Source organism: Runella sp. R5_40, from assembly GCF_057652295.1.
This window is the reverse complement of sequence record NZ_JBYFCH010000005.1, coordinates 1-57,671: the sequence shown is the minus strand read 5'-3', so window position 1 is coordinate 57,671 and position 57,671 is coordinate 1. Positions and strand designations below refer to the sequence as shown.

General features: G+C 43.8%; 42 protein-coding genes (1 of these 42 running past the window's edge). 18 read left to right on the top strand and 24 right to left on the bottom strand.

The annotated features are described in order from the left end of the window. The 4 genes from AC23N5_RS11495 to AC23N5_RS11480 form a co-directional block, all read left to right on the top strand. Positions 1 to 465 carry the 3' portion of a FadR/GntR family transcriptional regulator gene (locus AC23N5_RS11495; protein WP_183976990.1) on the top strand. 240 nt of this gene lie to the left of the window's left edge, so the window shows 465 of its 705 coding nt (coding positions 241-705); the start codon falls outside the window, past its left edge; it ends in the stop codon at positions 463 to 465. 56 nt (positions 466 to 521) lie between these two features. Beyond that, on the top strand, positions 522 to 1,694 hold the full coding sequence (locus AC23N5_RS11490) for a sialidase family protein (RefSeq protein ID WP_487755685.1): 1,173 nt from the start codon (positions 522 to 524) through the stop codon (positions 1,692 to 1,694). A 6-nt stretch (positions 1,695 to 1,700) separates the two neighbouring features. Continuing rightward, positions 1,701 to 2,885, top strand: a complete 1,185-nt coding sequence (locus tag AC23N5_RS11485; protein ID WP_487755684.1) for a n-acyl-d-glucosamine 2-epimerase — start codon at positions 1,701 to 1,703, stop codon at positions 2,883 to 2,885. Positions 2,886 to 3,024: 139 nt separating this feature from the next. Continuing rightward, positions 3,025 to 3,327: a T9SS type A sorting domain-containing protein gene (locus AC23N5_RS11480; protein ID WP_487755683.1), complete on the top strand. Its 303-nt coding sequence runs from the start codon at positions 3,025 to 3,027 to the stop codon at positions 3,325 to 3,327. Positions 3,328 to 3,624: 297 nt separating this feature from the next. Here AC23N5_RS11480 and AC23N5_RS11475 read toward each other — a convergent pair whose 3' ends face one another. From AC23N5_RS11475 to AC23N5_RS11455, 5 genes are all read right to left on the bottom strand, one after another. Then, positions 3,625 to 4,338 (bottom strand): LolA-like protein, encoded by a 714-nt coding sequence (locus AC23N5_RS11475; protein WP_487755682.1) that lies wholly within the window; start codon positions 4,336 to 4,338, stop codon positions 3,625 to 3,627. A gap of 15 nt (positions 4,339 to 4,353) precedes the next feature. Beyond that, positions 4,354 to 5,142 (bottom strand): tryptophan synthase subunit alpha, encoded by a 789-nt coding sequence (gene trpA / locus AC23N5_RS11470; protein WP_183976980.1) that lies wholly within the window; start codon positions 5,140 to 5,142, stop codon positions 4,354 to 4,356. Positions 5,143 to 5,227: 85 nt separating this feature from the next. Then, positions 5,228 to 5,953, bottom strand: coding sequence for a LytR/AlgR family response regulator transcription factor (locus AC23N5_RS11465; RefSeq protein ID WP_183976979.1), 726 nt, complete (start codon positions 5,951 to 5,953; stop codon positions 5,228 to 5,230). Positions 5,954 to 5,977: 24 nt separating this feature from the next. After that, the gene (locus AC23N5_RS11460; RefSeq protein ID WP_487755681.1) at positions 5,978 to 7,039 is read right to left on the bottom strand and encodes a sensor histidine kinase; all 1,062 of its coding nucleotides are present in this window, start codon (positions 7,037 to 7,039) and stop codon (positions 5,978 to 5,980) included. A 91-nt stretch (positions 7,040 to 7,130) separates the two neighbouring features. Beyond that, positions 7,131 to 7,961 (bottom strand): TlpA family protein disulfide reductase, encoded by an 831-nt coding sequence (locus AC23N5_RS11455; protein ID WP_487755680.1) that lies wholly within the window; start codon positions 7,959 to 7,961, stop codon positions 7,131 to 7,133. A 196-nt stretch (positions 7,962 to 8,157) separates the two neighbouring features. Here AC23N5_RS11455 and AC23N5_RS11450 point away from each other — a divergent pair, with 196 nt between their 5' ends. The 5 genes from AC23N5_RS11450 to AC23N5_RS11430 all read left to right on the top strand — a co-directional run bounded on the left by AC23N5_RS11450 (position 8,158) and on the right by AC23N5_RS11430 (position 15,255). After that, positions 8,158 to 10,581, top strand: coding sequence for a TonB-dependent receptor (locus AC23N5_RS11450; RefSeq protein ID WP_487755679.1), 2,424 nt, complete (start codon positions 8,158 to 8,160; stop codon positions 10,579 to 10,581). A 154-nt stretch (positions 10,582 to 10,735) separates the two neighbouring features. Continuing rightward, positions 10,736 to 11,797 carry a helix-turn-helix domain-containing protein gene (locus AC23N5_RS11445; protein ID WP_487755678.1) on the top strand — a complete coding sequence of 354 codons (1,062 nt, stop codon included), beginning with the start codon at positions 10,736 to 10,738 and terminating at the stop codon, positions 11,795 to 11,797. A 110-nt stretch (positions 11,798 to 11,907) separates the two neighbouring features. Next, the gene (locus AC23N5_RS11440) at positions 11,908 to 13,413 is read left to right on the top strand and encodes a PQQ-dependent sugar dehydrogenase (RefSeq protein WP_487755677.1); all 1,506 of its coding nucleotides are present in this window, start codon (positions 11,908 to 11,910) and stop codon (positions 13,411 to 13,413) included. 79 nt (positions 13,414 to 13,492) lie between these two features. Further along, on the top strand, positions 13,493 to 14,398 hold the full coding sequence (locus AC23N5_RS11435) for a helix-turn-helix domain-containing protein (protein ID WP_487755676.1): 906 nt from the start codon (positions 13,493 to 13,495) through the stop codon (positions 14,396 to 14,398). Positions 14,399 to 14,499: 101 nt separating this feature from the next. Beyond that, positions 14,500 to 15,255, top strand: coding sequence for an SDR family NAD(P)-dependent oxidoreductase (locus tag AC23N5_RS11430; RefSeq protein WP_487755675.1), 756 nt, complete (start codon positions 14,500 to 14,502; stop codon positions 15,253 to 15,255). Positions 15,256 to 15,261: 6 nt separating this feature from the next. Here the strand turns inward: AC23N5_RS11430 and AC23N5_RS11425 are convergent, their stop codons facing one another. Continuing rightward, positions 15,262 to 15,606, bottom strand: a complete 345-nt coding sequence (locus tag AC23N5_RS11425; RefSeq protein ID WP_487755674.1) for a YrdB family protein — start codon at positions 15,604 to 15,606, stop codon at positions 15,262 to 15,264. Between the two features lie 45 nt (positions 15,607 to 15,651). Continuing rightward, complete coding sequence (locus AC23N5_RS11420; RefSeq protein ID WP_487755673.1) at positions 15,652 to 16,497, bottom strand: AraC family transcriptional regulator; 846 nt, start codon at positions 16,495 to 16,497, stop codon at positions 15,652 to 15,654. A 191-nt stretch (positions 16,498 to 16,688) separates the two neighbouring features. Between AC23N5_RS11420 and AC23N5_RS11415 the strand changes: the two genes are divergently transcribed. After that, positions 16,689 to 17,090 (top strand): Dabb family protein, encoded by a 402-nt coding sequence (locus AC23N5_RS11415; RefSeq protein WP_487755672.1) that lies wholly within the window; start codon positions 16,689 to 16,691, stop codon positions 17,088 to 17,090. Positions 17,091 to 17,241: 151 nt separating this feature from the next. Here AC23N5_RS11415 and epsC read toward each other — a convergent pair whose 3' ends face one another. Continuing rightward, complete coding sequence (epsC, locus tag AC23N5_RS11410; RefSeq protein ID WP_183976948.1) at positions 17,242 to 18,048, bottom strand: serine O-acetyltransferase EpsC; 807 nt, start codon at positions 18,046 to 18,048, stop codon at positions 17,242 to 17,244. Positions 18,049 to 18,153: 105 nt separating this feature from the next. Here epsC and AC23N5_RS11405 point away from each other — a divergent pair, with 105 nt between their 5' ends. Further along, the gene (locus AC23N5_RS11405; RefSeq protein ID WP_487755671.1) at positions 18,154 to 19,143 is read left to right on the top strand and encodes an FAD:protein FMN transferase; all 990 of its coding nucleotides are present in this window, start codon (positions 18,154 to 18,156) and stop codon (positions 19,141 to 19,143) included. Here the strand turns inward: AC23N5_RS11405 and AC23N5_RS11400 are convergent. Continuing rightward, entirely contained in the window at positions 19,134 to 20,045 is a 912-nt protein-coding gene (locus AC23N5_RS11400; RefSeq protein ID WP_487755670.1) for a helix-turn-helix domain-containing protein, read from the bottom strand. The genes AC23N5_RS11405 and AC23N5_RS11400 overlap by 10 nt on opposite strands. A 17-nt stretch (positions 20,046 to 20,062) precedes the next feature. On the opposite strand from AC23N5_RS11400, the gene AC23N5_RS11395 reads away from it, so the two are divergent. Beyond that, the gene (locus tag AC23N5_RS11395; RefSeq protein WP_487755669.1) at positions 20,063 to 20,629 is read left to right on the top strand and encodes a Crp/Fnr family transcriptional regulator; all 567 of its coding nucleotides are present in this window, start codon (positions 20,063 to 20,065) and stop codon (positions 20,627 to 20,629) included. A gap of 72 nt (positions 20,630 to 20,701) precedes the next feature. After that, positions 20,702 to 21,892 (top strand): MFS transporter, encoded by a 1,191-nt coding sequence (locus tag AC23N5_RS11390; protein ID WP_487755668.1) that lies wholly within the window; start codon positions 20,702 to 20,704, stop codon positions 21,890 to 21,892. Positions 21,893 to 21,898: 6 nt separating this feature from the next. Here AC23N5_RS11390 and AC23N5_RS11385 read toward each other — a convergent pair whose 3' ends face one another. The 12 genes from AC23N5_RS11385 to AC23N5_RS11330 form a co-directional block, all read right to left on the bottom strand. After that, entirely contained in the window at positions 21,899 to 22,198 is a 300-nt protein-coding gene (locus tag AC23N5_RS11385; protein ID WP_487755667.1) for an AtuA-related protein, read from the bottom strand. 4 nt (positions 22,199 to 22,202) lie between these two features. Further along, entirely contained in the window at positions 22,203 to 23,624 is a 1,422-nt protein-coding gene (locus AC23N5_RS11380; RefSeq protein ID WP_487755666.1) for an acyclic terpene utilization AtuA family protein, read from the bottom strand. Further along, positions 23,621 to 23,914 carry a transposase gene (locus AC23N5_RS11375; protein WP_487755665.1) on the bottom strand — a complete coding sequence of 98 codons (294 nt, stop codon included), beginning with the start codon at positions 23,912 to 23,914 and terminating at the stop codon, positions 23,621 to 23,623. The genes AC23N5_RS11380 and AC23N5_RS11375 overlap by 4 nt, the downstream gene beginning before the upstream one ends. A 2-nt stretch (positions 23,915 to 23,916) precedes the next feature. Beyond that, positions 23,917 to 25,212 carry a CitMHS family transporter gene (locus tag AC23N5_RS11370; protein WP_487755664.1) on the bottom strand — a complete coding sequence of 432 codons (1,296 nt, stop codon included), beginning with the start codon at positions 25,210 to 25,212 and terminating at the stop codon, positions 23,917 to 23,919. A gap of 247 nt (positions 25,213 to 25,459) precedes the next feature. Beyond that, entirely contained in the window at positions 25,460 to 27,085 is a 1,626-nt protein-coding gene (locus tag AC23N5_RS11365; RefSeq protein ID WP_487755663.1) for a sulfatase family protein, read from the bottom strand. A gap of 12 nt (positions 27,086 to 27,097) precedes the next feature. After that, positions 27,098 to 28,123: an alpha/beta hydrolase gene (locus tag AC23N5_RS11360; protein WP_487755662.1), complete on the bottom strand. Its 1,026-nt coding sequence runs from the start codon at positions 28,121 to 28,123 to the stop codon at positions 27,098 to 27,100. A gap of 95 nt (positions 28,124 to 28,218) precedes the next feature. Next, a complete protein-coding gene (locus AC23N5_RS11355; protein WP_487755661.1) occupies positions 28,219 to 29,226 on the bottom strand; it encodes a sugar phosphate isomerase/epimerase family protein in 1,008 nt (335 codons plus the stop codon). Between the two features lie 317 nt (positions 29,227 to 29,543). Next, a complete protein-coding gene (locus AC23N5_RS11350; protein WP_183976930.1) occupies positions 29,544 to 30,734 on the bottom strand; it encodes an esterase in 1,191 nt (396 codons plus the stop codon). Positions 30,735 to 30,827: 93 nt separating this feature from the next. Further along, on the bottom strand, positions 30,828 to 32,435 hold the full coding sequence (locus tag AC23N5_RS11345; protein WP_487755660.1) for a carboxylesterase/lipase family protein: 1,608 nt from the start codon (positions 32,433 to 32,435) through the stop codon (positions 30,828 to 30,830). Between the two features lie 35 nt (positions 32,436 to 32,470). Next, positions 32,471 to 33,826, bottom strand: a complete 1,356-nt coding sequence (locus tag AC23N5_RS11340; protein ID WP_183976925.1) for an amidohydrolase family protein — start codon at positions 33,824 to 33,826, stop codon at positions 32,471 to 32,473. Positions 33,827 to 33,858: 32 nt separating this feature from the next. Continuing rightward, complete coding sequence (locus AC23N5_RS11335; RefSeq protein WP_487755659.1) at positions 33,859 to 35,379, bottom strand: carboxylesterase/lipase family protein; 1,521 nt, start codon at positions 35,377 to 35,379, stop codon at positions 33,859 to 33,861. 154 nt (positions 35,380 to 35,533) lie between these two features. Further along, complete coding sequence (locus tag AC23N5_RS11330) at positions 35,534 to 37,162, bottom strand: carboxylesterase/lipase family protein (RefSeq protein ID WP_487755658.1); 1,629 nt, start codon at positions 37,160 to 37,162, stop codon at positions 35,534 to 35,536. Between the two features lie 115 nt (positions 37,163 to 37,277). On the opposite strand from AC23N5_RS11330, the gene AC23N5_RS11325 reads away from it, so the two are divergent. After that, positions 37,278 to 37,973, top strand: a complete 696-nt coding sequence (locus tag AC23N5_RS11325; RefSeq protein WP_487755657.1) for an NUDIX hydrolase — start codon at positions 37,278 to 37,280, stop codon at positions 37,971 to 37,973. 63 nt (positions 37,974 to 38,036) lie between these two features. Here AC23N5_RS11325 and AC23N5_RS11320 read toward each other — a convergent pair whose 3' ends face one another. The 3 genes from AC23N5_RS11320 to AC23N5_RS11310 all read right to left on the bottom strand — a co-directional run bounded on the left by AC23N5_RS11320 (position 38,037) and on the right by AC23N5_RS11310 (position 41,864). Then, positions 38,037 to 38,846: a helix-turn-helix transcriptional regulator gene (locus AC23N5_RS11320; RefSeq protein WP_487755656.1), complete on the bottom strand. Its 810-nt coding sequence runs from the start codon at positions 38,844 to 38,846 to the stop codon at positions 38,037 to 38,039. A gap of 289 nt (positions 38,847 to 39,135) precedes the next feature. Then, positions 39,136 to 41,136: a sensor histidine kinase gene (locus AC23N5_RS11315; RefSeq protein WP_487755655.1), complete on the bottom strand. Its 2,001-nt coding sequence runs from the start codon at positions 41,134 to 41,136 to the stop codon at positions 39,136 to 39,138. A gap of 32 nt (positions 41,137 to 41,168) precedes the next feature. Continuing rightward, positions 41,169 to 41,864, bottom strand: coding sequence for a LytR/AlgR family response regulator transcription factor (locus AC23N5_RS11310; protein ID WP_487755654.1), 696 nt, complete (start codon positions 41,862 to 41,864; stop codon positions 41,169 to 41,171). 875 nt (positions 41,865 to 42,739) lie between these two features. On the opposite strand from AC23N5_RS11310, the gene AC23N5_RS11305 reads away from it, so the two are divergent. From AC23N5_RS11305 to AC23N5_RS11290, 4 genes are all read left to right on the top strand, one after another. Continuing rightward, the gene (locus tag AC23N5_RS11305; RefSeq protein WP_487755653.1) at positions 42,740 to 44,830 is read left to right on the top strand and encodes a hypothetical protein; all 2,091 of its coding nucleotides are present in this window, start codon (positions 42,740 to 42,742) and stop codon (positions 44,828 to 44,830) included. A 49-nt stretch (positions 44,831 to 44,879) separates the two neighbouring features. Continuing rightward, the gene (locus AC23N5_RS11300; RefSeq protein WP_487755652.1) at positions 44,880 to 47,006 is read left to right on the top strand and encodes a hypothetical protein; all 2,127 of its coding nucleotides are present in this window, start codon (positions 44,880 to 44,882) and stop codon (positions 47,004 to 47,006) included. 29 nt (positions 47,007 to 47,035) lie between these two features. Continuing rightward, on the top strand, positions 47,036 to 50,500 hold the full coding sequence (locus AC23N5_RS11295; protein WP_487755651.1) for an Ig-like domain-containing protein: 3,465 nt from the start codon (positions 47,036 to 47,038) through the stop codon (positions 50,498 to 50,500). Positions 50,501 to 50,583: 83 nt separating this feature from the next. Next, positions 50,584 to 57,671, top strand: a 7,088-nt coding sequence (locus tag AC23N5_RS11290; RefSeq protein WP_487755650.1) for an Ig-like domain-containing protein, incomplete at its 3' end; no start/stop codon positions are given.

Here is a 57,671-nt window from a genome sequence, read left to right as displayed (position 1 = left end):
ATTACGAACCCCGATTTGTTGTCGTTGCTTGAAAAAAATCTTTACCCAGGTATTCTTGATGACACTACCCTTCGGAATATTTTTGAGCTACGAATGGTACTTGAAATTGGAATGGGCGATTTGATTTTTGAACGAGTGACTCAAAAAGACATCGACGAATTGTACCGCATTGTGGAAACGGAACCGACCAATACCGAAGAAATGATTTTTGACATTGAACAGGAGGTAAACTTCCACGGAAAGCTCTACGAAATCACGGGGAACGACACCTTGGCGCGTTTTCAGCAAATGTTGTTGCCCGTATTTGAGTACGTTCACAAAAGTGGAATTCTGCGAAAACAAGTGGTGCAAAAACGATTTGTGTCGCACCGAGGGTTGGTCGATGTCATTCAACATGGCACGCCCGAAACGTTCCGAAATGCCATGAGGAATCATTTCGAAAATCATTTTCAGCGGATTTTTTAAGCCAAACTTCGCTTGAGTACAAGCCTTAGATTTTAACCTAATAACACGCTAGTTCTATGTATTTACTATTTCTATTTACGTTTCTCCTCAATGTGGGTGTTGGGGAAACTGTTGAAAGTCAACAGTCATTACCTCAGGAGGTTACTGTATTTCAAAATGGACTTGAAGGATATAAATGTTACCGAATTCCTGCCATCGTCAAAGCACCTAATGGCGACTTGCTGGCTTTTGCTGAAGCACGCCGCAACAATTGTGGCGATTTTGGCGACGTGGAAATTGTAATGAAAAGTAGTTCTGACCAAGGAAAATCGTGGTCAGCGCTGCAAGTGGTGGCTGATAATGGTTCCGACCAAGCGGGAAACCAAGCGCCCGTTTTTGACCTTACCGATAAGCGCTACCCAAAAGGCCGCCTGTTCTTGTTTTACAACACAGGCACCGCCCACGAACAAGAAGTGCGCGAGGGAAAAGCCATGAGGGAGGTCTGGTTCAAAACAAGTATTGATAATGGACGTACGTGGACTGAGGCGGTCAACATCACGACGCAAGTATCAAAACCTAACCATCCAGCTACCAATCCAGCGTATCGTTTTCAAGAAGATTGGCGCTCGTATGCCAATACTCCTGGGCACGGCTTGCAAATTCAGAAAGGTACCTACAAAGGTCGAATCTATATCGCAGCCAATCATTCGGAAGGCTCTCCGCAGCCTAAGTCAAGAGATTACATTGCGCATGGGTTTTACACCGATGACCACGGGCAATCATTTAAACTGTCTCCCAATGTAGCCTATGCGGGTAGTAATGAGGCGATTGCGGCAGAGACGTCGGACGGTAGTTTGCTTTTTAATTGTCGCAATCAGTCGGGAGATGCCAAGTATCGAATTCAGGCTTTTACCAAAAATGCGGGTGAAACGTGGTCAGAAGTGAAAGTGATGACCGACTTGCCTGATCCAGTTTGTCAGGGAAGTATGATTGATTTTGAGCCCCAAAAAGGGAAAAAAGTGTTGATTTTTTCCAATTTAAACAGCCAAACAAAACGCGAAAAATTGACGATTCGGGTGAGTGAAGACGATGGAAAAAGCTGGTCGGCTGGTAAGGAAATTTATGCAGGTGCAGCGGCTTATTCCGACTTGGTCGTACAAAAAGACCAGCAAATTGGGGTTTTGTATGAAAAAGATGATTATACCAAAATCGTCTATGCTGTTTTTGGATATAACTGGTTGATGAAATAAAGAACCATGAAAAACAGCATCAATTCTTACCTAGCGCAATACCGTCATAACCTCTTGGAAGACGTTATTCCCTTCTGGACAACGCATTCGCTCGACCGAGAAAAGGGGGGCTACTTTACTTGCCTCGACCAAAAAGGAAAAGTATATGATACCGATAAGTTTGTTTGGCTACAAGGTCGCCAAGTGTGGACCTTTTCGATGCTTTACAATCGCGTAGAGCTGCGTGAAGAATGGCTGGAAGTAGCCAAACACGGTGCCGATTTTCTGGAAAAATACGGTCGTGCCGAAGACGGTAGCTGGTATTTTTCGTTGACCCAAACGGGCAAGCCGTTGGTTCAGCCGTACAATATTTTTTCGGATTGCTTTGCCACGATGGCTTTTGGACAACTGTCGAAAGCGACTCAAAATCAGCACTATGCCGATATTGCTAAGCGAACTTTTGACCAAATTTTAAGCCGTAGAAACAATCCAAAAGGGAAATGGAGCAAAGCCGTAGCAGAAACGCGACCGCTGAAGAATTTTGCTTTGCCGATGATTTTGTGCAACCTCTCCCTTGAAATTGAGGAGTTGTTGGATTCAGAATTGGTCAATCAAACCATTCAAGCATGTATTCGGGAGGTGATGGAGGTGTTTTATGAGCCAAATTCTGGCCTCATTTTGGAAAATGTGACACCCGACGGGAAGTTTTCGGATAGCTTTGAAGGACGCCTACTCAACCCTGGGCACGCCATTGAGGCCATGTGGTTTATCATGGATTTGGGCGTACGACAAAACGACGTTGCGTTGATTGAAAAAGCGGTAAAAATTACCTTAGATACCCTTGAATACAGTTGGGATAAAGAATTTGGAGGAATTTATTATTTTCTCGATTTGAAGGGAGCGCCTCCGCAGCAACTAGAATGGAACCAAAAATTGTGGTGGGTACACGTAGAAACCCTAATTGCGTTGCTCAAGGGTTATTTGCATACCCAAAACCCCGCCTGTTGGGAGTGGTTCGAGCGGGTCCATGCTTATACGTGGAAACATTTTCCAGATGCTAGTCACGGCGAGTGGTTTGGGTACCTAGACCGTCGTGGGGATATTTTACTGCCACTTAAAGGTGGAAAATGGAAAGGTTGTTACCATGTTCCGAGGGCATTGTACGTTTGTTGGAAAACGCTGGAAGAGATAAACGCCAAACAAATGGGTTAAAGTTGCACACGATTCGTATAAAATAGGGTATTTTAAGGTATGTTTTAGGTAAGGACACCTGCCTTCTGACAATCTATGTGTATATTCGTACGTTTGATACGAAAAAGCCAATTGCCCTACTATGAAAACCCGATTATCCATGCTCTTCGTTATTTGGAGCTCGTTGGTGCAGTTGGGAGCGATGCAGGAGCCTCAGTGGAAAGTGTACCCCAATCCCGCCACGGAGTACGTAACAGTTGAATTCAAACTGCAATTACCTTCGCGAGTGGTTGTTAAAATTCTTGACCCCAACGGGCAGCTTATACGGTTATTGACCAATGATTTATACCCTACGGGGACGCACTTTATAAAGACCACGTTGTTTTCAATTCCAACGGGTTATTACCTTATTCATTGCGAGCAAGGGGATGAGACTTGGACAAAGAAGTTTGTTGTCAAATAAGTAATAAAGCAAAAGTTTTAGAGTAATTCAAAGTAGCCTCGGTAGAGGCGCAACATTTGTAGTAACAGTAGGTGATTTTTGAATTTTTGCTTCGGAGAAGCATAACAAAGCAACAAGTTATGCTTCTCCGAAGCAAAAGGATTTTATGGATGGGCTCTCTACTACTACAAAGGTTGCGCTTCTCCGAAGCAATATAAACTACTAATACACTAAAATTTATGCGCAACTACTTAAAACTTCGTAAACAAAAATAGCCCTTTTCAGAAGGGCTATTTTTGTTTATCCACTTAATGGAAACTATTTCTTCGGCATCGCAAATATGCTTTCGTCGATGGTTGGATTCAGTTCTAATTTGGTAATAGTCGTTACGATTGCACCCGCTTGAGGATTTGAAATTTCCGTTGTATGGGGAAACGAAATCCCATCGACCACTTTATAATTTGACATTTTTGTATCAACCTCTACCGACTGCCCACTCACCGTTACCTTAATGGATGTTTTGGCCGTAAGATACGTTTTTGTATCAATGTAGTGGGTCATAATGGTGCCGTCTTTGGAAGTAAGTTTTACTTTAAATGTTTCGTTTCCGTCCAAGGTTTCTTTGCCCATTAATTCGGCAACAGCACCTGACTCTTTGATGTTGGCCATACCCGATAAGTCCAATTGCGATGCTGTGGCTTTGACTTGTTCGTCTGGAAGGGCCACGGGGTCAGAACCCTGCATTGGATTAATGGTCCAGCCTTTGTCGCCGTCGATGGCAACAACGATGCTCTGACCCATCACTTCGATGTCGTTGCGCATTCCGCGCTTATGGACAATGACCGACTTGGAGGCCAAATCCATCCCCATGACCGACGTCGTGCTTTCCATTCGCATCGATTTGAGGGCGTTGAGTTTGGCCGAGCCACCACGGGCATCAATGGCCTTAGAAATAATTTCATCGGCTGTTTGTGCGAAACTGGCAGCTGCACTTGCAAAAACGATGGTTAAGGAAAAAAGTAGCTTTTTCATGATTTTATTGGGAAGTTAAACAAGTGCTGAAGCGCCTTTTACGCCCTGAACGTACGAAGTGATGTCTTTTTCAAGCTCAGTGCTTTCTTGCAAAACCCGAATGAAAGCACTACCGATGATGGCGCCACTTGCGTGTTCACAAGCTTTGTTGAAGGTTTCGTTGTCTTTGATACCAAAGCCAATTAAGCGCGGGTTTTTGAGGTTCATGGCATTGACACGCGCAAAATAAGCTTCCATGTCGTGGCTGACGCCCGACTGAGAACCTGTCACGCTGGCCGACGATACCATGTAAATAAACCCTTCACTTGATTCGTCGATTTGGCGAATGCGTTTTTCGGTAGTTTGAGGCGTAATTAAGAAAATATTGAGTATGCCGTACTTGTCAAACGTAGGTTTATAATAGGCTAAGTACTCATCTACGGGCATATCAGGCAAAATAAGCCCATCGACGCCTACTTCGGCACATTGCTGGCAAAAATTTTCAATGCCAAATTGGAGAACGGGGTTGATGTATCCCATTAGCAACACGGGCAGCGTTATTTCTGAACGCATTCCACGAAGTTGCTCGAATAGTTTCTTGACACTCATCCCGTTTTCAAGCGATTGCTCGTTGCTTTTTTGGATGGTTTCACCGTCAGCCACGGGGTCAGAATAGGGCATACCAATTTCAACCAAATCCGCTCCTGCTTCTTCGAGGGCTTTTAGCACACGGCGGGTGTCGTTTAATTGCGGAAAACCTGCCGTAAAATATACGTTTAGATTGTGGGTGGGGTTCTTCTGAAAAAGTTGAACAATTCGATTCATGCTGGGTTTATTTTTTTGGTAAATGTAGGATTTTCCACTACGACAACCAAAATTTGGGGTGTGCCTATTTGGACGGCAAAGCGTACTACTTGGCCAGCAACCTGTTTTTGACAACCACCTCCAATACCCGCTCGCGGAGGTTGCGGCTGATGGGAATGAGTTGATTCTGAATAGAAAGCTCGGTAGGCTCGATGCGCTCGATTTTGGCAATAGCCACCAAATATGATTTATGAACCCGTAAAAATTGGCTTGGGTCGAGGTACTCTTCCACGGTTTTTAGGGGAAGTAGCGTCATAAATTTTCCCCGCAGGGTGTGAATTATCACGTAGTTTTGAAGGGCTTGAACAAACAGAATTTCGTCCACCAAAATTTTCTCGTACTTGCTTTCGCATTTGATAAACAGATAATCGGGCTCGCTGTTTTGAGGTGAGTTTTGAAGCGCCTGATTCTTTAAAAAGTACAAATCTTTGGCTTTGTTGGTGGCTTTGAAAAAACGATTGAACGTGATGGGTTTGAGCAAATAATCGACCACATCAAACTGAAACCCTTCTAAGGCGTAGTTAGGGTAGGCCGTTGTCAAAATGACCATCGGAAGGTTTTGTCTGATTTTTAGAAAATCTAGCCCCGTCATGTGGGGCATTTGAATATCCAGAAATAGAAGGTCAATGGATTGGTTATCAAGTATTTTATTGAGTTCGAGTGGATTTTCTGCCACACCTACAAGGCTTAGGTAATCGACCACCTCAACGTACTTCATAAGCCCTTCGCTGGCCAAAGGTTCGTCGTCCACTATAACGCATCGTAATTTCATAGCTGCCTTCTCCAAGGGGAGTTTTTATAGATGGATGGTTAATGTAACTTTAAAAAAATTCACTCCTCGTTCTATGTCTAAGGTATGTCGATTTGGGTATATCAAATTGAGCCTTCGTTCGACATTTTTTAACCCAATACCCGAATTTTCGTCTGTTTTTTCCGCATTGTGACTGTTTTCGAGGTGCAACTGAAGTACTTTTTCGGTGTCAACTTTCAAATCCAATTTTATAAAATTTTGTTGGGTTTTTCCCTTCGATACGTGTTTAAAGGCATTTTCAACAAAAGGCAACAAAATAAACGGTGCTATCTGATGCCCTGCTGCCGACTCATGGTTTAATTCAAACGCTAATTCGGTTTGATTTTCGTTCAAACGTAGGGTTTCTAATTCAATAAAATTCTCCAAAAATTGAAGGTCTTTGCTTAACAAAATCTCTTGGTCGTTGCACTCATAAAGCTGATAACGAAGCATTTGTGAAAAAGATGCCAGCGACTCAGAGGCTAAATCGGGGTTTTTGTGAATCAGGACAAAAATGGAATTTATGGTATTGAACAAAAAATGGGGGTTAATCTGCGATTTTAAGTATTTCAGTTCGGTTTCGAGATTGGCTTTTTCAAGGGTGAGACGTTTTCTTTCTGCATTTAGCCAGTTTTTGCCCAATTTTATACTCATGGCTAAGGTCATAGAGCCTACCGTAGAAGGCAAAGCCGCCGTAGAAAAAATGACAAACCATTGGTCGGGACGTTTGCCAAATAATTCAAAAAATGTCAGTTTTGAGTAATAAGCGTTCAAAAAATAACCTGCCGTAATGAATGCCGTACACACCAAAACGGTGAGGAGTACTGCCAAAATATAGCTACGATATTTGCCCACATACAAAAACTTCGGGATTAGATAGTATAGAATAAAATAAGCTCCCGCTGCTTGAAAAATAATGTATCCGATGAATTTGACAGGCAATTCTCCTTTAAAAAGATAATTAATTACTCCTTCAAAACTACCTACATTAATCATCATCCAAGCCAGATGGTTGGTAATCCAAAAGGGAATGTGGTGAAGTTTGTATTTGAAAAACCAATGTTGCATTTTCGCCTATTTTAGACTGAAAAATAACAGTTTATGACGTACCAATGCCCCAAAGATTGATGTAGTGTCGAAAATAATTGACGAAACGGATTTAGTCCCCCACCAAATATTTTTCTAATTGAACATACAAACTATCACGGTCGCTGGGTCTTTTGGCGTTTGATTCTACTAATTTTCCTTTTTTGTCGATGATTAAATAGCGCGGCATCAGTATTGTACTATCTTTGGTAGATTGCCGATAGAGTTTGGCATATTGGTCTTCACTAATAAAAATATGATTTCCCTCTACATTGTATTTTTTGATTTGCTCACGCCAGAGGTATTCATTTCCTTGGGCTACGTAAAGGTATTTAATGTCCTTTCTTGTGCGATATTTCTCTTTGAGAGGCTTGGTAAAATTCCTAAATTCTTGTAGGCAAGGGCCGCAAGTAGTACCCCAAAAATCCACATACACAACACTACCTTTAAAATGCGTGTTATAAATCTCTTCAAACGAAGAAGTATTTGGGTTGATCGAGATAAGATTCACATTTTCAATGGAATCGACCCTATTTAGTGCGAAAATTTTTATTGATAAAAAACAAGCCACCATTCCAATCGTATAAAGCAAAGGTTGCCAGACTTTGGGTTTTGCTTGTTTTTGATAGCGCCAGAAAAAATAACTACTCCCTACCACGAAAAGCAGAATAGCAAAGCTTTTGACATACATAAGAAACATTAAAGCTTGGTTTCGCTCAAACACTCGGTCTAAGATGTTGGCTTTTTGGTCTTTGGTGAAAGTATATAGGTTTTGTACAACAATGATAAGTTCTTCTCTTACTTCTTTTTTCCAATCAAGGTAGTGGTGTACAATGTCGATTATGAAGCAGGGAATGATAGCGACCATAAGTGCGGCTAGCCAGAAATAGGGGGATTTTATCATGAGAGTGTTAAAGTTTTGAAACGCAAGTTTAGCGCAAACATCTCTCGTGAAGTAAAAAGTGGTTTGAAATGTCCCAAAAATGGGATAAAACAGGCTATGCCATCTTTTTAACATTTTATCAATCATTTTCAACATTTAGTCAATCGCTCCACCTTCTCAATAGCAGTCTCTTTTTCTTTGGAGAAAAAACAGAGACATGAAAACGCTATTAATTATCATCCTTTTTTCAAACGTCGCCTTTGCGCAAATCACAGGCAAAATCATCACTCCCAAAAGAGAAGCTGTTCCGTTTGTCAATGTGCTACTTTTAGCTGCCTCCGACAGCAGTTTGGTATCAGGTACCACCACCAATGAAGGGGGGAACTATCAACTTTTGTTGCCAAAAATGGGGCGATTTTATTTGAAAATCAGTGGGGTAGGGTATCAGACGCGACTTTCTGAGGCGTTTGAAGTAAATGCTTCCAAATTGACCATTACGCTGGCTGATTTGACACTTTTGGAAGAAGAAAATATCCTGAACGAAGTACAGGTTTCAACTAAAAAAGAACTGATTCAAACCACGCCGTTGGGCAAAATTATCAATGTTCAAAGTAGCCTGATAACCAAAGGAAGCAACGCTTTGCAGGTATTGGAGCGATTGCCGGGCGTGATTTCTGACCGACGAAACAACCAATTTAGCTTGAACGGACAAAGCGGTGTAACGATCATGTTCAATGGCCGAAAGGTGCAGATGCCGATGGAAGAACTGATGTCACTGCTTGAAAATACGGTGGCCGATGACATCGAAAAAATTGAGCTTATCACTTCTCCCACTGCCCAATACGACGCCGACGGAGGAGCGGGGATTATCAATATTATCTTCAAGAACAACGAACTATTGGGGACGAAAATCAATTTTTCTGCTACGGCAGGGTATGGTTATAAAGAGAAAGTCCTTACCACAATTGGCATTTCTCATGGAGTTAAAAAGCTAAACCTTAATGCTTCCTATTCGTTCAATCATGATGTTCGGAAATCTGGATACGCAGGTGATGGTACAGCAGGGGCTTCGTTTATGCTGGGCGAAACCTACAATACTTTTTATGGAATTGCTCGTCGATACCAAAACAATCATAATCTAAATTTTGCGGCACAATATCAGCCTAATCCCAAAACTACACTTGGTGTAGATTTTGTTGGAAGTTTTGATAAATCTCATAATTTGGTAAACAATGGAGGCACTTACCAGCTAAAAAGGGGTGATTTTTTTGAAGTAGCGATGCTTTCAGATGGCTTGACGACCAAGCAAAACAATATTTCTTCGTTTTATCTGAAACAGAATTTTTCGCCTAAGACACAATTCAATGCCGATTTTAGCTACATAAATTATTCCAACAACAGCCCCGCAGGTATTTCTTTGGAATATTTTGATGAACAAAAACAGCCGATAAAACCCCAGTTTTCAATTTTTACGTACGGAAATAGAGGCGAAAGTATTTCTAAAATACATGTGGGTGTTTTTAAAGCTGATTTGACTACGCAGTTTAGCGAAAAAATCAATGCTGATTTTGGTATAAAAACGAGTTTTGCACAAAATGAAAACGACAGTAAGGTAGAAAGAAAAGTGAACGATATTTGGGAAATAGATCCACGCTCGCAAAGCCAGCTCAAAAGTCAGGAACGGATTGCGGCGGTATATTCTCAAGTTAAATATATGCTTGACGCTAAAAGTAATCTTCTTTTGGGGATGCGTTATGAATATTGGAAAAGAGATTTTAGCAATCAAGAAGAGGTATTTGAGATTTCAAAATTCTTTCCATCGGTGCTTTATACCTATGCCATTAATCAAAATACATCGGTAAATTTCAATTATAGTCGCCGTATCAGTCGCCCTGCCTATACCGACTTGATTTCCAATTTGTTTTACACCGACCCCACTTTTATTTTTTCTGGAAATCCATTGCTAAAACCTACGCTTTCTGATATACTCAAAATCGAGTATGTAAAAAATGGTTTGAGCCTTGGTATTTCAGCTCAATACGATTTGAATCCTATTTTGAGGTATCAGATTACGTCAAACGCCACCAAAGATGTAGGCATATCTTCGCCACAAAACCTGGATTACATGAAAAGCCTGAATCTATTTTTGAGTTACCCTTTTCAACTTGCAAAATGGTGGAAGGTTACCCTCAATACCCTCACGTCTCTCCGAGATTATAAGGTGTCTTACAGTCAATTCCCTGCCGAAAAGCGGTATGTGTTTCAGAATCTTAATTTCTCACAACAGATCAACTTGCCTAAAAACGTTGAAGTCGAGCTTTCGGGATGGTACAATATGCCCTATTTTGAAGGCCCAAATACAATCAAAGGCTTTGGAGTAGTCAATGTAGGAATTGCTAAAAAACTTAAAAATGACAAAGGAACCTTATTGCTTACTTTACCCGATGTATTTCGTTCGTTTAGTGTACATTCACACAACGGCGGCATGACGCCCATTGCATTCGACATCAATACAGTGTCAAATTGGCGTGACGAAACGGTGTTTTATCGGGTTATCAAATTGACCTACGCACGAACCTTTGGTAAAAACACCCGCAGCGTGAAGTACGACGCAAAAGATGAAGAAAGGGAGAGATTTTAAAATGTAAGAAAACAAAAAATAAGACAAGTATCCACGCCCTTTTTTCAAAAGTAACTGCTTCTGTGTAGTTTTGTTGGATGAAAAATAGAATTCAACTTCTATTTTGTTTAAGACATAAATTCTTGGGTTAACTTAGGAATAACTACTCAGAAAAATGGCCTTTGGAGATAAAGTATTATTCTTTTTTAGTGCACTAGGGGCATTTAACGGCCTGATTCTGAGTCTTTATTTTTTCTTTTTTACAACAAAAAAACACCTGCCAAATTACCTATTAGGGGCGTTGTTGTTGGTGCTTAGCCTCAGAATTGGGAAATCAGTTGCGTATTTTTTCGACGCCGATTTGCCTAAAATATACCTCCAACTGGGGCTTACAGCCTGCTTTTTTATTGGCCCTTTTTTATATTTCTTCATAAAGGCCGAAATCCAACAAATTCAAAAGTTGCCCAAATCGTGGATAGGTCAAACGGCTTTTTGGGCTTTCGTCATTGTGATGGTCGGAGTGGTGTATCCTTATCAAGCGGTTCCTTACTGGTGGAGGCATTACATCATCCCGCTTATTTATTTGCAGTGGGGAATTTACGTCATTTTTTCGGGGGGAGTAATTTGGCCGCTTCTTAAAAAAATACGGCAAAAAGAAAGCCTAAAAGCTTTTGAAAAATGGGTTTTAACCATTTTTGGTGGCGTTTTGCTATTGTTTGTCTCCTACGTTTGGGCTATTTTAAATATCATCAAAGGAAGTTACATCTTTGGGGCGCTTTATTTTTCTCTCATCATTTATCTGGTCGTGTTTATTCTGCTTTACCGTAAGAAAACAAACGATTTGTCTTCTTTTTCATCCCAAAAATACGTCGATAAAAAAATGGATGAACAGGAAGTTGGGCTGATGGTTGGGAAGCTAAAACGCGCGATGGAAGAGAAAATGCTTTATAAAGACCCCAATCTGAAATTGAACGACCTTGCCAAAGAAATTAACCTTTCGGGGCATCAATTGTCGCAGCTTTTAAACGACAACTTGGAGAAAAACTTCTCCCTGTTTGTCAACGAGTACCGAATTGAAGAAGCCTGTAAAATGCTTTCGATGAACGTGCCACTTACCATTGATGCCATTGGAGACGAAGTAGGGTTTAATGCTAAATCGACTTTTTTTGCTGCTTTTAAAAAGATTAAAGGCTTGACTCCCAGCGCTTACCAAAAACAACAAATTCCAGATTTATAAAACCGTACTACTGATTTTAACTTCCTGAACTTTCATCATCAAAGTTTCTTGAATTTTTGAGGTGCAAAATGAAGCGTTTTCATTTTGATAAACTCTAAAAGAACTTTACGATGAAAAAAGGAACGTTGCTCCTAAGTTTATTGATCAGTTGCTTCTCGGCGTTTTGCCAAGAGAACTTCTCAGAAAGACAACAAATTGAGACTACGATTCAGCTCTATTTTGATGGCTGGGCAACTGGCGATACCACCAAAGTGGGGAAGGCCATGCACGCTTCTTGCCACCTGAAAAATTTCCGAGATGGGAAGTTTATCGACTATTCAAGAAATCAGTACCTCAGCTTTTTCAAGCCACACCCACGACCCAAAAACCTGACTACGCGCATTGTAACCATTGACGTAACCGACAATATGGGAAGCGCAAAAGTGGAAATCAGTACTGAAAAAGACCTGTTTACCGATTATTTTAACCTTATGAAAACCAACGAAGGCTGGTTGATTGCGGATAAAGTTTCTACCCGAAAGTCACACAGAGTCTTTGATGTAAACGCCATTCAACTCGAAAAAGAAACAATTGTGGAAGGACTAAAACGCCCTTGGAGCATGGCTTTTATCTCCGAAGAAGAAGCACTGATTTCGGAAAAAGAAGGCGATTTGGTGCTGTTGAATTTAGTGACCAAAGAACGAAAAAATCTTCAAGGCTTCCCGACCGACTTGGAAGATAGCCTTGGGAGCTTTGGGGATAATACGGGTAAATTTGAGGTATTGCTTGATCCTGATTTTAAAAATAATCACTACCTCTACTTGTCTTATGCTGCCAAAAGTGCGAAAGGTAGAACCACCAAAATTATCAGAGCTGTGCTAAAAAATGGGGTTTTGAGCCAAATAAAAGTACTTTTTGTAGCCGAACCTTTTACGTCTGAACGCGTACATTATGGTGGAGGAATGGCCTTCGGTAGCGACGGGAAATTGTATTTTACCATTGGCGAACGGCTATTCAACGAAAAAGATGAGCCTGCACTTCCCATTGCTCAAAATAAAGAAGACAAACGAGGTAAAATATACCGCATCAACCCTGACGGAACGATTCCTAACGATAACCCTACTTTTGGCGAAAAAGCTATTGCTGGTTTGTACGCCATGGGGATTCGGGCTGCACAAGGAATTACCCTAAATCCTACAACCAACCAACTCTGGTTTAGTGAGCACGGAACGCATCAAGGCGATGAAATCAATGTGCTCAAGGCAGGGGCTAATTACGGCTGGCCGATGAAAACCACAGGGAAGTATCGTTTTACCGAATTTGACCCAAAGCCCATTGCAGGAAATGTTTACACCGACCCCGTTTGGTCGTGGTCTCAAACGGTTGCCCCTACGGGATTGCATTTTTATGCGGGTAGCGAATTTGCCGCTTGGAATCAAAACGTACTCGTGGGTGGCTTGGCAAAAGGCAGTTTGTGGCGGTTGGTTATCGAGGGCGAAACCGTGAAGAGTGCCGAAGAACTGTTTGTCAATGACCGCTTGAGAATCCGTAAAGTGGTACAAAGCCCGTTGGGGAAATTGTACCTGCTTTCGGACGAGGTGAATGGGAAATTGATTAGGGTAAAGAATGCGGGATAATTTTCAACTTTTCTCCCTTTTGAACCGATTTAATTGCTTGAATGTTTACGGGAGTATATTTGAATTTTACAACACAAAGATGAGCATCACATCGGTAGAAGAATTTTACAATGAGATACACCTTCCGTTTCCTGAGGGCTTCAAAAAAGAAATCGGGCATTTCAATGTATTTGAAATTGACGAATTTATCAGGGGGCTGCGTGAAAAAAATAGTATGCCCTACAATCGTCGGGCCTATTATAAAATTAGCCTTATCCTTGGGAAAAACCGTGCTGAATATGCCGATAAAGTCATTGACATCGAAGAAAATGCGTTGCTCTTTGCTACTCCTTTGATACCGTATCATTATGTGCCACAAGATGCCGATCAAAGCGGCCATTTTTGCGTGTTTACTCCCGACTTTATGCTCAAAAGTAAGACGGGAATCTCTTTGGATGACTTGCCAATTTTTCGACCAGACGGCTTTCCCATTTTCAAATTGAATGATGAGAATGTGGAAGAGCTCAAGGCAATATTTAAAAAAATGCACCGCGAAATCGTGTCTGATTATGCGTATAAATACGATTTACTCCGTAACTATGTTCTTGAATTGATTCATTTTGGACAAAAATTGCAACCTGCAACGGCCCTGTATTCTTCGCATAATGCCGCGGCGAGGGTTTCTTCTTTGTTTCTTGAATTGTTGGAAAGACAATTTCCGATTGATACGCCGCATCAAAAACTCAGCCTCCGCACTGCGAAAGATTATGCCGATCGCTTATCGGTACACGTAAATCATTTGAATAAAGTGCTAAAAGATAACACAGGAAAAACGACGACGGAGATTATTGGTAGTCGTGTGACGCAAGAAGCTAAAATTTTGCTTCGACAAACCGATTGGCACGTTTCGGAAATTGCGTATTCGTTGGGTTTTGAAGAAGTTGCCCATTTTTCTAATTTCTTTAAGCGCCATACTTCTATTTCGCCTGCTCAATTTAGAGCGTAGAAGAAGGGATATTTGATTTTTGCAAACATTGCTTTCGTTTTTGCAAACAGCGAGCCCGTAATTTCTCGCAATTTTGCATCAACAAATTAATGACATATCCCATGAACAAAATTGCATTAGTAACGGGCGGAAGCCGTGGATTAGGAAAAGATGAAGCCCTTCAGTTGGCAAAAAAAGGTTTTGATGTTGTTATTACCTATCAAAGCAACGAAATCGAAGCCCAAAAGGTAGTTGTAGAAATTCAAAAGTTAGGACAGAAAGCAGCGGCTTTGCCGTTAGATATTTCATCGACGAACAACTTTAATGCGTTTGTCGATGAATTGCAACGAGCACTAAGCGAAACATTTGGTGCTCAAAAAATGGATGTTCTCATCAATAATGCGGGAACAGGACATTACGGTGCTTTTGCAGATACTACCGAAGAGGATTTTGATAAAATGGTCAATATTCATTTGAAAGCGCCTTATTTTTTGACCCAAAAACTGCTGCCTTTGATAAATGATGGCGGTGTAATTTTAAATACCTCGTCGGGGTTAGCTCGTTTTTCATACCCTGGCTCGTCGGCCTACGCTATGATGAAGTCGGGGATAGAAACACTAACGCGCTACCAAGCCGCAGAGTTAGGAAATCGAAAAATTAGGGTAAACGTGATTGCGCCAGGCGCTATTGCGACCGATTTTGGCGGAGGTAGAGTTCGGGACAACCAAGAACTGAACGGGGCCATCGCCTCCCGAACAGCGCTTGGCCGAGTGGGTTTAGCCGATGATATTGGAAGTGTAGCTGCTTTTTTGTGTAGCGACGAGGCGAAGTGGATTAACGGCCAACGCATTGAGGTTTCGGGGGGAATCCACCTTTAAAAATGGTTAGGAACTCGTTTCGTCAAAATAGCTAATTGCGACGCTGATGATGCTCAAAATCGAATAGAAGACGGCGAAACGAGTTTTTTCTAGCTCTATAAAGGCTAACGTCCCGAGCGAAAACATCGCGATTTTGAACAGATTTAACCACGGAAATCGAATGCGCATGGAAGATTTGGGGGCGGCGTATATTCCCCAAAGTGCAGCAACTGCAACAAAAAGTATGATGGCAAACGCCCACTTGGTCAATGTCGTTTTTCCAGAGGAATAACCCCAAAAGGCAACACTAAAAATAAGGACAAGCTCCAACCCAAAGGCTAACAGGTAATTGATGTAGCGGAGAGTTTGCATGGGTAGTTCAAAATAAGAGGAATAGTAAAAAAGGAACAGACAAATTTACAAAACAGGAGCTACATTTTTTCGAAAGGCGGTAGGATTGTTGCCCGTGTATTTTCGGAATTGTTTGCAAAAATGACTTTCGTCCGTAAACCCAAATTCATGCGCAATTTCGGTCAAGGTCATGGAGCTGTAGAGAAGCCTGGCTTCAATCAATTTAATGCGATGTTTGACAATAAATTGCTTGAGCGATTCTCCCGTTTGTTTTTTGAAAAAGATACTTACGTAGGAAGGCGCTAAGTGAAACTCCTCGGCAATTCGTTCCATACTGAGTTTTTGGGGTTCATAAATGTGTTGTTTGATGTACCTCAATATCGCCTCGGCGGCATTCGATTCTTCCGATTTGGCGGGAGTTTGTTGGGAGAGGTTACGAGCCAAAATCAGCAGAATACTCCGCATCAAGCTGTCTCGTATCATTTCAAAATGTGCCGATGGTGGGTTGTCGTACTCACTTTCAAGTACTTTTAGAAGTTGGTGTAATTTTTGTTTTTCTTCTTTGTCATGTACAATCGTTCCCCGACTTTGGGTAGAAGTCAATAGCAACGACTGGAAAATTTGTTGCCAATATTTGTCCGTAACGCTGTGGGTTTTGCTGTAAGACTCGTTGAAACGGATAAAACAAAACTCTGTAATTGACTCTATATCAAACGAATGAAAATCTTCTGGGCCTAACAAAAACACATCTCCTTGCTCGTAAGGGTAGGTATTGCCATTGATGTTGTGGTTGCCAAACCCCTTCAAAATAAAAATGATTTCGTAATAGGTATGTTTGTGTACGGGGTGTTCCCATTGGGCTGCTTCAAAATGGTAGATGTTAAAAGGGCTGTGCAAAACGTAGCGTTTCATCGAAAGAAGGTGCGTTATTTTTACCAAAATAAAATGGATTTTTACAGAAAGTAACAACTCTGTCCTCTCTAATTTTGCCGAACAATGCTTAAATGAACTTTTTCTCGCATTGACCTATAATGAAATAGTACAGAATCGGCCACAAAACGCTAAGGCTGAACGGATGAATTAGAACAAAAAAACGACAAAAGATGAAAGTGGTAAAAAGACGCTCGATGCTAAAAAAAGCCCTCCTTGCCTCGGCGGCTTCGGTGGCTACCTTGTCAGCGGCAGCAAAAAAAGACAAAAAAGTGTTTGTCCATCACGTATATTTTTGGTTGAAAAACCCTTCAAATGAAGCCGACCGCGCCAAGTTAATCGAAGGCTTAACGGCCTTGGCGAAGGTACCAACGATTCGGATGCACAACATTGGTACGCCTGCAACCACCAATCGTAGTGTTATTGAGCGCAGCTATGCCGTGTCTTGGTTGTGCTTTTTCGACAATTTGGAGGAAGAAGAAGTTTACCAAAAACACCCTATTCACCTCAAGTTTGTAGAAGATTACTCGCACCTTTGGGAAAAGGTCATTGTGTATGATTCGGTGCAGGTGTAGTACAGGTAGGAAGTATTTTCAAAGGGAACATGCCAGGCTATGTTCCCTTTGAAATTTTATAATTCTAAGTAATCAAGAGCAAAATTTAATATAATTCGTCGATTTTGAACGGATAACGATTAACAGATTACGGTTAACTTATACCTTACACCTAAAATACCGTTTGACGAATTTTGACTTCGCTTTGGTGATAAACCTGCGAGTACGGTTGTACGCTCGCCGTTACCCAGGCGTTTCCGCCGATGATAGAATCATTGCCTATCACGGTTTTTCCACCTAAAATAGTGGCATTGGCATAAATGACCACGTTATCTTCGATAGTTGGGTGTCGCTTGGTTTCTGCCAATGATTTTGAAACGCTCAAAGCGCCCAGTGTGACCCCCTGATATACTTTTACGTTGTTTCCAATTTCGGTTGTTTCGCCAATGACGACCCCTGTGCCGTGGTCGATAAAAAAAGATTTTCCAATGGATGCTTTGGGGTGAATGTCAATGCCCGTCAACCCATGGGCGTATTCGGTCAACATCCGTGGTAGAAGTGGAACGTCCAAGTCAACCATTGCGTGTGCTAGACGATAGACTGCGATGGCATAAAAACCTGGATAAACCGCAATCACTTCTTCAATGCCGATGGAGGCGGGGTCGTTGTCAGAGATGGCCTGTGCATCCAGCAGGAGATTTTCATAAATATCGGGAAGCTGCTCCATAAACTGCTCCGTTACCGCTTCATGATTTGTTCCAAGGTTGCCGTTTAGGGGTTCTAACAAACACAAAAGCCGTTGCTGAAGCTTGGCGTAGGCATCAGGTAAATTGGTGGCTGAGCGCGAACAATCTTGGGTGATGGGAAATAAAAACCGCATCATTTCTTCGACAAACTTCCCAACTTCGTTGCGGGAGGGCAAACGATACTGATAGCGGGTGTTTTGCTCGGCGAGACGTTTAAAAAAAGTGTTTGACAACGTATGGAAGAATTTTTATACTTGAGATACCAAAAACCGTGCAAAAAGGTTCAACTTTGGACGTTATTTGAAAAATATATCTACCTATTCATAAATTCATTTTTTGTGCGTCGATTTTGTTTGTTCATTTTTGCCTTAGTGTGTTTTGTTTCGTTAAAAACGTCAGGACAACAACCTTCTTCGCTTCGTCGATATGCCTATGCCCGCAATGCCATGGGTTCGGAGTTTAATCTGGTTTTTTATGCGCCAAGCGACTCGCTTGCAAAAGTAGCCTCCGACAGCGCTTTTGCGAGAATTCAATTGCTCAATAACCTATTAAGTGATTACCTAGATGGAAGCGAAGTGAACCGCCTTTCGGAAACAGCAGGGACGGGACAGCGTTTTTATGCGAGCGCTATTTTGTTTGATATTTTGGAGAAATCAAAGCACCTGAGTGGCAAAACCAATGGCGCATTTGACGTGACTGTGGGGCCAATCGTTCAGCTTTGGCGAAGGGCGATTCGGCGCAACTATTTTCCCGATAAATCCCAACTCAAAGAAGCCCGCGCTGCTGTTGGCTATCGTTTGGTTCAGCTTCGAGGCGAAGATCGCTCTGTCGTTTTAAAACGTAAAAAAATGCGGATAGATTTTGGGGCAATTGGAAAAGGATACGCGGCCGATGACGTGTTGAAGGTGCTAAAATCGTTTGGAATCGACCGAGCCTTTTTGGACGCAGGCGGAGATTTGACCATTGGTGACGCCCCACCAGAGAAAGATGGTTGGCGGATTGAAGTGAGTTCGGGAGGAGGCGATACCACCGCTACGCACGTACTGACCTTGAAAAATTGCGGGGTAGCCACTTCTGGAAGTACGTATCGGCATTTCGATTACAAAGGTGTCCGCTATTCGCACATTGTGAGTCCTTACACGGGGGTAGGTTTAACCACACATACACGCACGACCGTAATCGCCCCAACTGGCACGGACGCCGACGCCTTGGCTACTGCTTTTAGTGTGCTGGGAATAGAAAAAGGTAAAAAAGTAGCCAAGCGTTTGAAGGGAATTGAAGTGTGGCTTTTGGAACAAAATGCCAGCAAAAAAGCACACTACAAATAGGGAGTTTGTCGGTATTCTTTTGGGGTTTTTCCTGTTTCTGCCTTGAAAAACCGACTAAAGTCGCTAGGGTCGAGTTTCCCAATTTTGAAGGCAATGTCAGCGATGGAGAGGTTACTTTGTTTTAATAAAACTTTGGCTTCCAATACCCGCATTTCATCCAGCAAATCGTGGGCACTTTTTCCCGTGACAGCCTTCACACATTTGTGGAGGTGATTGGGGGAGACAGACAATAGCTCGGCGTATTCGGATACGGTATGTTTTTCGTAAATGTGCTGAGACAGTGCTGTTTTGAAACGTTCCGTCATCCGAACGGCAGCGTTGCCAATGGGTTTTTCTAGGGGACGAACAAATTGGTTTACCTCCGTAAATAAAGTGAATAGATAGGAGGCAATCAGACAAAATTGTTCTTCGCAAATCACTAGGTTAATTTCAAGGAGCCGCTCAAAGATTAGCACGATAGCTAGGTGACGCTCTTGGCTGAGTTCAACTACTGGTGAACCCGCTAATTGAAGAAAAGAAAAGGTTTGTAATGTTTCTGATTTCCAGGGTGACATGCTAAAAATGTCGCTGCTAAAATGACAATAAAAACCTTCGGCGTCGTCGCTGATTTCATCCAAAGTTGTGATTTGAAAAGCGGGTAAAAAAAAGAACGAACCTGCCTTAATCTCGTATTTAGTAAGTGCTTTTCGGCGGGTAATGCTACCTTTGGTTAAGAAAACAAAAAACGTAACCGAGCGTCGATGAGGAGCTTGAGGAATGATGAGGTGCTTTTTGTAATCTTCTAACCGAATGACGTGGAACTGATTAAAAAATGGTCGCTGCGTGTTTTTCCATACCAAGGTATCAAACACATAGTCATCGAATTCGGCGGGTTTAAGAAGTGGAATTTGGGTGGTTTTCATACAAATTTTAACAAACTATGAATGAGCTTTTCGTTTTTTTTGATGCTTTTCAGAAGCTTTCTATGCCAGAAAAAGAGGCGATTGAAGGGCTTTGTACTGAAATAAAATTGAAAAAAAACGACGAATTGCAGCCCATTGGCCATACATGTCGCAACATTTACTTTGTTAAAAAGGGAATAGCGCGCATTTACTACTACAAAGATGGTACCGAGGTGACTGAATCTTTTTCATTTGAAGGTAGCATTATAGTGAGGGTAGAGAGTTTATTTCTTGGAATTCCGTCGCGAAAAGCCATTCAGATTGTTGAAGAAGCGGAAATAATAGCCATTCAAACACCTGCCTTATTTCGACTGTATGATACGTTTCCGATGGTTGAACGCCTGTTTCGGAAAGTTTTTGAAAAAGGCTACGTTGAAGCAGTTCAACGACTTGAAAGTTTGCAATTTCACACGGCAGAGGAGCGCTATTCGGCCCTTATTGAGGATATTCCTAATGCTGTTCGACGAATTCCTCTCAAATACATTGCTTCCTATTTGGGGATTTCCCAAGTGAGTTTGAGTAGAATTAGGGCAACAGTAAAGTGATTTTTTAACAAATGTAAAAGGAATCGGTTTTAGGGAATTTGACCTTTGTGGAATGTTTTTAAATCATTCGACATGGTTCAATTTGGGTTAAAAGAAAACTGGAAACAGTTTGCATTGTTGGTGATTATCAATGCGTTTGTGGGTGGAATGATTGGTCTTGAGCGGTCTATTTTACCACAATTGGCCGAACAAGCATTTGGGATTGCGTCAAAAACAGCGATTCTATCGTTTATCATCACTTTTGGCATTACAAAAGCCATTGTCAACTACTTTACGGGCAAACTAGCGAATTTATTGGGGCGAAAAAAGCTCTTGATAATTGGCTGGCTTTTTGCCTTACCAGTTCCTTTTCTATTGATTTATGCACCTAATTGGTCGTGGATTGTGGCGTCCAATGTGTTGTTAGGCATCAATCAGGGACTGACGTGGAGCACGGCTGTTATGATGAAAATCGACCTTGTAGGCGACAAAAACCGTGGGCTGGCGGTGGGTATCAACGAATTTGCGGGGTACTTATCGGTGGGTGTTGTGGCTTTTCTGACAGGCTACATCGCCAGTCATTACGGAGTGAGGCCATACCCTTTTTATTTAGGAATAGGATTCGCCATCGTAGGGCTGTTATTAAGCATATTTTTTGTCAAAGATACACGCCAACATGTTTCTGTTGAGAACAAAGCAAGTGTTATTCCCCTTTTGGCAAGTCCCTTTTGGGATACGACTCTTCGGCACAATTCGCTGAGTGCAGTGACGCAAGCGGGGCTTGTTAATAACCTAAATGATGGCATGATTTGGGGAATTTTGCCGTTGTTACTTTTTGCAAAACACTTCACTTCTGCACAAATTGGTATTTTGACGGCGATTTATCCGTCAGTTTGGGGACTTAGTCAATTGGTTACAGGCCGATTGTCTGATATTTATTCCAAAAAAGGTTTATTGTTTTGGGGAATGTTGTTGCAGGCTCTGGGAATCATTTGGCTCATTTGGGCAACTACTTTTACGCATTTCGCGCTGATTGGCACAGCTTTAGGTCTTGGAACAGCCTTGGTTTATCCCACTTTTTTGAGTGCTATTGCTGATTACACGCCTCCCGCCCAGCGCGCAGAAAGTCTGGGGACTTTCCGATTTTGGCGCGACATGGGGTATGCCGTTGGGGCATTACTGACGGGGGTAATTGCTGATTACTTTGGGCTAACCATGTCAATCGTTAGCATTGGCACGTTGACCGCTCTGTCGGCTTTTGTGGTGTTGTTCAGAATGAAATAATCAGCATTAAATCTCCATTTCTAACAACGCATAACTCAATGCTTTTCCGTGGGTGTCTATGGCCAATGAGGTAGTTACGCCTGTTAGTAAGGCGTCTTGACACACAAACAATAATGACGAAATAGTGGGCAGTTCGTACCGTACAATTTCACCCGAAACGATGTCTTTTAAATGTTCTTTTACCCGTTCTACCGTTATTGCTTTGCACAAAAATTCATAATCTTTCGCGTCGTACGGAATCAACGATAGGGTAGAGGTATTGCCTTTGTCTCCAGCGCGGCTGTGGGCGATTTGATGTAACTTCATCTTTTTAAAAAAGTATTACTTCTGGACTCACTTTCTTTCTATCCACTAAAACCGACACAATGCCGACGAGCTCGGTGACGTACTTTCGGGCACCTCCGCCACCTGCTGGGCCATTAGTGTAAAGGGCTTCTACTTCTTCGCCGATGATAGCGGCTTTTTGGGCGGTTGCGGCGTTGGCAGCTATGCGTAATCGCACTTCATAAGGTTCAAGGAGATGGTTAAAATCAGTCCGATGAATGGCCGAAACGCCGACGTAATCGGTTCGCAAATCGGGAAAATCAGCTTTGAGCCTTTTTTCGAGGGTATCGCCTGCCAACTGCGCCCTTGCGAGGGCATTTGCCCCCGCGTATGAGATTTCGCCTTCCCCCAAAAAACCAGCCTGATAACCCACGCTTACTTTGAGCGTTGACGGTTTTTCTTGGCCAGTGCCACCCCATACTTTGACTTGATTATCGGCAATTTCTTCCAAGTGTACCGTCGTAAAATTAGCTGATACATCGGGTGTAAGGTAGGCATGTGGGTTGACGACTTCGTACAATAATTGCTCTTTGACCGTAGCCAAATTGACAACGCCCCCCGTACCTGCAACTTTGCTAATGATGGCCGAGCCGTCCGCAAAAACATCGGCAAAAGGATGACCCAAGGTGTCTAGGTTCGTTACGGGTTTGGTAATTGGGTCGGCAAAATATCCGCCAGTTATTTGCCCCGCACATTCTAGTAAATGTCCTACGATGGTTCCTTGTCCCAACAGATTGTAGTTGTCGGTAGCCCAGCCAAATTCATGAATCATGGGGGCTAGAAACAACGATGGGTCGGCCACTCTTCCCGTGATAACGATTTGAGCATCAGACTGTAATGCTTCCAAAATTCCTTCCACTCCCATGTACGCATTGGCAGAAATAAGAGAGGAGGGAGGAGTGTTGAGAGATGAGGGAGGAGTGTTGAGAGAGGAGGGAGGAGTGTTGAGAGAGGAGGGAGGAGTGTTGAGAGAGGAGGGAGGAGTGATGAGCGCGATGGCAAAATCTTCATTGTTAAATTTAGAAATCTCATTACTCATCGCTACTAACTTATCGCTCAATTCGTCTCCGATAACGGCGGCTACTTTTACTGAAATGCCTTGTTTCTGAGCGATTTCAACGATTTTTTTTGCACCTTCAATGGGGTTAGCTGCTCCCATGTTGGTAATGAGACGAATGTTATTCTTTGCCAAAATAGGTAACAAACCCTCAATGCGGCGTTCCAACAACGGGTCGTAGCCTTTGGTAGCATCTGCGCGTTTTCGTTTTTGGGCAAGGGCAATGGTGCGTTCGGCCAAACATTCCAACACCAAATAATCTAAATTGCCTTGTTCGGCCAAAATAATGGCAGGTTCTAATCTATCCCCCGAAAAACCCGCCCCGCAACCTATTCTGATTTTATTTTTCATTCCGTATGAAATTTATCGTTATTACCCAATATCAAAATGCCATGAATATGATTTGGCATAACCACAAACGCACCCAATTCAATATTCTTTGCATGGTTTTTAATCTCGTGCCAAAATACGTCGGCCAGAACACCGATGGACGATAATTGCATTTTATGATTGATAATTTTACCAAAAAAATGCTCGCGATTTTTAGTACAGATAGTAATAAAATAGGCACCGTTCCATCCATAATCCCACCAAGAGGCACGTGCCGAGGCAATACGGTATTTGTGTTGAAATTTTTCCATGATTACAAATGTATTGACCCTGTCAAAATAGCCATGATCATCATCACAATGGTTGTACCCCATGCCCAGAAAAACGTGTGGCGTTGGTGTTCGCCTAAATCCACCTCAGTGAGCCCCACCAGCAAAAAAGTCGAAGCCGTAAGCGGACTGATAGGAAAGCCGACGGTCATTTGACCTAGCAAGGCCGCACGACCAATTTCGAGCGGGTCAATGCCAAATTGGGTAGCGGTCTGGCTCAAAATAGGAACAACCCCAAAATAATAAGCATCGGGAGTAAACAAAATGCTGGCGGGCAAACTCGTGAGCGCAGTCAGGGTAGGTAGCCAACTGGCGTGCTGCTGAGGTATGAGCGCCACCAATGAATTGGCCATGGCGTCAATCATTTTTGCCCCCGTGAGGATGCCAGAAAAGATACCTGCGGCAAAAATCATACTTGAAACCAAGAAAATATTGGTACCGTGGCTTTTGATGACCTTTTGTTGGTCCATAAGTTTGGGGTAATTGACGAGCAATGCAATCATGCTCGCAATCACAAACAGTACGGGAGCGGGAAGCCATCCTTTGGTCAACGCAATAATGAGTGAGATAGTAAGAATGGCATTGATAATGAGTAGGTTGGGGCGGCGTAGCTGATGCTGTTCTGTGTTTAAGTTGTCTTTGTGATTGTACTCAAACTCAATGATGCCAAGGCGTTTTCTTTCTTTTTGGCCAAACCAATACGCAACAAAAAGCACCCAAACAATACCCGCTACAATGGCTGGAATGTTGGGGTTGAAGATGTGAACCGCATCGCTCTTTAACGTAGAAATCGCCCGTGCGGATGTCCCCGACCACGGAACCAAATGTAAGGGGCCGACGCTCAGGGCCACGATACTCGCCAAGATTTTTCGGTTGATTTTCAGTTGTTTGTAAATGGGCAAAAACGCTGACAACACAATCATAAAGGTGGCTGTACCGTCGCCGTCGAGGTGGACAATCATGGTCAGAATCGCCGTTCCCAAAATCACCTTGAGCGGGTCGCCCTTTACTGATTTAATGATAGCAGCAATGACAGGGTCAAAAAGCCCTGCGTCGAGCATGGTGGCAAAGTACAACACCGCAAACATCAATAAAACCCCCGTCGGTGCTACCTGTTTGATACCTGCTAAGGCAAAATCGCCGAGTTCTTTGGGACTAAAACCAGCCAAGAGTCCAAAAACAACGGGCGTAATAACCAAGGCAGTCATCACCGACATTTTTTTTGTCATGATAAGTGCCAAAAAAACAAGAATGGTAGCAAAACCGAGGACGGAAAGCATTGATAATTAGGAGTTTTTAATTATGTAAATGCGCAAAACAAGATAATACTTTATTGTGCGTAAATTTTGGGGTATTATTGGTTTATACTGCTTCGGAGAAGCGTATCCTTTGTAGAAGTAGAAGAGAGCTTGCGTTGTTATGCTTCTCCGAAGCAAAAATTAAAAATAATCTCCTGCTACTACAAATGTTGCGCCTCTACCGAGGCTGCTTTGAATTCCTCAAAAACTTGTGATTAAATACTTCAAATCAACCTCTCTTCAACTGTTTATATTTCTCAATGTACATCTTATCCAGTGCCTCTGAGTCTTTGTATTTGACGCGGAGCGCTGTCAATTTTTTGTGCATTTCTGCCTTTATTTTGGCGTATTTAGGGTCGTTATAGACGTTCTTGAGTTCGTTTTTGTCGTTAGTACGGTCGTACAATTCCCATTCATCAACATCATGATAGAAATGCACTAACTTGTATTTTTCCGTGACAATTCCGTAGTGGCGTTTTACCATGTGAATCCCTGGATATTCGTAATAATGGTAATAAGCCGCATCCCTGAAATTTTTGCCTTGTCCTTTAAAAATCGGAATCAAACTTTCTCCTTGCATGTCGGAAGGAGGTTTTACACCCGCAACCTCCAAAAACGTTTGTGCATAGTCAAGATTTTGAACCATTTGCGAGTTTTTAGACCCCGCTTTTATTACCCCAGGCCACTTGATTAACAAAGGTGTTTTGAACGATTCATCAAAAATAAAACGCTTGTCAAACCAGCCGTGTTCTCCCAAATAAAACCCTTGGTCGGAAGTATAAATGACGATGGTATTTTCCTCTAAACCATTCTCTTTTAGGAAGTCTAATACCTTGCCAACTCCTTCGTCCACGGAGGCGATACAGCCCAAATAATCCTGCATATAGCGCTGGTACCGCCATTTCATTTTGTCGGTATCGCTCATTTTAGGATAATTTTTGATAAAGTCCTCGTTCATTTTATCGTAAGTGGCATCCCAAACTTTGCGCTGTTCAGCATTCATTCGACCAACGGTGTAGTCATAATTGCGTTTATCGTACGGGTGCGATTCTTTGATGCCCAATTTATCCATGTTTTCGGGCTTGATTTTGGAATCACCCGCCCAGTTCATGTGCGTGAGCAGGTTCATTTCAGCCTGCTTAGAGGCACTTCCGCGGCCTTCATACTTGTCAAAAAGCGTGGTGGGCTCAGGGAATTTTTTGTTGATAAATTCCTTAAAGTGACGTTCCGCAGGCAGCCATTCGCGGTGAGGGGCTTTGTGCAAATAGGCCAAGAAAAATGGTTTTTCTTTATCTCGTTCTTTTCCTAACCAGTTGAGAGTCATGTCTGTGATAATGTCAGTGACATAGCCCATGATTTTCTTTTTACCCTCTTTTTTAGTGATAAAGTCGGGGTTGTAATAATCGCCTTGGTCGGGTAAAATTTTAAACTCGTCAAATCCTTTGGGGCTGTTACCAAAGTGTAATTTTCCAAACATGGCAGTTTCGTAGCCATTCGCTTGAAGTAGCTGTGGAAAGGTGATATTGGTGGTGTCAAACGGAAAATTATTGTCAATTTTTCCGTTCAAATGACTGTGTTTCCCCGTCAAAATCACGGCCCTCGATGGTGCACAAATGGAGTTGGTGACGCAAGCATTGTTAAAAAGCATCCCTTCCTTGGCAATACGGTCGATGTTAGGAGTTTGGGTGAGACGGTTGCTGTACGCCGAAATCGCCTGATACGCATGGTCGTCTGACATGATAAAGACGATGTTGGGACGATGACCCTCTTGGGTTTTCTTGGTAGCCTGCTTGAACGAAAACGTACCAATAGCAATGATGGCTACGGCAGCGATAGAAATGGTGATTTTTTTCATAAATGACAATGATTAAAACTTCAAATAATCATTAAAAAACGGTAGTAAATCGTTTAAAACACGTCCGTCAGTTGTCCAGATTTTATTGCCGTGGTCGCCGATGTATTCTTCAGAAAAGTGATTAATCCCCAGGTTCTCTAAACGCTGGCTCAACATCCCGATTTGGACAGGAAAACGGGGAGAGTCATTTCGCCCCCAATCCAATTTGATAGCGGTTAGTTTGCGCAAATTATCAGCATATTTATTGACCATGTAAACGGGCATATTGGCCTCCCATTTTTCCAAAATTGCTTGATTGACAATCATTTTATCGCCTTCGTAGCTAAACGGAAAGTCGCAATAAAACGGAGGTTTGTTTGGATTGGGCGACCATGCCCGCGCTACGGCCACCAATACTTTGGGGTAATAGGTTTTCTTTAAATCTTCTTGCGTTTTTACGTTTTGAACCTCTTTGAAAGATGGACTGTTGGGGCCAAATTCCTTCACCATTGCCAACAACCCTGGACTCAACGCATAAATACTGCTAAATACCTCTGGGTGCAACATGCCAATTTTAAATGCACCATAGCCACCCATCGAATGCCCCGCAATCCCCCGACTTTCACGAGTGGCAAGGGTTCGGTAGTTTTTGTCCACGTATTCGACGAGCTCTTTGGATTCAAATTCGTCCCAATTTCCTGTCAATGAAGAGTTTGAGTAGAAACTGCCTTCGTAAAGCGTGTAATGGTCGGCTTGAACAAAAATAAAAGGTTTGATTTTGTTACGTTTGATACCTTCGTCGAGGATAGCTTGCATTTGCGGAAAAATATTATCCTTCCCCATAAAGCCATGCAAGTAATAAATGACAGGATAACGTTGCGTAGAAGCATCATAATTGGGCGGAAGATAAACCGAAACCTTACGATTTGGGTCTTCGCCGCCCGTATTTTGAAGAGCTTTGGAGTTGAGTACGAAACTGACGACTTTGCCTTGAGCCAAAGCCTCACTTCCCCCAACGGAGAAGCAAAAAATGAGAATTAAAAATAAAAGTTTTTTCATCGGGTTAGTTTGAAAAAATAACCTTCCCGAAAGTTTCAGAACTTTCGGGAAGGTAGCTTATTCGGTAATTGCTATTTTGCTAATTGCTTTTTGACTTAGCTCATCAAAATATTCTTGGCAAAAGCTACGCATTTCGCTACTTCTTTGACCGCATCCGAACCTTCGGGGATTTGGTACTCAAGCTCAACCGAAACGGGAAATTTGTATTTGCGGTCGCGAATCATCAACAAAATTTCACGGATAGGCGTGTCGCCCGTGCCCCACGTCAAGTTGCCTGCGCCGTGTTCGGGCGTGGTGCGGTCTTTTAAGTGCATGGTCGAAATACGGTCGTGCTTGTTTTCGATAAAGGCCATAAGCGCCTCTTTAGTGTTTTTACCCCCCGCCGCAAGGTAGTGACCACAGTCAAAATTAATCGAGTTGTAAGGCGATTGACTTAGCGCGTTATCCCACAATGTATCAGTAGCTTGGGTGTGATTGTGATAGCCTACATACACCTTGTTTTTTGCCCCCAAATCACCCAAACGTTGGGTTTGTTTTGGGTCGGTGGGTAGTTCTAACGTTACCGAAGTAGCTCCGAGTACTTTGGCCACTTTCATACCGTATTCAACCTCGCCATCGGTATTGGTTGGGCTAAAGGCGTTGGGTTTGAAAGCATAAATAGAGATGCCCGCTTTGTCAAATTTCTTACGAACTTCTTTGAATTTATCCATCGAAACCGTGCTGCGCCATTCCGCTACTTGTTTGTTGTAGTCGGCCATTTGGGCTTTTTGTTCGTCGGTCAACTGCGGGCGTTGGCCAGGGCGCGCATTACGGAAAAGCTGCGCCATGTCAATCGGCGATTTTGGTTTTCCAGCATATTCTTCCACCGAATCGCCCATCAACTCAATGGCACTAAGGTTGGAGTCAATGCAAAACTGAATCAATTTATCGACATCATGCGGCATACTACGGAATGAATAGGTAATAGCGCCAATTTGCACACCTTTAAACTTAGAGTTGGGTTTGTCGGCCAATGCCCATGCTTTATTGACGTTAAACAGGCCTCCCATCGCAGTGAGAGACGCCATTGCTATAAAATTTCGGCGAGATACTTGTGTTGTCATTGGTTATGAGGGTTTAATAAATAATGACGATTTAGTGAATTACTACTAAAAGAAAAACGCGTCCGTTTTTTCCTGATTAATTGTTCCTCTATTGCCCAAATATGAATAAATAACGCTAACGTGCATCTGCATCTATCTTCAAACCCCATGCCTTTAGGCTGGGGTTTAAAAAAAGAGTGTAACTTAGGGCTTCAGCCCTGACTTTTTAAACACTAAGGCTATAAAAGTCAGGGCTGAAGCCCACGTAACATGTTCCTATTGCATCCCCAGCCTAAAGGCGTGGGGTTAAAATAGAAAAAGCCTTATACTTTGCGTAGTTAATTAAATAATTTCGGAGCAAATTGGCTTAAATAGACTCGCCAGTTTCTCCAAATATGCCCACCTTCCGATTCAACATACTCGTATTTCATTCCCATACCATCTAGTTTTTTGCGGAAATCGACATTGGCTTGGTAAAGGAAATCGGTTTTGCCAATGGCTATCCAGTAGAGCTTGGTTCCGTTTTCTTTTTGTACTTTCAAGGTTTCATCAATGTTGCTATACACCTTTGCCGTAGCATCTTCGCGTGGCATAATGGCGGCAGAAAACAAGCCGACGTAGTCAAACGTATTTGGATAAAACCGTGAAATGTGCATTGAATGAAAACCTCCCATGGATAAGCCTGCAATGGCTCTGCTCTCTTTTTTGGCGTTTACGCGGTAGTTTTTCTCCACAAATTTTACAATATCCATAAAAGCACCTTCATACGAACCTTCCATGGTACGAGGAGCCATAAATTGCGGTTTGTAGAAGCCCGTATTTCCTTCACCAGGGGCGGCATCTTGCGAAGCGTTTCCGTTTGGCATGACCACAATCATTGGTTTGGCTTTGCCTTGAGCGATAAGATTGTCCATGATTTGTGCCGTGCGTCCGAGTGCTATCCAAGCCTCTTCATCGCCACCCGCGCCGTGCAATAAATAAAGTACGGGGTAATTGGCTTTGCTGCTTTCATAACCTGGAGGGGTGTAAATGGTGAGGCGGCGGTTGATGCCTAAGCCTGGTGAGTCGTACCAACGTCGGGTTACGCTACCGTGCGGGATGTCGTTTACTTTGTAAAAGTCAGCCTGAGTACCTCCCACAATAAAAATATTAGTAACAGTCGCTACATCACGGTTTAAAAATGGATTATTTGGGTCGATGCTACGAAGGCCGTCCACCGTAAATGAATACGAATACAATTCAGGGGCGAGTGCATCGGAAGTAAAAGTCCAAACGCCTTTCTCATCTTTTTTCATCAATGCAGGTTTTGGAACATCCACTAAACCAAAACGCGATTTAATTTTCATGGTAGGCAAAAAATCCCCTGTTACAAAAACAGAGTCGGCTTTTGGGGCAAAAAAGCGAAACGTAACGGTTTTGTCCGCATTGATTTCAGGCGACTTGAGGTCGGCAGCGTTAAAAAGAGCTTCTTGTGAAAAAGCTAAATGGCTCAATAGTAGGCCAAAAAGTAAAACAATTGATTTTTTCATGTTTTGATAATTTAGTTTAAATATCACCGCCAGCGAGTTTGAAAATCCCCTGACGGTGACGGAACGAATTGAACTTTGATAGGTAATTGAAATTTATTGTGGCGCAACGACCTTCATCAACTCTTCGTCGTGGTGGTACCGAATGCCGCATTTATTGTCGAAAAACATCGTCGTTCCTTTTTCGGCCGTATAAGCATCCCATTTGGGAAGACCAGCATGATTGGGGTTGCCCGTTTTGGCGAAATTAATCCACGATTGGCTCATTTTATCGGCCAACACGTAAGCGTCTTTGAAACCTCCCGTCATTTCTTCGCAGCGAGCGATGTTGTTGAATACAAACGGAATTTCCATGCAGTGGACAGCCTTGTATTTTCCATCCATCACAGGCGACTGCCACGTAAACATAAACATGTAAACAGGTGCCCCGCCTGCCAACGACGACTTTTGCTTGGCTTGAGATACGGCCCCTGGACGGAAAGTTACGTCAATGTCCAAAACTGCTGAAGGTTTGGTGTCTTCGGGGAATGCTTTTTTTGCGGCAGCAATGTACGCTTCAGCTTTGTCGCCATACGATTTTTTGACCAGTTCCAATACTTGCTCAGGGGTGCTGTTGGCGGGAGCCGCTCGGAAAGCGGCAAACTCATTTTTAGTTGTGCCAATCAATAAAGGAATGTTTTTAGAAAGTTCAAAAGCTTCATTTGAAAACAATTGGTAGGGGAGAACCTCGCCGTCCACGCTTGGCCCCCAGCTCAAACCAAAGCCAATGACAGGTTTTCCTTCTGCTTTCATTTTATCGGCAATGGTTTTTAAGGCTCTTTTGCCCGCATCGCTCAAGGTTTGGAAAGGTACTTTTTGAACGTCATCCACTTTGTCGGCCGAAATGTTGAGTTCCTTTAATACCTCAGCACCAATGGCTTGGGTTGTTTTTTTGTCGAGCATGGCAGCACGAAAAGCCCCACTTTGGTTGATGGCTTTGTGGAATAGTCCTTTGGCCGACGGCATCGCCATGAGCGTATTTACCTTCGCTCCCCCGCCTGACTGCCCAAAAATGGTGACGTTGTTGGGATCACCGCCAAAGTTCGCAATGTTGGTTTTTACCCATTCCAGCGCTACTTTCATATCTAGCACGCTCAAATTGGCCGATTGTTTGTACTTATCACCGTAAGCCGACAAATCCAAATACCCTAAAATATTCAAGCGGTGGTTGATAGAAACAACAACGACGTCTCCTTTTTTAGCCAAATTTTCGCCATCGTAGGAAGGTAGTTCTTGCGATGAACCTGCCGTAAAGCCCCCTCCGTGAATCCAGAACAACACAGGGCGTTTTTTGCCATCGTTGATACCAGGTGACCAAACGTTGATGCGCATGCAGTCTTCACTTGTATAGCCCCAACTATGGTTAAAAACGAACTCTGGCTCGTCCGTCACCGAAGTAGTGGGGTCCATCAGCGGTGCAACGGGGCCGTAGCTCATCGAGCTTCGTACATTGGTCCAAGGCTTTGGTTTTTGAGGAGCTTCAAAACGTTTTGCTTCGGCATACGGTATTCCCTTATACGTAAAAATGCCATTGTGAATATAGCCCCTAACTTTGCCTGCATCGGTATTGGTGACAGCTACGTTTTCGCCCGTTTGCACTTGGGCAAAAGCACTATTTAGGGTGCAGGCGAGCGCAACAGCGCAAGATACAACCAGTTTTTTCATGTGTTAAAAATGTGTTTTGATAGGTGTTTGAATGGTTATTTTTCTAATTTTTTCAACGTGTTCTTAATCTCCTCTTTGGAGAGCCACTTGCCATTGAGCATTACCCCTTCAACCTCACCCACAGCGCTTATATCTTTCATTGGATTTGCATTGAGCAGAACCAAATCGGCCACAGCTCCTTTTTTGATGACCCCCAAGTTGTCGTTCTTAAAAAACTGTCCAACGTTATAGGTGCCTGTTCTGAGTGCTTCGTAAGGAGTTAGTCCTGCCTCCACCAAGTAAGTTAGCTCGTGTTTGAGTGAAAACCCTGGGACGCTAAAAACTTGCGGCGCATCCGAACCCAACAAGAGCCCAACCCCTTGTTTTTGGCATTCGTAAATGACTTTTTTACGGATTTCGTTGTATTTTAATACAGATTCGGGTTTGTATTGAGGGCTTTTAAAGGTGTTTTGTTTGGCCGTTGCCCAACTAGCTAACTGGGCTTTGCTCATGTATTTCATCTCGGGTGCTGCTAGCATATCGTCCACCGAGCGTTTGGGCGATTGCCAATGCTCGGCAAGGGTTTGGGTTGGAACAATCCAAATATGGTGTTCACGAATGGCTTGTAGCGCTTTGTTGAGTTGGCTTAAATCAGCCCGATGCCCAGCAAACATTCCAAAAAGTCCCACTTCGTCTTCGCTGAGGGTGTCCAAGCGGGGGATTAAACTTTGAACAATACCGTCTAAGTGGTCAATGGTGGCATAATTGGCCTCAATGGAGCGCCAAAGTCCTACATTAAATGAAACGTGCCCACCGTAGGTCATGCCCTCCTCATTGGCGGCTTTGATTACTGCTTCAAAATTGCTTTTGGAGAGCCCAGGGTGCATTTTCATAAAATCATATCCTGCCCGTTTTTGGCTTCTTACGCGCTCAATGCCTTCTTCTGGCGTTTTGACACTTGCACCGCTGAACGAAGGCCCTGAAGTATATAGCCGAGGCCCCAAAATATCACCTGTTTGTATTTTTTTGCGTAGCTCCAAGTGCAGCGGATGCCCCAACATTCCTCGGATGGTTGTGACACCGTTGGCAGCAAAGAGTAACAATACTTCTTTCATCGGTTCAATGTCATCGACGGGCGGAACGTGGGCGTGCATTTCGGCCAAGCCAGGCAGTAGAAATTTACCTTTGGCGTCGATGACCAGCGCGTCTTTGGCGTAAACAACTTTTGTCCCCATTGCAGAAATTTCCCCATTTTTGACCACCACCGTTTGGTTGCTGAGAACGGTTTCGGTATTCATGGGAAGGACTGACACGTTTTTAATGACGATTTCGCGTTGACGAGAATCAACAATTTTTTGGGCGTTTAAGCCCCAAGCTACAAGTAGCGCAAGAAGTGTAAGTAAGTGTTTCATTGTCGTCGTGTTTTTGTACTACCAAAGCTACGCTAATTTGCTTCTAAAAAGTCAAATTCGCGTTTAAACAAGCCTTGTTGGGAATAGGTTTTGGTGTCCAATACAAGAATATTGCCCGTGGCTTTGTCGTAGGTTTTCCACTCAGGAAGTCCTTGGCCGTTCGGGTTGCCTGTTTTGGCAAAATTGACCCAATAAGACGACATAATGTGCTCTAATTCTTTGTCTTCTGCTTTCCAAGGACGGTTCCATGTGTGTAACGTATGTAACGCATACGGAACTTCGGAAGTGTGAAAAGCGCCATAATTTGGGAAATTAGGCTTGTCGGGTGGAACGTGGCTGAACTGATATAAATAGCTTGGTTTGTTGGTATAAGTAGCCAATAAGTGCGAAGGCATCGCGGCAAAGCCCAGCAAAGTTTGTTTTTGTTTGATTGCCTTTACTTCATCATTGGTGGTAGCGGGAAAAATACGCAGGTAGTCAGCGGCTTTGTCACCGTAGTTGGTTTGCGCTTCTTTTTGATATTCCTCCAAGGTGGTTTTGCTTTCACCTAGAAAACTGCCATCGCCCGTTACCCAGCCTGTAAGTAGTGGCACTTGGTTGTGTTTGCCGTTTTTAAAATGAGCCAAAATGTCTGTGGGCAAGACGTATCCGTCTATTGTAACCCCAAACCGCCCTGCATCTTGGGCATTGCTAAGTTTTTGAAGTTCGTCTGCTGATTTACTGCGCAATTCGGCGAGGGAACTACACTTGGCTTTTTCCATAAATTTAAGCCCTTGTTTTTCCGCATCGGTGAGGTTGTAACTCAAACGGTTCGATAGTAACCCGCCACTTTGTGGAATGGCTTTGTGAAATAAGCCTTTGGCCAAGGGGGAAGCAATCAGGGCATTCACACTAAAAGCGCCTGCTGATTGGCCTGCAATGGTGACGTTGGCAGGATTCCCCCCAAAATTTGCAATGTTTTGTTGAACCCATTGAAGTGCCGCGATTTGGTCTAAAAACCCGTAGTTCCCTGAAGCATGGTAGCCCGATTCTTTGGTAAGGTCAGGATGAGCCATAAAACCCAATACCCCCACGCGGTAATTGATGCTGACAAAAACAATGTCTTTCTTAGCCATTTCTTCACCGTTATAAATGTCGCAATTGGCCGAGCCACTGTTTAGACCGCCGCCATAAATCCAAACAAAAACGGGTAGCTTTTCTGCTTTTGATTTGGCGGGTGTCCACACATTGAGATACAAACAATCTTCACTTAACGGCTCAGGTTTGGCAATAAACTCTTCAGACCAACAGTAAAAAGGCTGGGGTTTGTTTTGAATTGGACTTGCTGAAAATTCGGTACATTTTTTTACGCCTGTCCAATTTTGTACGGGTTGGGGGGCTTTCCAGCGCAAGTCACCAATGGGTGGCGTAGCAAAAGGAACGCCTGTATATATACGTAAATTTTCTTTAACGTAACCTTCGACTTTACCTTTGGCGGTTTGAACGACAAGTTGTCCTTTTAGAATTGGGATGAGTGATAAGTGAAGTGTGATGAATAAAATGAGCTTTTTCATTTTTCGTTTAGTTTTTCACTTTGGGAATCGGGACAAGCGGGAATCTTGATTGGTAAAGAAAAAATGCAGGCAAGCTTACGGTCGTTTACGGTCTGACTATTGTCTGACCGGTCAGACGATAGTCAGACCGTAAACTCGCCCACGTATAGATAGGTTAGTTTTTATAGGCTTTGTCAAGAAACAAATAACGAGCATCGTCTTTGGCACTTTCGGTACGAGACTCAACATCCAAAATCATCACGGGTGGAGTACTTTCTCCCGCCTTTGCGGCTTTCCAATTGGGAAGTTTATCTCCGTTTGGATTTCCTGTTTTGACAAAATTGGTAAAGTAATTCAGCATCGTATCCGATACTTTAAAATCATCGGCAGTCCAAGCATATTCTTTCACTAGCGGAAGGTTGCCCATCGCGTATTCAATTTCACAGGCGTGTGGTGCCCCAACGGCTTTGGGAGGCTTGGGGGCATTGGCGTCGGCCCGAACTGTACCACCAGCTAACCCAGATGCCAGTGATTTGTCCACCAAGTCAGGGCGAAGTTTGCTGTATAAATAGCGGTAAACAGGTTGAGAACTGTTGTTGCGGTGCAAATCAAACCACTTCCAAGTGCTGTATGAAATGAATCGGTCGGCTGCTAAGGCCGTTGCGGAGAGTTCAATTTCTTTTTCTGAGCCGTGGGGATATAATTTTAAAACTTCCTCAAAATCAGTAGGATACTCTTTTTTGACGCGTGCTACGTAGTTTTCTTCTTTATAGGGTTGTCCTTGCATGAAGGCTTGTCCTGGAATTTCGGCAGAGTTCCAGCCGACCAAAAGGGGTACTTGCGCTTGTTCTTTGGCAGCGAAAACCTGAGGTAATGTTTTGGTTAAGAAATAGTTATCAATCACAATGGGGAATCCAAAGCGGCGAGATTCGTTGTAAATTTCGTAAATCTCACGCGTTGACATTCCTCTCAATTCTTTGATGGATTTTATTCCAGCTTTTAGCAAAAACTCAGCGCCTTGTTTTTCACCTTCTGCCAGCGGTACGGGTGCCATCGTTGGATTGATACCTGCACCACTTTCACCAATGGCTCCTGCAATCAAATTTCTCGACAAAGGAGAGGCCATCTGGCAACTTACGCCAATTGAACCAGCCGATTCGCCCGCAATCGTTACTTTTTTAGGGTCGCCACCAAAGGCTGCTATGTTTTTTTGAACCCATTTGAGGGCAGCAGCTTGGTCAAGCATTCCGTAATTACCAGAAGCTTTGTAAGGCGCTTCTGCGGTGAGTTCGGGGTGTGTTAAAAAACCAAAAATATTCAAACGGTAATTGCAAGTGACGACCACCACCCCTTTTTTAGCCATGCTTTCGCCGTCGTAGCGTGGTTCTGAGGCATCGCCAGCTACATTGCCGCCACCATAAAAGTAAACCAGAACGGGTAAATCTTTGGTGTTACGTTTGGCAGGTGTCCATACATTAAGGTACAAACAGTCCTCGCTGACGCCATTTGAGCGGGAATTCATGTCGCCAAACACAACGGTTTGCATCGGACGAGCACTAAATTGTTTGGTTTGTTTTACCCCTTTCCAATTGTCGGCGGGCTGGGGGGCTTTCCAACGTAGTTCGCCTACGGGAGGTTTGGCAAAAGGTACGCCAAAATAGGTTTGAATACCCGTTTTTGTATCATAATTCCCTTCAATGACGCCATTTTCAACGGTGGTTTGAACCGAAAATGCGTTATTTTGAGCTTCGGTGGGCATTTGGGTAGCTAAGAAAAGTCCTAACAAATAGACTAATTTCTTCATAAACTTTGATTAAATTTATTTATTGTCTCATTTTGTGACAATAATAATTGCTTTTTGAAAATTATCCTATTTATTTGAAAAAAATTTACATTTGTTGGTTAAAAATCAGTCACCAGTGAAGCAAACAGCGTATTTAAGACACATTGCCTACGATTCGGTTATCTTTGGATTTTCGGGAGAAAAACTCAAAATATTGATTACAAAGTACCACAATACAGGGCTTTTTGCTTTGCCAGGGGGCTTTGTGAAAATGGATGAAAACCTAAACGATGCGGTGCGCCGAGGTTTGAAAGAACGGACGGGCTTGGATAATATTTACCTAGAGCAGTTTTATACCTTTGGGGACGTGGCTCGATTTCGACCAGAAGTGATGCAAACGATTCTTGAAGCCAATGGGCATTCCATCCAGACGTACGAATGGATGTTGGATCGGTTTATTTCGGTGGCCTATTATGCCCTTATTAATTATAGTGAGGTGGTTCCTACGCCTGACGCACTTTCTGATTCATGTGATTGGTACAGTTTAGACGACCTTCCCGAACTGATGCTCGACCACGGCAACATAGTGAGCAAAGCCCTACAAACACTACGCGACAACTTAGAACGACAACTTGTTGGGATGAACTTATTGCCACCGCTTTTTACGATGGGAGATCTCCAAAAGGTCTATGAAGCTATTTTAGGTGAAAAACTTCACCGTGGGGCATTTCAGCGTAAAATGTTGGGATTGGGGATTCTAAAGCGCCACGATAAGCAGTATTCGGGCGCAGCCCATAAAGCACCTTTTTTGTACAGCTTTGAAGCAAGATAGAAAAAAAATGTCCCAACTCATCAACCAATGAGCTGGGACATTTAATTGTTATTCATTCGGGTATCAAAATTGTCCTTGTACAAACTGTTTTGGGGTAATGTTGTATCGTTTTTTGAAGACAATAATGAATTTGATGGCTTGCGTATATCCTAAGCGTTCAGCAACTTCTTGTACTTTAAAGTATTTTAAAAGCTCGCAGGCTCTTTCAAGCTTTCGGTCAAGATAATATTCGTAGAGTGATTTATTGTGAACTTGTTTAAACTTGTTTTGGAGCGTTACTTTGTGCATGTTGAGTTCTAAAGCTATCTCATCAATTTTGGGTAAAAAACCTCCTTCTAGGTGATTCTCAACAAGTTCCTCTAAGTGCTTTACAACCTTATTGGTTGGTGCAGAAGGGCTGTTGAGGTCAATTGACGAGCAAGCCTGCCGTAAAAAGTCATGAATAAGTTTTTTTGGGGAGACAAACTCCTTCAAATCGCCCGTGGCCCAGCCAGTCAGAGCTAACAGAGACGTAAAGCAGGCGGGGGGGAGCGGATAGGATGTTTGGTTCATCCGTAACTCATTGGTTTGTAAGGCGAAACTTTTTTCTAAATAGTCATCTTTTGTGACGATAAAGAACCCTTTCCATTTGGTGTGCGGCCCTACCCCTTCAAACCACGTAATGGGTTGATTTGGATAGAGGGCGCAATCAATAAACTTAATGGAGGGGGTAGGTGAGATAAATACAATGGCAAGTTTAGCCCCTGAATTAGGCAATGGGTACTGAAACCACTGATGCGAGGGTAGAATTGGAAGGTTAAACTCATTCCATTCAAAATCAGCGTCTGAGTATAATAAATTGACGTTAAGGGTTGACTCTGCGGCAGTTGTCATGAAAGTATATGGCTTCATTGCATCGGCAGTTAGTAGGTTGGAACATTGGATAGTTGTAAGTTTTGACGCAATGTGAGTACCAAAGATACCTAGAGATAGTAACAAATTAAACCAATTGGCAAGTTTTATAGCGAAATAGGACAAAAAGTTCAATAAAATGGCTATTTATGGTCAATGACAAAATAATTATCTTGGTATTTGTGGGGCATAAATAAGGATATATTTGGGGTATGTAATTGATTTGAAGGATAAAATTACTTGATTTTGGTATCGATAAAACTGCTAACGTTTATCTATTAGCGTTCAATACGTTGACGGTTACCAGTGCCCCATACGCTGTATCTGTCGTCTCAAATTCCCCATTGTTGATTTCTAAAAGAGATTGCACGAGGGTGAGTCCTAGTCCCGAACCTTTTTGTTTGGAATTGGCTGTATTGCCAAACCCAGGGCCAGAATCAAGAATTGAAAGGGTGATAAATGGTGGTTGTGTACCAGAAGTGATGGTAATAGATGTACCATTTGGTGAGAATTTGATGGCGTTTTGAAGTAGATTTCTAATAATGATTTTAAAATGATTTTCATCCATAATACATTCTAATGTTGGGTCAACTTCATTGACAATGGATAGCTCATTTAATTCAATATTGGTTTCAAGCAATTCTAAACACTCTTCAACAATTTCAAGCAAGTTACATTGTACGGGCTTTCGTTTAAAAGATTTTTGTTGGCTATTAGACCAATATAGAAGGTTATCGAGTGTTAGCAAAAGTGTGTTGAGCCTAACCATTTTTGAATGGAGTGAATTCCTGATTTCTTCTGCGGTTAATTCTGGATTGTTGATAACTCGTTTTATATTTGTATAAGCGGCTAAAACGGGGCTACGTAAATCGTGTCCAATAACTCCAAAAAGAGTATTTTGAGTGGAAGTTAATTGGAGTAGTGTGTTTGTTTGTTTTCGATTTTTTCTTATTTGAATGCCAATAACAATGAGTGAAATGAATAATATCACAATTGATAAAATGAGTCCAGAAAATTCTTTAAGTTTTTGGGCTTGAAATTGCTCCGATTCGTATTTTTTTAATTCAATTTCTTTTTGAAACTCTTTCAATTTTAAATCACTTGCTACTTGTTCTTGAAGTAAAATAAGGTTAAAGCCAGCAAATAATCTATTCAGGCTATCTTTGATAGGAATGAGCTTTTTGTAAACATCAATACTTTTTTTTAACTCATTTTTTTGTTCTAGAATTGATAACTGATTAATTAGAAAATCGTACCGATGAGTGATAGATAATGTAGGGTATTTTAACAAGATATTTTTGGCCAATAAATTGTAGTAATTGGCTTCGTTAAATTGTTTTTTTTTAATATAATATGTCGCAAAATTATTATAATATGTAAGGCTGTCTGTTTTTCCTGGAAGTAAATGAAGTCGTGGCTTGAGTTGAGCCGCTATTTGGGAATTTAAAGAAGGATAACTGAGTGACTCCCGCATCATATCGCTGATATAATAGGCATAGACCATGTCACTAAGTTCTTTATTGGCATGAAACCTAGTCAGGTTTTCGAAGCATTTTTTTGCATTCTCAATGTCTTTTTTGTAGATAAAATACCCAAAATAGATAATTTGATAATTAATAGATGTAGTAGGTAATGGGTTGATTTTTAAATGTTTATCGAAAAATGAGTAGTAACTAGAATCTTGTTTATAGGTGTAGTATATATCTTTAAACAGATAAATAGTTTTATATAAACTCTTCTTAGATTTTGATATTTCAGAAAATCGAATGTTTTCGTATAATTGTTTTACTAATTGTCCTTGACTTGTCTCGTTTGTACTACTTCCTAAGAAAATATCCGAGTACACTGTCAGTTTCTTGTAGTTTATTTCTTCAATAAATAAATTATCTTTTCTCTTCTCAGCCCAATACAAAGATTTGTTAAACATTTCAAGGGCTTTATTCCAATTGTATTGCGTATGACCTCTATAATATTGGCCGTATTGAAAGTAAATTTCAGGGTTAAAAAAATCTATTTTATTTTTCTTTGAAAACGAACTGATTTTGTCAAGATATATCAAAACACTGTCGTGCTTAGCGTCGTAGTAAAGCGTAGTGATTTTGGTTAATATACTGCGTATATAGGTGGTGTCTTTTGAGTAGTTATTTGCAGGCTTGTTTCTTGTAGATTGTGAATGTGAGAAATTGCAACAAATCAATAAGACAAACAAGAAAAAATAAGCTCGCGTGGACATGAGATTAAGAAGCGTATGGATAGTGATACTCAGAAGCATGGTTTTAAGTATCACTATCAAATTGTCATGGTTTAGAAATTAGGATCCACATTTAAGTATTCTGCCAAACGACCTCGGTAGCTAACACCCAATGCAAATTTTTGATTGCCAATCCATAAATGTCGGCTATCAAAAGAAGCGATATGGATACAATTATAAATATAAGATTTATGGAGTCGTACAAGCTTGGTGTGTTGTAGTTGCTTTTCAACTTCCGAAATATTACTGTTGATAAGGCTTCGTTCTCCAGACTTCAAATAAATCATACTGTAAATTCCATCGGCCTCAATGTATAAAATTTCGTCAAGTTTATACTGTTGATTTTTGTGTCCTGCTTTAAAGTAAATGGTATTTTCGTCTATCTTCTCTACTACCTCCTGCATGGCCCTGCGGATTGCTCTGCCAATACGCGTGACGGTAAATGGTTTTTCTACAAAATCCACCACGTCGTCGAGGTCAAAACACTCGGCAGCGTATCCTGGATGGGAAGTGACCACAATGGTTGGTGGCAGCGCCAGCGACTTGAGGAGTTCTATTCCACTAAGCTTGGGCATCTCCATGTCCAAAAAAAGTAAATCGTACTCGTTTTCAAGGAGTTCGGCGTAGCCTTGGGTAGAGTCATTGAGAATTTTGATGGAAAGAAAAATAGGTAATTTTTCTAGGATACTTTGAAGGTGTTCTGCTTGTTCTGGGTCGTCGTCAATGATTAGTGCGGCTAAATTTTTCATAAGGTTTTCTGCTTTAAATGCTTCAAGAAGGGTAAGTTCAGAATAGGACTAACACTTTGGGACAAAGTAACATGTTTTTTTGAATAAAAATACAGATGCTCTTCGTTCATTTTTTCTGGAAAATAGGATATACAGCGTGTACTTATTTGGGGTATAATTCATGTTTTAGACATTACATTGTATAAAATAGCCATTTTGATTTATATTTATATGATTGTTGGTTCAAATGATTTGGCATAAAATTATACGATTTGGAGGGGATAATGAGGTTATTTTTGGGACATAGTATTGATTTAAGGCATTAAAACTTTTTAACAAGAAACTTTCGTCAAAAAAAGTGCGTCAAAGCCGATAATTTCCAATGGTATGTTTCTGTTAGTAGGTAATTTAAGTGAATTTCTAGGGTGAATATCTCATGAATTGCCTTCTTTAGGATGCCTTAGCCTGTTGTATATCTATGAAAAAGGGTTTGTTTATAAAATGGCATAATTATTGATAAAGGGGATTTTAATAAAATTTACCTTTCTTTGTTATTTATGCTATATAAGCGTATATTCATGTCAATAACTAGCCATTTTATGTAATAATTGGTGCATTTCTGGTGCAGAAAATAAATACTTGGTAAGCTTATTGATACGTTAATCGTCTTCTTATTTGGTATATATATCTTTGGTGAAGTATATAGCCATTTCATTTGGTTAAGTCGCCATTTGGTTTAAAATCACAGTTACTTCTTTCATTCTTGGTGTCATTTTAGTGTGCTTTTAGGGGTGCAGTTTATTACGTAGCTGCGCTATTACTATTGCCAAGTTCAAGCTATTTACCTCTTATCCTTATTTAGTCCTAGGGTCAACAACCTTAAAACAGTATTGTATATGAAAGCATTTTATTACCCCTTGCTCTTAAAACGATTGAAGAATCGCAGTACCTTTTATTTTGGAATGAGTCTCCTACTTGCTAGGATCACAAGCTTTGACTCCTTTGCCCAGTCAGGTGCGCTTGATTTGGGAATGCCTGCGTATTCAACGTTGGCTTGGGATGATATTTCATCTTATGATAATAATGATGTATCCGCTGCCATCGGAAAAACGACTGATGGGCGGGTATATACCTGGGGTAACAATAAAGGTTATACAATACATGCTGGAAGAGCAGCCAATGGCTACACTATGATGCAAGTAGCCCCTTATTTTGTAAAATTGCCCGCAGGCGAAGTAGCCAAGAAAGTACGTGTAACGGCATCAACAGGATATTCAGGCGCTGCTGGGTCTGGTAGTTATCCTACGTATTTCTGCCTTACGGCCAGCGGTAAAATGTATGCTTGGGGTATAAATAGGGGACTTGCAGGTAATAACCTCGCAACATTTCCGAGATATACTTCATCAATTGCTCTTAATGATACTACCACAGCCCAACGTTCACCGATACTAATGACCAACATTGGAGAAAATACGTTTATTGATATGGATTTTTCCAAGATGAACGATTATGGTGTGGTAATTGGCTCATTGGGTGCTGCTTACCACATTGGGGTATCTGATGTTTATGGGACTTTTGCAGCCACTTTTGCGCCCATTCCCCTGCCTTCGGGCGTAGGCAGTGGCTTTAAGTACACCAATGTATGGGTATCCGACTTAGGTACTATGCCCCTCATTTACCTGAAAGGAAATGATGGCAACATATACATCACAGGATCAATGAGCGGTAATTATACCTCTGGTATTCCCGCATTATATCCTACTGATGGGCCTACGTTAACAGCTGCCGAAACAGCTGGTACTGTTCGGTCAATCAATCCTCGTTTGGTACCTTTTCCAGCGGGTGAAAATATCATTGAGATTAATGTTCGTTCAAAGGCTACATACGATAACACATATGCGATTAGTTCAAGTGGGAAGGCCTATGTTGCTGGTGCCTGGCGATTTACGTTTGGAAGAGGGGGAGGTACGCCAGGAATGGATTACCGACAATATGTAGTTGTCCCCATAAAAACGGCTCTTACTGCCAATCAGGTAGATGCTAGGTTCGTGAATAGCGGAGATATAGATAGTGTTTACATACTAAAGCAGTTTACCGAAATAGCCATGCCACCAGGTGTAACATCCATATTGAGCATTGTAGGGGGGGTAGTGGGTTCACAGAATTGGGCCACATTGATGGTGGGTAATAATAACAAGGTATATTGGAGTGGAACTGGACAGGGTGGTACGGCATCTTATCCATATGATCGTATGATTGGTAATTATTTACAATTAACCTCTTCAGGTGCTCCCCAAGCTTTACCAGATGAGTGTAAAGATGTGCAGACTGTGCGTTCTAATTCCTATTATTCCTGGTTGTATGAAGCAATTAACTATCAGGGGGCTCAAAAGATATTTCATTCTCACTATGTGCAACGTCAGCTTGGTATAATTTCAAAATCGGGCAGAGGTTATTTTGTAGGCTATATGCTTCCTAACACAGCGCCTGGTAAAGTAATTACAAGTTCATATTATACCTCCGGTTGGCCCGTGCCCATCGCCAATGAGCTTCTACTTAGTTGCAACACCAGCACAGGCACGGGTGGCCCGCTTGGTGAGCCAGTATCTACCCCAGGCGTAGGAGCCATTGATTGTTCAAAAACGAAATTGTATCCCGCACCCGTGCAGGGAACGCCTTCGGAGTTGTCGTTGCTCGTAACGATTAACGTCACCACCATTGGTGATTTTTCTCCGATTACCATCAGTGGCTCGGGAATGAGCTTGGTGAGTGGTTTTGACAAAGTAACCGCCACAACAACGGGCGTTCAAACCTTCCACATTCCGATAAAATACAATGGCAGCACGTTGACCAATAATTTTCAATTTACGATTGGTTCAGCAGGTAGCTGTTCGGCTGACTTAACCAATAAGCCTTCCAACGAAATTACCAAAGTGTGGAGTTTGAACAATTGTACGGCCATTACGCCAGGCGTACTTTCAAAATAAGCAAGACGTTAGGGAACTCACAGTTGATACATCCTAAAATCGATACAAAATGAATACATTATATTACCCCTTACTTTTGAATCAGAAACAGCCGAGGTTGTCAGGAGACATGCTTCGTCGTGTGTATGTTTGTTTGTTGATTTGCTGCTCACTTCTGGGTGGGCACAACGTAGTGGCTCAGTTTGGGTCAGAATTGGGAAAACAAGCGGTTTCTACCTTGGCTTGGCAGGATATATCTTCCCACTACAAGAATAATGAAACGATATCAACCATTGGTTTGACAACCGACGGGCGGGTCTATACTTGGGGGGCGAACATGTATCATACGATTCATGCCAATCGGAATGGGACATCCGCAGCCCTTGAGGCCGCATATCAGGTAACTCCCTATCATGTGCGTGTGCCTGGAGATGAAACAGTCACAAAGGTACGGGTACTCATGTTTGAGGGGGCTACGTACAATTATGCCAATACTTTTTTCTGCTTGACTTCTACGGGGAAATTGTGCGCGTGGGGGATCAACACAGGACTGGTGGGGACGGTAGCGGGGTGGACGTTGGGTGTTCCAACCAGTTATGCTGATACAGTTCGGGCAAAGAGGACTCCCATCCCACTGACGATTTTGGGTGAAAGCGAGTTCGTTGACTTTGATACGCCCAGAAACTCCTTTTTTTGGGTATCGGTGGGGGCTTCAGGAAAGGCGTATCACATTGGAGTGGGAGGAGCATCAGCTACTGTAACATTTGCCGAAATTCCTAAACCATCGGGTACGGATGCCAGCTTTAAATATACAAGAGTATGGGTGGGTAAAATTAGTAATGCCCTCCCAATTATTTACCTCAAAGGCAACAACGGAAAAATCTATTATACAGGGGCCATGTCAGGTGTGTATGCAACAGGTGTACCGTCAATTTTTGCTTTCTCATCTCCGACTTTGACGGCTGATGAAACTAATGGAAAAGCAGTCTTGATTAATCCACGGGAAGTTCCTTTCCCTGCGGGCGAAGATATCATCGATATTAAAGTGGGGACTCCCAATATTTATGCAACTACGTTTGCGATAGCGGCCAGTGGCAAAGCGTATGCGACGGGGGTCTGGAGAAAGTCTAGCCAATATAATAGTACAACTTACACCAAACCAGGGGTGGCTCCTACCAACTATGTACTTGCGCCGTTAAAATCAGCCCCTCTAGCTGCAGATGAATACAAGCGTAATCCTTCAGGTACCGATTCTTTATTTTACCTCAATCGTTTTGTGGAGATGGCCATGCCCTCAGGTGCTTCAAAAGTGCTTGACATTGCAACGGGGCGGGAGTTTTCAACCGATTATGAAACCGCAACGCTGGTAGCTTGCGATAATGGGAAAGTGTATTGGACTGGTAAAAATGATAGTAGGGAGGCTAATACGATTTATTCGGGTAATTTCTTGTCGTTAGTCAATGCGCAGGGCGAAAGAGCAGTAGGACAGGTGGGGGAATTTGTCGATGATTGTAATGATGTGGTAGCTGCTAACTCAATCACGCGGTATTCTTGGACGTTCGAAGCGGTAAATTATTCGGGTGCCAAAAAATTAATTAGATCAGGGAGTGGGAACGGGGATCAGCTTTTTATTATCTCTCAGTCGGGTCGAGGGTATGTAGTTGGAGATTTAGCGGCCAATTCGGGTGTTGGAAAAATACTTTATGGTAATAGTGGAACTAGCTCAATCTTTTCTCCCTTTCCTATCCCAATCGCCAATGAGCAGTTATTAAGCTGCAACACCAGCCCAGGTACGGGTGGTCCGCTTGGAGATCCTGTTTCTACCCCAGCGGCAGGGGTGATTGATTGTTCAAAAACGCAATTGTATCCCGCACCCGTGCAGGGAACACCGTCTCAGTTGTCGCTTTTGGTGACCATCAACGTAACGACGGCGGGTGATTTTTCACCGCTCACCGTGAGTGGGTCAGGAATCAGTCTCGTGAGTGGATTTACCAAAGTAACGGCCGCTTCAACGGGAATTCAAACCTTCCACATTCCGATAAAATACGACGGAAGCACGTTGACCAATAATTTTCAATTTACGATTGGACAAGCGGGTAGCTGCGCGGCTGATTTGACAAAAACACCAACGAAAGCGTTTACGGATATTTGGACGCTGCAATGTGTGCCATCGGTAGGCCCTATGCTAAAGAAATAAACTATGTGCCCTTTTTACAATACCCCTTTATGAACAAGAAAATAAATTCTTTGAACAGGGCCATAGGTCTATTCCTCGTCATACTACTGACGGTGGTTGGGCAGGTATTCTCCCAAACACCCTCCGTAAATATCACGACCTATCAGCCGACAACTGTACCGCAAGGGGCAACCTTTGAATGGCACAGTGATTTGCCCGTCAGCGCTGCTAACCTAATGACTCCCGCGCAAGCACAAAGTGCCGCCCCAGGGGTATATTATGCCGTTTACAATTTGGGTGGAAACCCCGTATGTTACAGTCAACCGACGGCACTCAAAGTTGCGACAAATGTTTGTCCTGCTACGACCGTTGAATTAAAAGCTTCGGTGGACAGTACGGGTAAACCTAGCGGTTCGATTGTTACCTTTCATACTGACCCCCTAGCAACGGATGCCAACCGAATTACGAATACACTGATTACGACTACTTCAACAGCAGTGGTGTATTTTGTCGCGTACCGAGATGCCGCAGGTTGTTATACTACTTCCAATTCAGCCATCGTCGCCATTGCCACCAGTTGTAATGTGCCTTGTTTGGCAGGAACTGCCTCGCCAGTATTGAGTAGCTCAACAAAAAGTAACGTATGTCCAGCTACGGTAGCTAATTTAGAGTCAATAACAGCCTCAAATTTACCAGCAAATACAACCTTGACGTGGCATACTTCTAAAGTAGCTACTACTGCCAATAAGTTGGGTAGTGTGTCAGGAGTAGGAGCGGGGAAATATTATGCTGCTTTTTTTGATGCCACCAATAACTGTTACAGTCCTGCCGATTCAGTGACAGTAACTATTAACGCATGTAGCTGTCCTGCGGGTACAACAGCACCCATCATTACGGCCACTTCGCTGCAAAATTCTTGTCCTGCCGTCACAGTCTCGTTGGCAACTCTAACAAATACTGGAACAAAACCTTCGGGTACAACGCTTGTTTGGAGTACGCACAAAGTACCTACCTCATCGGCAGATACATTGACCAGCTTAACAGTAAGCGCAAGTGGTAAGTTTTATGCCATGTATTATCACAAAGTGGCCAATTGCTTTAGCCCAGCGGACTCAGTAGCGGTTCAAATCAACGATTGCGAGTCACCCATCCCACCGTTGCCACCTGTACCAACAGCTTGTGATTACAACGCCGCCCCCGCTAACGTAACGTTAACGGTGTCGAACGAACCCGCAGGTTATTTGAAAACGTACTTGTTGGTGGATATGGCCAATGGTCAAATTGTTAAAATCAACTCAACTAGCCCAAGTTTTACGGGGGTAAATGCAGGGAATTACTATGTTGTTGGCGCTTATTACGCTGATACATTGAGAGATGCGACGGTTGGCAAGCGAATAACGGAGGTGTATAGCACCAGTGGTTGTTTGAAATATTCAACTCCACTTGCCTTTAGAGTATGTGGTGCGTGTGATTACACAACAGCACCTGTTACCATCACTTTTAACGCAACTCCAAGCGCAACAGCAGGTGTAACTACCTCGTATGTGTTGATTGATGAAAAAACAAACACAATCAAAGCCATCAGTTCAACCGCGTCTTTTGCGGCGGTAGATACGGGCTATTATGCCGTAGTAGCCGTTTATAGAACCAAACCCATTAATTTTGTTGTGGGCGATGTCCTTTATTCAAAAGTGACGGTTTTGGATAGTTGCTATGAGGTATCAAACTCAGTGCATTACCGCGTTTGTTCAAATTCTAATTTACCGCCTATTGCAGTCAATGATATTTTTAATACGGTTCAAGACAAGCCAGTCTCGGGAAGTGTACTGACAAACGACCGCGACCCAGAAGGCGGGCCGTTGACAGTGACCACAACGCCAGTAACGCCCCCTGCAAAAGGTACGGTCGTATTGAATGCCAACGGAACATTTGTATATACACCAAATCCAGGGGTGACGGGGCAAGACGTGTTTTGTTACGAAATTTCGGACAATGCAGGATTGAAGTCAACAGCGTGCGTGACTATCAATATTTTACCTGCACCAACTGTTGAAAATAACAAGCCAATTGCGGCTGACGATGCTACTGAAACCCACCTAAATACAGCGGTGGTGATTAAGGTAAAAGCCAATGACGTTGACCCAGACCCAACAGGAACGCCAAACGGGACATTGGGGAATCCAACTAAGTTGACAAACCCAACAAACGGTACGGTGGTGACGAATCCAGACGGAACATTTGCCTACACACCGTCACTTGGATTTATCGGAAAAGACAGCTTTACGTACAGTATTTGTGACAACGGAACACCAAGTTTGTGCGATACCGCAACGGTGACTATTACGGTGTTACCAACGCCATTGGCAGGAAATAAACCGCCAGTTGCGTTGGATGATGCGAATTCAACCTTGATGAATACGCCTGTAAATGGAACAGTTGCTAACAACGACTTTGACCCAGACAACAACACGCCGCTAACTTTTACAAGAGTAAATGCGCCAACCAATGGGACGGTAGTCTTTAATGCTGACGGAACCTATACCTACACCCCAAATACAGGTTTTGTGGGTAGCGATGTCTTTACTTACAAGGTGTGTGACAGTGGTATTCCAGTGAAGTGTGATACTGCCACAGTTACGTTGACGGTACTACCACTTCCTGTTGCGAAACTTGTATTGAGGGTTTTATTACAAGGGGCATTGTACGGAACAAGCGATGGTTTGATGCGGGATGATTTGAGAAGATTGAATCTCTTGCCATTAACAGAGCCATATAAGGCGCTCAATGATTCACTTGGCGCATTAAGTACGCGATTTAAACACATAAAAGGTGGAACCGAAATAACCACTTCGGCCGTATTGAGTGCTAATGTAGGTACTGGAAATGCCATCGTGGATTGGGTATTTGTTGAATTACGGTCAAAATCGGATTCTACGGTAGTACTTCAAACGGCTTCGGGATTGGTTCAGAGAGATGGGGATGTAGTGTCATCCACTGATGGAGTATCTGCACTTACCTTTACAGGTTTAACCAGTACATCCTATTTCGTGTCGGTAAAACACCGCAATCACCTTGGCGTAATGACCAAAAAAGCGATTCCGATGACTACCGTAGGGACGTTGGTGGACTTCACCGTGATGGATAGCTCCGACGTGTGGAATCGTCCTAATATTTTGACTTTAAATTATGACGGTGTTGAAATGAATACAACCGTATTGCCTGGTAAGAAAGCGTTGTGGGCTGGAAATGCCGTCTCTGACTTCCGTTTAAAATATGATGGAGCCAATACGGATTTGACAAAGCCACTAAACGAAATTTTAGTGGAGTTCTCAGCCGCTTCTTACAACTTTAACAATGGCATTGGTTATAAACAGGGAGATATCAACATGGACGGAAAGGTTAAATACGCGGGTGCCAATAATGACATTATTTACATCCAAAATAACCTGCTGTTATATCGTCTGAACAGTGGTTTGCTGTACAACTTTAATAACATGTTTGAACAAATCCCTTAAACCTTACCCTACAAACTATTATGGAACGATTGATAAAATATCTTTTAATTTTGTTCGGGGGGCTTTTCGTGAGCGTTCAAGCAATGGCTCAGAAAGTAGAATGTACCATTCGATTCAATTCAACTACGAGTGAATACGAAGTGTATGGCCGCCCTGACTTTTCTGCTTCAACATTCAATGTTGGGGGAGGAACCCAGATAACGGTAGTATTACCAAAAAGCATTGCTGATGCAAAGTTGGTAATAACCTCAGTAAACGGCGGGGTGTGGGCGGATAATTCAACCGTTTATGCTCCAACGGCTGCCCCAAATTCTGATTTCCACGGAGTATCTACAACGGGTGCTCCGATGGCTTGGACGAATGGGCAAGAGACAATGTTGTTTAAGTTTTCATTGTCTGGGAATTGCGTGGCAGGCGTACGCTTGTTTGAAAATACTACTGACCCACAGTCGGATGCGCCAGGGATGCTTTTTGGGGATTACAATAACTACATTGGTAATGCTCTGAATTTTGCAGACGTTTACAAAAGCAATTACAATAATACAGGAACGACATGTAGCGTAAATTTACCGCCGCTTGCGACGAATGACATAGGCGAAACGCCACAGGATAAGCCATTCAATGGAAACGTGTTGACGAATGACAAAGACCCTGAAGGCGGGACATTGACAGTGACGACCACGCCAGTGACGCCACCAACAAAGGGAACGGTAACGTTGAATCCCAATGGTAGCTACACCTACACGCCGAATCCAGGAGTGACGGGTCAAGATGGCTTCTGTTACGAAGTGAAGGACAATGCAGGCTTGAAAGACACAGCTTGTGTAGTGATAACGATTATTCCTACGCCAACGCCAGGTAACGACAAGCCGATTGCGATGGATGACAATACGCAGACGGAAGTAGGCACTGCTGTGACGATTAATGCGAAAGCCAACGACAGCGACCCCGATGCAATAGGAACCCCCAACGGAACATTGGGCAGTCCAGTGAAGTTGACGAATCCGACGAACGGAACGGTGACTCAGAACGCGGATGGTACGTTTGTTTACACACCGAATGCGAACTTTACGGGGACAGACAAATTCACGTACCGCATTTGTGATAACGGTAGCCCAAGTTTGTGTGACACAGCGACGGTAACGATCAATGTGGTGCCAGTGATAGCAGGCAACAAGCCCCCTGTGGCGGTTGATGATGCGACGACAACGACGAAGAACGTATCGGTAGATGGCACAGTAGCGGCCAACGACAGTGACCCCGACCACGCGGCGAATCAGTTGACATACACAAAGTTGACGAATCCGACGAACGGGACGGTGGTACAGAATGCAAACGGAAGTTACACCTACACGCCAAACACGGACTATGTGGGCAGCGACAGCTACACCTACAAGGTATGTGACCCAAGCGGAGCGTGTGACACGGCAACGGTAGTGATAGCGATCTTGCCACCAGCGAACCAGCCGCCGATTGCGATGAATGACATAGGCGAAACGCCACAGGATACGCCATTTAAAGGGAATGTGTTAACGAATGACAAAGACCCCGAGGGAGGCACATTGACGGTGACGACCACGCCAGTGACGCCACCGACGAAGGGAACGGTAACGTTGAATCCAAATGGTAGCTACACCTACACGCCGAATCCAGGGGTAACGGGTCAAGACGGCTTCTGTTACGAAGTGAAGGATAACGCGGGCTTGAAAGACACGGCTTGTGTAGTGATAACGATTATTCCTACGCCAACGCCAGGTAACGACAAGCCGATTGCGATGGATGACAATACGCAGACGGAAGTAGGCACTGCTGTGACGATTAATGCGAAAGCCAATGACAGCGACCCCGATGCGACAGGAACCCCCAACGGAACATTGGGCAGCCCAGTGAAGTTGACGAATCCGACGAACGGAACGGTGACACAGAATGCGGATGGTACGTTTGTTTACACACCGAATGCGAACTTTACGGGGACAGACAAATTCACGTACCGCATTTGTGATAACGGAACTCCAAGTTTGTGTGACACGGCGACTGTAACGATCAATGTGGTGCCAGTGATAGCAGGCAACAAGCCCCCTGTGGCGGTTGATGATGCAAAAACGACGACGAAGAACGTAGCGGTAAATGGCACAGTAGCTGAAAATGACAGTGACCCCGACAACACGGCGGCACAGTTGACGTACACGAAGTTGACGAATCCGACGAACGGGACGGTGGTACAGAATGCAAACGGAAGTTACACCTACACGCCAAACACGGACTATGTAGGCAGCGACAGCTACACCTACAAGGTATGTGACCCAAGCGGAGCGTGTGACACGGCAACGGTAGTGATAGCGATCTTGCCACCAGCGAACCAGCCGCCGCTTGCGACGAATGACATAGGCGAAACGCCACAGGATAAGCCATTCAATGGAAATGTGTTGACGAATGACAAAGACCCTGAGGGAGGTCCATTGACAGTGACAACTACGCCAGTGACGCCACCGACGAAAGGGACGGTGAGTTTGAATCCAGACGGGACGTTTACCTACACACCGAATCCAGGGGTGACGGGTCAAGATGGCTTCTGTTACGAAGTGAAGGACAATGCAGGCTTGAAAGACACGGCTTGTGTAGTAATAACGATTATTCCTACGCCAACGCCAGGCAACGACAAGCCGATTGCGATGGATGACAATACGCAGACGGAAGTAGGCACGCCAGTGACGATTAATGCAAAAGCCAACGACAGCGACCCAGATGCAACAGGAACCCCTAACGGAACATTGGGTAGCCCAGTGAAGTTGACGAACCCGACGAACGGAACGGTGACACAGAACGCGGATGGTACGTTTGTTTACACACCGAATGCGAACTTTACGGGCACAGACAAATTCACGTACCGCATTTGTGATAACGGAACTCCAAGTTTGTGTGACACGGCGACTGTAACGATCAATGTGGTGCCAGTGATAGCAGGTAACAAGCCCCCTGTGGCGGTTGATGATGCGAACACAACGACGAAGAACGTAGCGGTAGATGGCACAGTAGCGGCCAACGACAGTGACCCCGACAACGCGGCGAATCAGTTGACGTACACAAAGTTGACGAATCCGACAAACGGGACGGTGGTACAGAATGCAAACGGAAGTTACACCTATACGCCAAACACGGACTATGTGGGCAGCGACAGCTACACCTACAAGGTATGTGACCCAAGCGGAGCGTGTGACACGGCGACGGTAGTGATAGCGATCTTGCCACCAGCGAACCAGCCGCCGATTGCGATGAACGACATAGGTGAAACACCACAGGATAAGCCATTCAATGGAAACGTCTTGACGAATGACAAAGATCCAGAAGGCGGCACATTGACAGTGACGACCACGCCAGTGACGCCACCGACGAAGGGAACGGTAACGTTGAATCCCAATGGTAGCTACACCTACACACCGAATCCAGGGGTAACGGGTCAAGACGGTTTCTGTTACGAAGTGAAGGACAATGCAGGCTTGAAAGACACAGCTTGTGTGGTGATAACGATTATTCCTACGCCAACGCCAGGTAACGACAAGCCGATTGCGATGGATGACAATACGCAGACGGAAGTAGGCACTGCTGTGACGATTAATGCGAAAGCCAATGACAGCGACCCCGATGCGACAGGAACTCCCAACGGCACGTTGGGTAGCCCAGTGAAGTTGACGAACCCGACGAACGGAACGGTGACTCAGAACGCGGATGGTACGTTTGTTTACACACCCAATGCGAACTTTACGGGGACAGACAAATTCACGTACCGCATTTGTGATAACGGTAGCCCAAGTTTGTGTGACACAGCGACGGTAACAATCAATGTGGTACCAGTGATAGCAGGTAACAAGCCCCCTGTGGCGGTTGACGATGCAAAAACGACGACGAAGAATGTAGCGGTAAATGGCACAGTAGCTGAAAATGACAGTGACCCCGACAACACGGCGGCACAGTTGACTTACACAAAGTTGACGAATCCGACGAACGGGACGGTGGTACAGAATGCAAACGGAAGTTACACCTACACGCCAAACACGGACTATGTAGGCAGCGACAGCTACACCTACAAGGTATGTGACCCAAGCGGAGCGTGTGACACGGCGACGGTAGTGATAGCGATCTTGCCACCAGCGAACCAGCCACCGCTTGCGACGAACGACATAGGCGAAACGCCACAGGATAAGCCATTCAATGGAAATGTGTTGACGAATGACAAAGACCCTGAAGGAGGCACATTGACAGTGACGACCACGCCAGTGACGCCACCGACAAAGGGAACGGTAACGTTGAATCCCAATGGTAGCTACACCTACACGCCGAATCCAGGGGTGACGGGTCAAGATGGTTTCTGTTACGAAGTGAAGGATAACGCGGGCTTGAAAGACACGGCCTGTGTAGTGATAACGATTATTCCTACGCCGACGCCAGGCAACGACAAGCCGATTGCGATGGATGACAATACGCAGACGGAAGTAGGCACGCCAGTGACGATCAATGCGAAAGCCAATGACAGCGACCCAGACGGCAATTCTACGTTGGGCAGTCCAGTGAAGTTGACGAACCCGACGAACGGAACGGTGACTCAGAATGCGGATGGTACGTTTGTTTACACACCAAATGCGAACTTTACGGGGACTGACAAATTCACGTACCGCATTTGTGATAACGGTAGCCCAAGTTTGTGTGACACAGCGACGGTAACAATCAATGTGGTGCCAGTGATAGCAGGCAACAAGCCCCCTGTGGCGGTTGACGATGCAAAAACGACGACGAAGAACGTAGCGGTAAATGGCACAGTAGCTGAAAATGACAGTGACCCCGACAACACGGCGGCACAGTTGACGTACACGAAGTTGACGAATCCGACGAACGGGACGGTGGTACAGAATGCGAACGGAAGTTACACCTACACGCCAAACACGGACTATGTAGGCAGCGACAGCTACACCTACAAGGTATGTGACCCAAGCGGAGCGTGTGACACGGCGACGGTAGTGATAGCGATCTTGCCACCAGCGAACCAGCCGCCGCTTGCGACGAACGACATAGGCGAAACGCCACAGGATAAGCCATTCAATGGAAACGTGTTGACGAATGACAAAGACCCTGAAGGCGGGACATTGACAGTGACGACCACGCCAGTGACGCCACCGACGAAGGGAACGGTAACGTTGAATCCCAATGGTAGCTACACTTACACACCGAATCCAGGAGTGACGGGTCAAGATGGTTTCTGTTACGAAGTGAAGGATAACGCGGGCTTGAAAGACACGGCCTGTGTAGTGATAACGATTATTCCTACGCCGACGCCAGGCAACGACAAGCCGATTGCGATGGATGACAATACGCAGACGGAAGTAGGCACTGCTGTGACGATTAATGCGAAAGCCAACGACAGCGACCCCGATGCGACAGGAACCCCCAATGGAACATTGGGCAGTCCAGTGAAGTTGACGAACCCGACGAACGGAACGGTGACACAGAATGCGGATGGTACGTTTGTTTACACACCGAATGCGAACTTTACGGGGACTGACAAATTCACGTACCGCATTTGTGATAACGGAACTCCAAGTTTGTGTGACACGGCGACGGTGACGATCAATGTGGTGCCAGTGATAGCAGGCAACAAGCCCCCTGTGGCGGTTGACGATGCAAAAACGACGACGAAGAATGTAGCGGTAAATGGCACAGTAGCTGAAAATGACAGTGACCCCGACAACACGGCGGCACAGTTGACGTACACGAAGTTGACGAATCCGACGAACGGGACGGTGGTACAGAATGCAAACGGAAGTTACACCTACACGCCAAACACGGACTATGTAGGCAGCGACAGCTACACCTACAAGGTATGTGACCCAAGCGGAGCGTGTGACACGGCGACGGTAGTGATAGCGATCTTGCCACCAGCGAACCAGCCACCGCTTGCGACGAACGACATAGGCGAAACGCCACAGGATAAGCCCTTCAATGGAAACGTCTTGACGAATGACAAAGATCCAGAAGGCGGTACATTGACGGTGACGACCACGCCAGTGACGCCACCAACGAAGGGAACGGTAACGTTGAATCCCAATGGTAGCTACACCTACACGCCGAATCCAGGGGCGACGGGTCAAGATGGTTTCTGTTACGAAGTGAAGGACAATGCTGGCTTGAAAGACACGGCTTGTGTAGTGATAACGATTATTCCTACGCCAACGCCAGGTAACGACAAGCCGATTGCGATGGATGACAATACGCAGACGGAAGTAGGCATGCCAGTGACGATCAATGCGAAAGCCAACGACAGCGACCCAGACGGCAATTCTACGTTGGGCAGCCCAGTGAAGTTGACGAACCCGACGAACGGAACGGTGACACAGAACGCGGATGGCACGTTTGTTTACACACCAAATGCGAACTTTACGGGCACAGACAAATTCACGTACCGCATTTGTGATAACGGAACTCCAAGTTTGTGTGACACGGCGACGGTGACGATCAATGTGGTGCCAGTGATAGCAGGCAACAAGCCCCCTGTGGCGGTTGACGATGCAAAAACGACGACGAAGAACGTAGCGGTAAATGGCACAGTAGCTGAAAATGACAGTGACCCCGACAACACGGCGGCACAGTTGACGTACACGAAGTTGACGAATCCGACGAACGGGACGGTGGTACAGAATGCGAACGGAAGTTACACCTATACGCCAAACACGGACTATGTGGGCAGCGACAGCTACACCTACAAGGTATGTGACCCAAGCGGAGCGTGTGACACGGCGACGGTAGTGATAGCGATCTTGCCACCAGCGAACCAGCCGCCGATTGCGACGAATGACATAGGCGAAACGCCACAGGATAAGCCATTCAATGGAAACGTGTTGACGAATGACAAAGATCCAGAAGGCGGGACATTGACAGTGACGACCACGCCAGTGACGCCACCAACGAAGGGAACGGTAACGTTGAATCCCAATGGTAGCTACGCCTACACGCCGAATCCAGGGGTAACGGGTCAAGACGGCTTCTGTTACGAAGTGAAGGACAATGCGGGCTTGAAAGACACGGCTTGTGTAGTGATAACGATCATTCCTACGCCGACGCCAGGCAACGACAAGCCGATTGCGATGGATGACAATACGCAGACGGAAGTAGGCACGCCAGT

Bases quoted from the DNA above. Each gene is read 5' to 3' on its own strand.
- AC23N5_RS11345 (WP_487755660.1), bottom strand. From the start codon at position 32,435: ATGAAAAAACTGGTTGTATCTTGCGCTGTTGCGCTCGCCTGCACCCTA.
- AC23N5_RS11475 (WP_487755682.1), bottom strand. From the start codon at position 4,338: ATGAAAAAGCTACTTTTTTCCTTAACCATCGTTTTTGCAAGTGCAGCT.
- AC23N5_RS11445 (WP_487755678.1), top strand. From the start codon at position 10,736: ATGGCCTTTGGAGATAAAGTATTATTCTTTTTTAGTGCACTAGGGGCA.
- AC23N5_RS11340 (WP_183976925.1), bottom strand. From the start codon at position 33,826: ATGAAACACTTACTTACACTTCTTGCGCTACTTGTAGCTTGGGGCTTA.
- AC23N5_RS11485 (WP_487755684.1), top strand. From the start codon at position 1,701: ATGAAAAACAGCATCAATTCTTACCTAGCGCAATACCGTCATAACCTC.
- AC23N5_RS11360 (WP_487755662.1), bottom strand. From the start codon at position 28,123: ATGAAAAAACTTTTATTTTTAATTCTCATTTTTTGCTTCTCCGTTGGG.
- AC23N5_RS11385 (WP_487755667.1), bottom strand. From the start codon at position 22,198: ATGAAGTTACATCAAATCGCCCACAGCCGCGCTGGAGACAAAGGCAAT.
- AC23N5_RS11465 (WP_183976979.1), bottom strand. From the start codon at position 5,953: ATGAAATTACGATGCGTTATAGTGGACGACGAACCTTTGGCCAGCGAA.
- AC23N5_RS11320 (WP_487755656.1), bottom strand. From the start codon at position 38,846: ATGACAACTGCCGCAGAGTCAACCCTTAACGTCAATTTATTATACTCA.
- AC23N5_RS11310 (WP_487755654.1), bottom strand. From the start codon at position 41,864: ATGAAAAATTTAGCCGCACTAATCATTGACGACGACCCAGAACAAGCA.
- AC23N5_RS11315 (WP_487755655.1), bottom strand. From the start codon at position 41,136: ATGCTTCTGAGTATCACTATCCATACGCTTCTTAATCTCATGTCCACG.
- AC23N5_RS11450 (WP_487755679.1), top strand. From the start codon at position 8,158: ATGAAAACGCTATTAATTATCATCCTTTTTTCAAACGTCGCCTTTGCG.
- AC23N5_RS11305 (WP_487755653.1), top strand. From the start codon at position 42,740: ATGAAAGCATTTTATTACCCCTTGCTCTTAAAACGATTGAAGAATCGC.
- AC23N5_RS11425 (WP_487755674.1), bottom strand. From the start codon at position 15,606: ATGCAAACTCTCCGCTACATCAATTACCTGTTAGCCTTTGGGTTGGAG.
- AC23N5_RS11390 (WP_487755668.1), top strand. From the start codon at position 20,702: ATGGTTCAATTTGGGTTAAAAGAAAACTGGAAACAGTTTGCATTGTTG.
- AC23N5_RS11400 (WP_487755670.1), bottom strand. From the start codon at position 20,045: ATGAAAACCACCCAAATTCCACTTCTTAAACCCGCCGAATTCGATGAC.
- AC23N5_RS11440 (WP_487755677.1), top strand. From the start codon at position 11,908: ATGAAAAAAGGAACGTTGCTCCTAAGTTTATTGATCAGTTGCTTCTCG.
- AC23N5_RS11370 (WP_487755664.1), bottom strand. From the start codon at position 25,212: ATGCTTTCCGTCCTCGGTTTTGCTACCATTCTTGTTTTTTTGGCACTT.
- AC23N5_RS11415 (WP_487755672.1), top strand. From the start codon at position 16,689: ATGAAAGTGGTAAAAAGACGCTCGATGCTAAAAAAAGCCCTCCTTGCC.
- AC23N5_RS11420 (WP_487755673.1), bottom strand. From the start codon at position 16,497: ATGAAACGCTACGTTTTGCACAGCCCTTTTAACATCTACCATTTTGAA.
- AC23N5_RS11375 (WP_487755665.1), bottom strand. From the start codon at position 23,914: ATGGAAAAATTTCAACACAAATACCGTATTGCCTCGGCACGTGCCTCT.
- AC23N5_RS11395 (WP_487755669.1), top strand. From the start codon at position 20,063: ATGAATGAGCTTTTCGTTTTTTTTGATGCTTTTCAGAAGCTTTCTATG.
- AC23N5_RS11430 (WP_487755675.1), top strand. From the start codon at position 14,500: ATGAACAAAATTGCATTAGTAACGGGCGGAAGCCGTGGATTAGGAAAA.
- AC23N5_RS11435 (WP_487755676.1), top strand. From the start codon at position 13,493: ATGAGCATCACATCGGTAGAAGAATTTTACAATGAGATACACCTTCCG.
- AC23N5_RS11490 (WP_487755685.1), top strand. From the start codon at position 522: ATGTATTTACTATTTCTATTTACGTTTCTCCTCAATGTGGGTGTTGGG.
- AC23N5_RS11355 (WP_487755661.1), bottom strand. From the start codon at position 29,226: ATGACAACACAAGTATCTCGCCGAAATTTTATAGCAATGGCGTCTCTC.
- trpA (WP_183976980.1), bottom strand. From the start codon at position 5,142: ATGAATCGAATTGTTCAACTTTTTCAGAAGAACCCCACCCACAATCTA.
- AC23N5_RS11455 (WP_487755680.1), bottom strand. From the start codon at position 7,961: ATGATAAAATCCCCCTATTTCTGGCTAGCCGCACTTATGGTCGCTATC.
- AC23N5_RS11295 (WP_487755651.1), top strand. From the start codon at position 47,036: ATGAACAAGAAAATAAATTCTTTGAACAGGGCCATAGGTCTATTCCTC.
- AC23N5_RS11300 (WP_487755652.1), top strand. From the start codon at position 44,880: ATGAATACATTATATTACCCCTTACTTTTGAATCAGAAACAGCCGAGG.
- AC23N5_RS11365 (WP_487755663.1), bottom strand. From the start codon at position 27,085: ATGAAAAAAATCACCATTTCTATCGCTGCCGTAGCCATCATTGCTATT.
- AC23N5_RS11460 (WP_487755681.1), bottom strand. From the start codon at position 7,039: ATGCAACATTGGTTTTTCAAATACAAACTTCACCACATTCCCTTTTGG.
- AC23N5_RS11380 (WP_487755666.1), bottom strand. From the start codon at position 23,624: ATGAAAAATAAAATCAGAATAGGTTGCGGGGCGGGTTTTTCGGGGGAT.
- AC23N5_RS11335 (WP_487755659.1), bottom strand. From the start codon at position 35,379: ATGAAAAAGCTCATTTTATTCATCACACTTCACTTATCACTCATCCCA.
- AC23N5_RS11330 (WP_487755658.1), bottom strand. From the start codon at position 37,162: ATGAAGAAATTAGTCTATTTGTTAGGACTTTTCTTAGCTACCCAAATG.
- AC23N5_RS11350 (WP_183976930.1), bottom strand. From the start codon at position 30,734: ATGAAAAAATCAATTGTTTTACTTTTTGGCCTACTATTGAGCCATTTA.
- AC23N5_RS11480 (WP_487755683.1), top strand. From the start codon at position 3,025: ATGCTCTTCGTTATTTGGAGCTCGTTGGTGCAGTTGGGAGCGATGCAG.